This window comes from Tepidibacillus decaturensis, from assembly GCF_001561915.1.
Taxonomy (GTDB): Bacteria; Bacillota; Bacilli; order Tepidibacillales; family Tepidibacillaceae; genus Tepidibacillus_B; species Tepidibacillus_B infernus.
In genome coordinates, this window is record NZ_LSKU01000001.1 from 2212551 (window position 1) to 2256503 (window position 43953).

General features: G+C 37.5%; 40 protein-coding genes and 1 pseudogene. All 41 read right to left on the reverse strand.

Annotation, left to right across the window (positions count from 1 at the left end; all coding sequences use genetic code 11):
* Positions 1-148: 148 nt before the first annotated feature.
* Complete coding sequence (locus U473_RS10400; protein WP_068726082.1) at positions 149-1873, reverse strand: tetratricopeptide repeat protein; 1725 nt, start codon at positions 1871-1873, stop codon at positions 149-151.
* Between the two features lie 262 nt (positions 1874-2135).
* Entirely contained in the window at positions 2136-2942 is an 807-nt protein-coding gene (gene hisJ / locus U473_RS10405; protein WP_068726084.1) for a histidinol-phosphatase HisJ, read from the reverse strand.
* Between the two features lie 220 nt (positions 2943-3162).
* A complete protein-coding gene (gene hisIE, locus U473_RS10410) occupies positions 3163-3816 on the reverse strand; it encodes a bifunctional phosphoribosyl-AMP cyclohydrolase/phosphoribosyl-ATP diphosphatase HisIE (RefSeq protein WP_068726086.1) in 654 nt (217 codons plus the stop codon).
* Complete coding sequence (gene hisF, locus U473_RS10415) at positions 3813-4571, reverse strand: imidazole glycerol phosphate synthase subunit HisF (protein WP_068726089.1); 759 nt, start codon at positions 4569-4571, stop codon at positions 3813-3815. Before hisF ends, hisIE begins: the two co-directional genes overlap by 4 nt.
* Positions 4572-4583: 12 nt before the next feature.
* Positions 4584-5303, reverse strand: a complete 720-nt coding sequence (gene hisA / locus U473_RS10420) for a 1-(5-phosphoribosyl)-5-[(5-phosphoribosylamino)methylideneamino]imidazole-4-carboxamide isomerase (protein WP_068726090.1) — start codon at positions 5301-5303, stop codon at positions 4584-4586.
* On the reverse strand, positions 5300-5908 hold the full coding sequence (gene hisH / locus U473_RS10425; protein ID WP_068726092.1) for an imidazole glycerol phosphate synthase subunit HisH: 609 nt from the start codon (positions 5906-5908) through the stop codon (positions 5300-5302). Before hisH ends, hisA begins: the two co-directional genes overlap by 4 nt.
* On the reverse strand, positions 5908-6504 hold the full coding sequence (hisB, locus tag U473_RS10430) for an imidazoleglycerol-phosphate dehydratase HisB (RefSeq protein ID WP_068726096.1): 597 nt from the start codon (positions 6502-6504) through the stop codon (positions 5908-5910). Before hisB ends, hisH begins: the two co-directional genes overlap by 1 nt.
* Positions 6497-7777 (reverse strand): histidinol dehydrogenase, encoded by a 1281-nt coding sequence (gene hisD / locus U473_RS10435; RefSeq protein WP_068726099.1) that lies wholly within the window; start codon positions 7775-7777, stop codon positions 6497-6499. The genes hisB and hisD overlap by 8 nt, the downstream gene beginning before the upstream one ends.
* Before the next feature lie 12 nt (positions 7778-7789).
* Complete coding sequence (gene hisG / locus U473_RS10440; protein ID WP_068726102.1) at positions 7790-8416, reverse strand: ATP phosphoribosyltransferase; 627 nt, start codon at positions 8414-8416, stop codon at positions 7790-7792.
* A 1-nt stretch (position 8417) separates the two neighbouring features.
* Positions 8418-9599, reverse strand: a complete 1182-nt coding sequence (locus tag U473_RS10445; protein WP_068726104.1) for an ATP phosphoribosyltransferase regulatory subunit — start codon at positions 9597-9599, stop codon at positions 8418-8420.
* Between the two features lie 215 nt (positions 9600-9814).
* Positions 9815-11551: a glycoside hydrolase family 13 protein gene (locus U473_RS10450; protein ID WP_068726105.1), complete on the reverse strand. Its 1737-nt coding sequence runs from the start codon at positions 11549-11551 to the stop codon at positions 9815-9817.
* 102 nt (positions 11552-11653) lie between these two features.
* Positions 11654-12657, reverse strand: a pseudogene (locus U473_RS10455) (LacI family DNA-binding transcriptional regulator).
* Between the two features lie 306 nt (positions 12658-12963).
* Positions 12964-15576, reverse strand: a complete 2613-nt coding sequence (locus tag U473_RS10460; RefSeq protein ID WP_068726106.1) for an acyl-CoA dehydratase activase-related protein — start codon at positions 15574-15576, stop codon at positions 12964-12966.
* Positions 15577-16857, reverse strand: coding sequence for an acyl-CoA dehydratase activase (locus tag U473_RS10465; RefSeq protein ID WP_068726107.1), 1281 nt, complete (start codon positions 16855-16857; stop codon positions 15577-15579).
* Entirely contained in the window at positions 16812-17795 is a 984-nt protein-coding gene (locus tag U473_RS10470; RefSeq protein ID WP_068726109.1) for an acyl-CoA dehydratase activase, read from the reverse strand. Before U473_RS10470 ends, U473_RS10465 begins: the two co-directional genes overlap by 46 nt.
* A 421-nt stretch (positions 17796-18216) precedes the next feature.
* Complete coding sequence (locus U473_RS10475; RefSeq protein ID WP_068726111.1) at positions 18217-18546, reverse strand: hypothetical protein; 330 nt, start codon at positions 18544-18546, stop codon at positions 18217-18219.
* A gap of 15 nt (positions 18547-18561) precedes the next feature.
* Positions 18562-19035 carry a hypothetical protein gene (locus U473_RS10480; protein ID WP_068726112.1) on the reverse strand — a complete coding sequence of 158 codons (474 nt, stop codon included), beginning with the start codon at positions 19033-19035 and terminating at the stop codon, positions 18562-18564.
* A 150-nt stretch (positions 19036-19185) separates the two neighbouring features.
* A complete protein-coding gene (locus U473_RS10485) occupies positions 19186-19827 on the reverse strand; it encodes a response regulator (protein WP_068726113.1) in 642 nt (213 codons plus the stop codon).
* Positions 19793-21283 carry a sensor histidine kinase gene (locus U473_RS10490; RefSeq protein ID WP_068726115.1) on the reverse strand — a complete coding sequence of 497 codons (1491 nt, stop codon included), beginning with the start codon at positions 21281-21283 and terminating at the stop codon, positions 19793-19795. Before U473_RS10490 ends, U473_RS10485 begins: the two co-directional genes overlap by 35 nt.
* Before the next feature lie 103 nt (positions 21284-21386).
* Positions 21387-21875, reverse strand: coding sequence for an acyltransferase (locus U473_RS10495; protein WP_068726117.1), 489 nt, complete (start codon positions 21873-21875; stop codon positions 21387-21389).
* Positions 21862-22527: a pyrophosphatase PpaX gene (gene ppaX / locus U473_RS10500; RefSeq protein ID WP_068726120.1), complete on the reverse strand. Its 666-nt coding sequence runs from the start codon at positions 22525-22527 to the stop codon at positions 21862-21864. Before ppaX ends, U473_RS10495 begins: the two co-directional genes overlap by 14 nt.
* A complete protein-coding gene (locus U473_RS10505) occupies positions 22524-23480 on the reverse strand; it encodes a nucleoside recognition domain-containing protein (protein ID WP_068726122.1) in 957 nt (318 codons plus the stop codon). The genes ppaX and U473_RS10505 overlap by 4 nt, the downstream gene beginning before the upstream one ends.
* 31 nt (positions 23481-23511) lie before the next feature.
* Positions 23512-24396, reverse strand: a complete 885-nt coding sequence (gene lgt, locus U473_RS10510) for a prolipoprotein diacylglyceryl transferase (protein ID WP_068726124.1) — start codon at positions 24394-24396, stop codon at positions 23512-23514.
* Positions 24397-24415: 19 nt separating this feature from the next.
* The gene (gene hprK / locus U473_RS10515) at positions 24416-25345 is read right to left on the reverse strand and encodes an HPr(Ser) kinase/phosphatase (RefSeq protein ID WP_068726126.1); all 930 of its coding nucleotides are present in this window, start codon (positions 25343-25345) and stop codon (positions 24416-24418) included.
* Positions 25346-25529: 184 nt separating this feature from the next.
* Positions 25530-26639: an ABC transporter ATP-binding protein gene (locus U473_RS10520; protein ID WP_068726128.1), complete on the reverse strand. Its 1110-nt coding sequence runs from the start codon at positions 26637-26639 to the stop codon at positions 25530-25532.
* Positions 26640-26724: 85 nt separating this feature from the next.
* On the reverse strand, positions 26725-27699 hold the full coding sequence (locus U473_RS10525) for a PucR family transcriptional regulator (RefSeq protein ID WP_068726130.1): 975 nt from the start codon (positions 27697-27699) through the stop codon (positions 26725-26727).
* Between the two features lie 12 nt (positions 27700-27711).
* Positions 27712-28524 carry a Cof-type HAD-IIB family hydrolase gene (locus U473_RS10530; RefSeq protein WP_068726132.1) on the reverse strand — a complete coding sequence of 271 codons (813 nt, stop codon included), beginning with the start codon at positions 28522-28524 and terminating at the stop codon, positions 27712-27714.
* Between the two features lie 7 nt (positions 28525-28531).
* Positions 28532-28936 (reverse strand): aspartate 1-decarboxylase, encoded by a 405-nt coding sequence (gene panD, locus U473_RS10535; RefSeq protein WP_068726134.1) that lies wholly within the window; start codon positions 28934-28936, stop codon positions 28532-28534.
* A gap of 3 nt (positions 28937-28939) precedes the next feature.
* Positions 28940-29785, reverse strand: coding sequence for a pantoate--beta-alanine ligase (gene panC, locus U473_RS10540; protein WP_068726136.1), 846 nt, complete (start codon positions 29783-29785; stop codon positions 28940-28942).
* Position 29786: 1 nt separating this feature from the next.
* The gene (gene panB / locus U473_RS10545) at positions 29787-30629 is read right to left on the reverse strand and encodes a 3-methyl-2-oxobutanoate hydroxymethyltransferase (protein WP_068726138.1); all 843 of its coding nucleotides are present in this window, start codon (positions 30627-30629) and stop codon (positions 29787-29789) included.
* Positions 30595-31491: a Rossmann-like and DUF2520 domain-containing protein gene (locus U473_RS10550; protein WP_068726140.1), complete on the reverse strand. Its 897-nt coding sequence runs from the start codon at positions 31489-31491 to the stop codon at positions 30595-30597. The genes panB and U473_RS10550 overlap by 35 nt, the downstream gene beginning before the upstream one ends.
* 185 nt (positions 31492-31676) lie before the next feature.
* Positions 31677-31865: a PspC domain-containing protein gene (locus tag U473_RS10555; protein WP_068726142.1), complete on the reverse strand. Its 189-nt coding sequence runs from the start codon at positions 31863-31865 to the stop codon at positions 31677-31679.
* 140 nt (positions 31866-32005) lie between these two features.
* Positions 32006-34879: an excinuclease ABC subunit UvrA gene (gene uvrA, locus U473_RS10560; protein ID WP_068726144.1), complete on the reverse strand. Its 2874-nt coding sequence runs from the start codon at positions 34877-34879 to the stop codon at positions 32006-32008.
* Complete coding sequence (gene uvrB, locus U473_RS10565; protein WP_068726146.1) at positions 34879-36861, reverse strand: excinuclease ABC subunit UvrB; 1983 nt, start codon at positions 36859-36861, stop codon at positions 34879-34881. Before uvrB ends, uvrA begins: the two co-directional genes overlap by 1 nt.
* Before the next feature lie 161 nt (positions 36862-37022).
* Positions 37023-37640 carry a PDZ domain-containing protein gene (locus U473_RS10570; protein WP_068726148.1) on the reverse strand — a complete coding sequence of 206 codons (618 nt, stop codon included), beginning with the start codon at positions 37638-37640 and terminating at the stop codon, positions 37023-37025.
* 56 nt (positions 37641-37696) lie between these two features.
* On the reverse strand, positions 37697-38278 hold the full coding sequence (locus U473_RS10575; protein ID WP_068726150.1) for a hypothetical protein: 582 nt from the start codon (positions 38276-38278) through the stop codon (positions 37697-37699).
* A gap of 108 nt (positions 38279-38386) precedes the next feature.
* Positions 38387-39814, reverse strand: coding sequence for a S41 family peptidase (locus U473_RS10580; protein WP_068727634.1), 1428 nt, complete (start codon positions 39812-39814; stop codon positions 38387-38389).
* Between the two features lie 65 nt (positions 39815-39879).
* Positions 39880-41064: a murein hydrolase activator EnvC family protein gene (locus U473_RS10585; RefSeq protein WP_068726152.1), complete on the reverse strand. Its 1185-nt coding sequence runs from the start codon at positions 41062-41064 to the stop codon at positions 39880-39882.
* Positions 41065-41135: 71 nt separating this feature from the next.
* On the reverse strand, positions 41136-42023 hold the full coding sequence (gene ftsX, locus U473_RS10590; RefSeq protein ID WP_068726154.1) for a permease-like cell division protein FtsX: 888 nt from the start codon (positions 42021-42023) through the stop codon (positions 41136-41138).
* Positions 42013-42699 carry a cell division ATP-binding protein FtsE gene (ftsE, locus tag U473_RS10595; protein WP_068726156.1) on the reverse strand — a complete coding sequence of 229 codons (687 nt, stop codon included), beginning with the start codon at positions 42697-42699 and terminating at the stop codon, positions 42013-42015. The genes ftsX and ftsE overlap by 11 nt, the downstream gene beginning before the upstream one ends.
* Positions 42700-43193: 494 nt before the next feature.
* Positions 43194-43754 (reverse strand): biotin transporter BioY, encoded by a 561-nt coding sequence (locus U473_RS10600; protein WP_068726158.1) that lies wholly within the window; start codon positions 43752-43754, stop codon positions 43194-43196.
* Between the last annotated feature and the right edge of the window lie 199 nt (positions 43755-43953).

The window sequence follows — 43953 nt, forward strand, 5'->3', positions numbered from 1 at the left end:
GACTGATTATATCATAGCAAAAAAAGACAACTTTAGGCTACGCCTAACCGAAATTCATCTCCTACTTTCACTGGTGCTGGCACACCTTCACGTTTAGAAGTGGGAGACTTCTTTCGGAGGGAAGTTAAAAACGGGCTTTAAGCCCGTATTAACCGTTTTTCAATTGGTTAAGGGCTTTTGTTTTAATACTCACCTGAAGGATTGCCCTTAATTCTTGAACGTGTTTTGATATGGTTTGTTTAGATACTTGATACTTCATAGTAAGGGCTTCAAAAGAGATTGGTTTTTGATGAATTATGGCCACTAGATATTCTAATGCAGCCACCCATCCTTTCACCTTTCTAATTTGTGGAGTATCAGGCTGAGTTTTGCTGATGAACTCATACCATAACATCTTGGCATCATATACCTCCATAATGCTATAGTTTAATTTCATAAATTTTTCAGTCCATTCCAATACTTCTAGCCAGCTTTGTTTCCACTTCCGAAAATCCGGGGTTTGCCGTTCAAATTGAGCTACCTTCCCATTGATTTTGACTAGATAAGGGGGTTTTGCTCTCATTTCCTCTAGAGCAGTAACCGCCTTCTTTTTTAATGAAGTAGATTGTTGTTCATCTAAAAGGAAATCTCTTAAGATTTCTTCAGCTTTATGGCAATCTAAAAGCCCAAGCCCAAGCAAAATGACTTCCTTTATCTCATCATCGCCATTTTCAATCGCCCATGTGAGAGATGATAAAATAAAGGGATCTTGTTTTAAAAGTTTAGGTTCTTGTTTAAGCAGATTGATTAACTCTTCAAATGGTAATTCATAGTGGTAAGTGAATACGGGAAATGTCAGTTCCACTTTATGTTTTTCAACCTGAGAAAGTAGGTCTAAATAAAACCTTGCAACCATAGACTTAGAATCTATTTTTAAAATCTGCTCCCACCATTTTTGAGCATAGGTATATCGCTTCGTATTGAAGGCTGCCATTGCAGCATAATGAAGGAAAACAGGGTCATGCTGTTTAAAAACATTTATCGATCGGCTAAAATGCTCAAAAACCTTTTCATGTTCTCCTAAAATAGCAAAGGTCGTTGCAAGTTTGTAAAGCTGTTCTGGGTGAATAGGATAAACCTTCTTTAATAACTCAAGCACTTGCTTCAATTGCTCTAATTCATCTGTCTGTTGATAAAAAATCGCCAAATTACAAAGGGCATGAATATTCGCATGATCATGTTCCAAGACGATTTTTGTTTGTTCAATAGCATTATGTGTATTTCCAATATAAAAATAAGCCAATGCTAAATTGTTTCTAGCAGCCAAAAAATCAGGATATTCTTCAAGAAAATGTTTAAATTGCTTAATCGCTTCATAAAATTTTCCTTCTTCTAGCAAACTTTTGATCCGATGATGGTGGAGTAATAATTCCTTTTGCTCCTCGTCTTCCTCAAATTCTATTTGCTCAATCTCCATAGATAAATACTCAACCATTTCTAGCGCTTCCTCAATATACACACCATCTGGCTCTGCCTCTATATAGTTTTGAATATATCGATATGCAGATTCCATATCTTCCATATGCGCATAATTATTAGCAAGGTAAAAATAGCACTCTGTAAGGGTTGGATCTAGTTTTTCAACAATATGAAGTAAAATATTATTTGACTCGGGAAAACGCCCCATTTCCGATAATAAGCCAGCAATATTTAAAAAGTGAATCGGATTATTCGGTTCAAAATCTACTGTTCTCCAAAAATACTTTAATGCCTTCGTATAATTGTTACGATCAATTTGTCTCATCGCCCGTTCAAAGAAAAAATTGGCATTAAAAGACATTGGAATAATTTTATCCCCTTTTTGGTGAGCGGATGTACGATAGTTTTTTTTCATCTGTATCCTCCAGCTAAACCGCAGATTCATTGAGATAAGTATATCACATTCGATTTTAAACCTCCACGTTTCAGACAGAATTGTGTTTTGCATAAGTCGGCATGGATGACGGAGCGCGTTGTAAAACACAATTCTCCTTTCCTTAGACACCTAAGAATTGTGTTTTGCATAAGCTGCGACCTTCAGGAATGCCCTTCTCTCCTTTTGATTTTAATTCATAGAAGGGCATGGATGACGGAGCGCGTTGTAAAACACAATTCTCTTACAAGGATACCATGATTCTTTGTCTTTCAGTAAAAGTTGCAATTTGTTGAACGCCAAACTCTTTGAGTAACTTTCGTCCCTCTTCTACCCCTACATGAACATGCTCTGGCTGATGTGCATCAGATCCTAAAGTAAACGGAATCTCTAAATCAACTGCTTTTTGAATAATACTAGGAGCAGGAAATACTTCCTTTACAACTTTAAATAACCCGGAAGTGTTCACTTCCATTGCCATACCACTTGCTTTGATCACTTGTAAGGTTTCATCAATGATTGGACTAATATCCTTTTCGGGAGCATGTCCATGTTTTTTGATTACATCAAAATGGCCAACGATATCATATAACCCAGATTTTGCAGCCCTTTGAACCGCTTGGTAATATTCGGCGAAAATCTCTGAGATTGGCTTTTTTCTCCAACCCTCCATCTGCCTACTATCCGAATGATCCCATTCACCTAAGAAATGAACAGAACCAATAATATAATCAAAAGGATATGGAGAAAGAAGCTTTTCGATCTGCTCTTCATATCCTTCTATATAATCTCCTTCTAAGCCAAGTTTGATCTCAATCTGGTTTTGATATTCTGCCTTTAAATTAAGCACTTCTTTTACATATTCTTCAAGTTCATCAAGTTCCATCGCACTTCCGGGATATATTTTTTCCTTTGGCAGATGAATAATTGGCATATGGTCAGATAATCCAATTTGCTGGAGTCCAACTTTAATCGCTTGCTCTACGTAATCTCTTAACACCCCTGTTGCATGCCCACAGCGTTCGTGGTGTGTATGATAGTCGACAAACATCTGTATCACATCCTATTTACATAAGATTAAACTCATACCAAAAATTGCGTTTTGCTCGGCATGGATGACGAAGCGCGTTGCAAAATGCAATTCACCTTTTCTCTTTTTTTGGAAATTGCGTTTTGCATAAGCAGCGACCTTCAGAAGTGCCCTTCTCTCCTTTTGATTTTAATTAATAGAAGGGCACGGATGACGAAGTGTGTTGCAAAATGCAATTTCCCTATAATTTTGGTTTACGCTCATATTTTTGATCCTGGTTTTGCCCTTGATGCCTTTGTTTTAACTCTTTCATTACCTCATCTAATTGGATACCCTTTGCCTGAAATAGAACAAGTAGATGATAGAGTAAATCACTTGCTTCAGCAATGAGCTCTTGGCGATTCTCATTCTTGGTGGCAATGATTACCTCACTCGTCTCTTCGCCGACTTTTTTCAAAATTTTATCGATTCCCTGATCAAAAAGATAGGTAGTATAGGAGCCTTCTGGTCGTTCTTGATCACGCCTTGCAATCAGCTCAGCTAAATCCTCTAAAATGTTGCTAGATTCTCCCTCTTCTTTCTCACCAAAACAGCTATAAGAACCTGTATGGCAAGCAACACCTACCTGTTCAACGAAAATGAGTAATGTATCTTGATCACAATCTAATTTGATATCCTTTACTTTTTGGATGTGTCCCGAAGTTGCTCCCTTATGCCACAACTCCTGTCTAGAACGACTCCAAAACCAAGTTTCTTTCGTTTCAAGCGTTTTTGTCAAAGATTCTTGATTCATATAGGCGACCATCAAAACCTGTTTACTGTCGTTATCTTGAACCACTGCAGGAATTAGCCCTTTTTCATTCCATTTTATTGTATTGATATCATTCTGGTTCATCGAACAATGACTCCTTTTTTTCGAAGCGCTTCTTTTAATTCAGGAATTTTCACTTCTCCATAATGAAAAATAGAGGCTGCTAATGCTGCATCAGCTTTTCCTACTTGAAAGGCCTCATAAAAATGTTCAGCATTTCCTCCGCCACCAGAAGCGATGACTGGAATGCCTACTGCTTCAGATACCAGTCTGGTCAGTTTCAGATCAAACCCTTGTTTTTTCCCATCTTGATCCATACTGGTTAACAGGATTTCCCCTGCGCCTTTTTTTTCTACTTCTTTTGCCCATTCTATCACTTTTAACCCAGTTGCTTTTCTCCCGCCATGGGTAACGACCTCGTAATCTTCCCATTCATCATTATATCTAGCATCAATCGCTACGACGATACATTGGTTTCCAAACACTTTTGCCCCTTCAGTAATCAATGTAGGTTGTTCTACTGCTTTCGTATTGATCGAGATTTTGTCTGCACCTGCCCGCAGGATATTTCTCATATCTTCAACAGAACTGATTCCTCCTCCAACGGTGAAGGGAATTGAAATAGAGGCAGCTGTTTTTTTCACGACTTCTATCATTGTTTTTCTTCCCTCATAGGTTGCGGAGATATCTAAAAAAACGAGTTCGTCTGCTCCGGCTTCATCATAAACCTTAGCTAATTCTACAGGATCACCAGCATCTCTTAACTGTACAAACTGAATCCCTTTAACCACTCGCCCACCCTTCACATCAAGGCAAGGAATAATTCGCTTTGTTAACACACCTGATCCCTCCTACTTACCCATCATTTCTTTGAGAGAGATTTTCCCTGTATACAATGCCTTTCCTACGATGGCACCAACGACACCATCAGGCTCTAAAGTTTTTAATTTAAAAAGATCTTCTGGAGAACTCACTCCTCCAGATGCTATCACCTTTGCTTTGGTTTTTAAAGCAAAATTCTGTGTTGCTTCCACATTGGGGCCGGATAGTGTTCCGTCCTTAGCAATATCGGTAAAAATAAAGGTTTGAACTCCAAGTTCAGCCAACCTTTGTCCTAATTCAACCGCTAGAACTTGGCTTGTATCAAGCCATCCCCGTGTAGCCACAAAGCCATCTCTTGCATCGATTCCCACCGCAATCGCTTCAGGATTTAGGGAAAGTGCCTGCTTTAATAATTCTTCATTTTCTAAAGCTGCTGTGCCAAGAATTACTCGGTTAATCCCTAGATTTAGATAATCCTCAATCGTATCTAAAGTACGAATCCCTCCACCTACTTGAATCGGGATCTCTACATTTTTTGCTATTTCACCAATCAGCTCCATCTGAACTGGTGCTCCTACTTTTGCCCCGTCCAAATCAACTAAATGAAGCCATGCTGCTCCTTCTTTTTTCCATCTTCTTGCCATCTCGATAGGATCGCCATAGGTCGTTTCTTGCCCGTAATCCCCTTGAAATAATCGGACACATTGTCCACCACGAAGATCAATCGCAGGATAAATCGTCCAACTCATTTTTCCACACTCCATTTCGCAAACTGGTTTAAAAGAGTCATTCCGACTTTTCCACTTTTCTCCGGGTGAAATTGCATCCCAATTACTTTTTCTCTACCAACAACAGCCGGAACCTTCCCATAATAATCCGTTGAAGCCAACAATAACGAAGAATCTTCTAACTCTACAAAATAGGAATGAACAAAATAGACATGACCTAATTCAATATCCGCAAATAATGGGTGATCTTTCTCTTTAATCAATTGATTCCATCCCATATGAGGAATTTTAAAATCTCCTTCAAAACGTTTGACATGGCCAGAAAATACACCTAATCCCTGATGAAACCCATGCTCATCACTTGTACTAAAAAGCAATTGCATCCCTAAACAAATCCCTAAGAATGGTGTTCCTTGTTCAACCACTTGATGAATAACAGGAACCAATTCTTTTCTCCTTAGGTTTTCCATTGCATCACCAAACGCCCCAACACCGGGTAAAATCACCCCACTGCTATTCAAAATTTTCTCTTTTTGATCTGTAGCAAAGGCAGCATATCCTAACCGTTCCAACGCTTTTTGTACGCTATGCAGATTTCCCATTCCGTAATCAATGATTGTAATCATCACAGTACTCCTTTACTTGAAGGAATTCCCTTTTGTTTAGGGTTGATTTGGGTCGCTTGATCCAAACTTCTACCTAATGCTTTAAAAATCGATTCAATCATATGGTGGCTATTTCGGCCATAGTGTACAATTACATGTAAAGTAATTCTTGCTTCCAAGGCAAATTTCCATAAAAATTCATGGAAAAGCTCAGTCGCAAATGTTCCGATTCGGCGATCAGGCAAGTCGATTCGATATTCTAAATGAGGTCTATTACTGATATCTACGATTACTTGACCTAATGCTTCATCCATTGGGACAAAACTCATGCCATAACGTTGGATTCCTTCTTTTGAACCTAGGGCCTCTCGAAAGGCTTGACCTAAGCAGATCGCAATATCTTCAACAGTATGGTGGTCATCAATCTGTATATCTCCTTTTGCTTTTACTGTTAAATCGAACTGTCCATGCTTACTAAATAAATCTAGCATATGCTCAAGAAAGGGTACACCCGTGTCTAATGTTGTTTTTCCCTCTCCGTCTAAATGGATCGTAACCTCGATCTCCGTTTCATTAGTTTTCCGGTAAATCGTTGCTGTACGTTTGCTATCATTCATTATTTTCACCTTCCAATCGTACTTGAATGGCACGACCATGTGCATGTAAACCTTCTTGTTCGGCTAGAGCGATGATTTTCTTCCCATGACTAAAAAAAGCTTGTTTACTATAAAAGATAATGCTTGATTTCTTCATAAAATCATCGACATTCAGTGGCGAGGAAAAGCGGGCCGTTCCACTGGTCGGAAGGACATGATTAGGACCAGCAAAGTAATCACCCACTGGCTCTGAACTATACCTTCCCAAGAAGATTGCCCCTGCATGCTTCACTTTGGCCAGCCAGTCAAAAGGCTGCTCAACCATCAATTCTAAGTGTTCAGGTGCCAACAGATTCACTTGTTCAAAAGCCTCGTCTAAGTGGTTGACGACAATAATTCCACCATATTGATCAATCGCTTCCCTTGCAATTTTTTCTCTAGGTAAGGTTTGTAATTGACGTTCCACTTCTTTTTGCACTTCTTCTGCTAATGAAAATGAAGGAGTGAAAAGAATCGAAGAGGCCATCGGATCATGCTCTGCTTGAGATAGCAAATCTGCTGCAATATAAACAGGGTTTGCAGCTTCATCAGCAACAATCGCAATTTCACTAGGCCCAGCGATCATATCAATCCCCACTTGGCCAAAAACTTCTCGTTTTGCTAAGGCCACATAGATATTTCCTGGACCAACAATTTTATCGACAGGTTTGATCGATTCTGTGCCATATGCCAAAGCGGCAACTGCCTGTGCCCCACCTATCGCATACACTTCTTTTATCCCTAAAATCTTTGCTGCTAATAATACATGAGGATGAATGGTTCCCTCTTGATTTGGCGGGGAAACCATGACAATTTCTCCTACCCCAGCCACTTGAGCAGGAATGGCATTCATTAACACAGAGGAAGGATAGGCAGCAGTTCCACCTGGTACATAAATGCCTACTCGATCCATTGCCGTTAAACGTTGTCCTAAGATTGTCCCATCTTCTTCTGTCATAAACCAAGAATCTTTCTTTTGTTTTTGATGAAAAGCACGAATTCTTTCAGCTGCTTCTTGTAATGAACTGACAAATAGTGGATCTTGGTTTTGATCAGCTTGTTCGATTCGTTCTAATGGTACTTGTAATTGTGTTAACTTCACCTTATCAAAGGCCTCAGTGAAAGCAAAAAGGGCTTGATCCCCTTTTTCTCTAACCTGACGAATAATATCAAGAACCGCTTTTCTTTTTGCTTCTGTATCTTCTCCAACTTCCCGTTGTTTAAATTCAGCATAATTCCGATAGATTTGAATCATCAACCATCACCCCTAAATGACCTCAGATAATCTTTCAATAATCTCCTTAATTTTTTCCTGTTTCATCCGATAGCTCACTTGGTTGGCTATCAACCGAGTGGTAATATGAGCAATCGTTTCCATTTCTACTAAGCCGTTTTCTTTCAATGTCCTTCCTGTAGAGACAATATCTACAATTCGATCAGCTAAACCAATAATTGGCCCCAATTCAACAGATCCATGAAGTTGAACCACTTCGACTTGTTTTCCTTGTTCACGAAAATACTTTTCTGCCACACGTGGGTATTTACTCGCAATTCTAGGTACGATCTCATGATTGATCGTTTGCGGTAACCCTGCAACTGACAAGCGGCAAGGACTAATTTTCAAATCCAATAATTCGTATACTTCACGTTCAGTTTCCATTAAAACATCTTTACCAACGATGCCAATATCTGCGACCCCGTATTCCACATAGGTTGGGACATCCATCGGTTTGGCCAGAATCCATTCTACTGCCTCACCCTCAATGGTCAAAATTAATTTACGTGTATCTTCTAAGTCAAAAGGTATAGGAAGCCTAGCTTTTTGCCAAATCTCCATTGCCTCTTCCATAATCCTTCCCTTTGGCATCGCAATGGTTAATATATCCCTTTTCATCTTAAGCTTCCTCCTCTCCAATAAATGTGATGATTTCTATAGGATATTCTAAACTTTGTTTAAAAACTTCTTTTTCATTCTTTTCGATCCGGTGAGTTTCCACCATGATCTGTTCTTCTCTTCTTAATTTAAACGCATAGCTTAAGGCTTGATCTCGATGTGCCTGATCATAGATTACTTTTATTCGTCTTTCCGTCGGTAATTGAACCTCTGAAACATCTAGAATCCGATCCATATGCAAACCAAAACCCGTTGCAGCTAAGGAATTATCGAAAGCTTTTAATAAAGTATCATAACGACCCCCACTGAGAATGGGAAAACCAATCCGTTCCGTTGTTCCCTCAAACACCATACCAGTGTAATAGTCCAAATGGGGTACAAGTGTAAGGTCGAACGTAATATAGGTCTCTACATCATACAGCTTTAATAGTTTCCATATTTCTAACAATTCACCGATCGCTTGTTTTGCTTGATGAGACACGGCAATGTTTAAGGCTTGCTCTAACATAGCTCCATCACCTTGAAGTGATAATAAAGATTGGAGTACTTTTTGCCCTTTTTCCGAATCTACAAATTCTTCAACAAGTTGTTGATACCCTACCATATTTTTCTCAGAAAGTGCTTCTCTCATTTTTGTTTGGACTTCTTGATCAGTTACCCATTCTGCTAAAACTCCTTGTAGAAATCCGGTATGGCCAATAACCAAACGAAAAGCCCCTACTTTAACTTGTTTCAAAGACTCGATCGCTAAAACAAGAACTTCAGCATCTGCATCAGGCGTTCCTTCTCCAATCAACTCTACACCAGATTGATAGAACTCTGCAGCTCTTCCTGCCTCATGCTCTTGAGCTCTAAACACATTAGAATGATAAGAAATACGGTAGGGTAAATCTTGATTTTTTAATAAAGAAGAAACCACTCTACCTATTGGCGCTGTCATATCAGGACGTAATACTAATGTATGACCTAATCGATCAAGTAATTTAAAGGTCTTATTGCTTGGAATGGCACTTGCTTTGCCAACTGTTTCATCATATTCTAAGGTTGGTGTAACAATTTCCTGATATCCCCATTTATGAAATAATCCTTGTAATTGATTTTCCATCCATCTTTTTTTGGCTGTTATGTTTGGTAATAAATCTCGAAACCCGATTGGTTTCTCAAAGCTCTGTAGTTTACCCATTCTTTTTCACCTTTTCTAAACGTTCTGTTTACTTTAGCTTGCTACCAAACTAAAGCATTTTATAAAAGTCTATCACCAGAGGACACAAAGGTCAAGAAGAAAGTTTTCACTAGAGTTTCCTCTTTCTCCATTCTTCCCTTTCAGATATTGAAAGATGCAATAAAATAAACTAAAAGGCCACCCTAAAGGTAGCCCTAATTTATTATGTTTTTATTCTACTTCAAGATTACCCCTTGATAGCCAGTCAGTTTTACTTTTACCTTGCCATCTTTTACTGGATAAGTCTCTTTGGTTAATAAGTCTTTTACCTTGCCTGTCTTTTTCGCAACTGGGATCTCTACCTCTTGTTCTTTTTGTAATGAATTGATCACAACAACGGCTGATTTACCTTCATAGTTTCTTGCAAAGGCATAAACCTGATTGATCTCATCGATGAGAACCGTTTCTACATCCCCATGGGTAAGTTCAAGATTAGATTTGCGAATCTGAATCAATTTCTTGTAATAATCAAAGAGATCACGATTTTGTTCCTTTTCATCCCAGACAAAGGTCTTACGGCAATCTGGATCGTTCTTCCCTGTCATCCCAATTTCAGTGCCATAGTAAACCATTGGCATTCCGATATAGGTCATTTGGAATAAAGCGGCTAAACGTAACAATTCTTCTTTTTCACCAACAGAGGTTAAAAATCTCTCTGTGTCATGACTATCAATTAAGTTAAACATCGCATAATTGGCTTGATCGCGATATTTCATTCTTGCCTTTGCTAGTCTTGCATCAAGGGTGCTTACACCAATATTTCGTCTAGCAAAGAAGTCAAAGATCGCTTCTCTAAATAAGTAGTTCATGACAGAATCATATTGATCCCCTTCTAACCATGGTGCAGAATCATGCCAGATTTCGCCAATGATTAACGCCTCAGGATTTGCTTCTCTCACCACTTTACGGAAGGCCCTCCAAAAATCATGGTCAACTTCATTGGCCACATCTAAGCGCCAACCATCAATTCCCGCTTCTTCAATCCAATAACGAGCCACATTTAATAAATACTCTTTTACTTCAGGGTTGCTTGTTTTCAACTTTGGCATCGTCCATACATCATTGGCAAAGGTCTCATAATTGGGGTGTGGTTCTGTTACAATTGGGAAACTTTCAATATAGAACCAATCTTTATACTTAGACTTTTCTCCATTTTTGACAACATCTTGGAAAGCGAAGAAATCATAACCACAATGATTAAAGACAGCGTCAAAAATCACTTTTATTCCTCGTTTATGACTCTCTTTAACCAATTTCTTTACTGTATCTAAATCCCCAAAATGAGGGTCGATTTTATAATAATCAGTCGTATTGTATTTATGATTAGAAGGTGATTCAAAAACAGGTGTCATATAAATGACATTGACGCCTAAATCATCTAAATAAGGTAGCTTTTCAATCATTCCTTCTAAATCACCGCCAAAGAAATTATGAGGAGTAGGTTTGCCACCCCATGGCTCCACATTTTCCGGGTCGTTTTTAGTATTGCCATTGGCAAAACGTTCAGGGAAGATTTGATAAACAATCCCTTTTTTCACCCATTCTGGTACCTCGAATAAATCCTGTTCATTAATAAATGGAAATTGGAAATCGCCTACCGCAACACGTTCATTTGCAATTCCCTTATCCCCATACCAAACTCCAGAACCATTTGCTTCTAAATAAAAGGTATAGCGAATTCTTCTAGTTTTCGATGGAAGATCACAAGAAAAATAATCAAATAAATCATCAGAAGCGACCTTTTTCATGCGCAAAGGAACATCATGCTCAATTGGTTGATATCGATCACCATGTAAGACAGTCACTTGTTCTACATCTCCTTTTTTTGCACGAATCCGGATCCGCAAAGTATGACCATCAATTGGAAAAGCAAAGCTACCATAAGGTTGATGAAAAATAGATTCTAATAACATCAACAACACTCTCCTAACCCTTGAGATATTATTTTAAAGCAGGAGGTAAACCCCTGTCTAACTCAGAAATTTTCTAACCATGTTACAATAGGTTCAATTAATTTATTGGCTAGATTGCCTAATCACTAACTTGGTTGGAACGATAATTTTTTCTGGTTCTAGATTAGAGTCATCAATTAAAGCGAATAATCTGCTTGCCGATTGGTATCCTAATTGAAATACAGAAATATCGACTGAAGATAGAGATGGCGATGATAACTCAGCCATCGCAAAATTATTAAAACTAATGACAGCAACATCCTCTGGTATCTTAAATCCTTTCTCTTGCAAAGCTGCTAAAACCCCAAGAGCAATCAAATCATCCGTGACTAAAATTGCGGTTGGCGGTTCTGCTTGTCCAAAGCAATGTTCAATTGCTTCATAACCTGCTTCCTTGCTAAATTCCACAAATGAGACGCAGGATTGGTCAAAAGGTAATCCTTTTTCCAATAATGCTTGTTTAAATCCAGCTAAACGATGCCTTGTCACCACTAACTTGTTGGATCCACCAATAAAAGCGATCCTTCGATGCCCTAATTCAAGCAAATAGATTGTTGCAGCCTTTGCAGCTTGAATGTTGTCATTGTCCACATAGTTAACCAATTTTTGCTCTTCTTCATTTTCTTGTTGAGGGCTGCCGATTAAGACAAAAGGAAAGTTCCACTTAATTAGCAATGAGATAAATGGATCATTGATTCGGGAGCTAAGCAATACTACTCCATCTACTCTTTTTCCTAAAACCATTTTTGACAAGGTATCCAATTGCTCATCAACACCATATAGTCCCTTTCATGGGCTGCAACACTAATGCCTCTAATTACCTCAGGGAAAAAAGGGTGCATAAAAGCTTCTTCAGAAGCCCTTGGCATCATAATCCCAATCGTGGAAGTAGAATTGGCAACCAAACTTCTTGCATTAAAATTAGGATGGTAGCCTAATTCCTCCATCGCCTCCCTCACCTTTTTCTTGGTTTCAGGGCTGATTCGAGGATTGTCTGCAATGACCCTAGATACGGTACTTGGTGATACACCACAGACCCTTGCAATATCTTTAATCGTAACAGACATAAAAATAACACTCTCCTGTAAACGGTATCAATTTATTTTAATTTAATTCAAACGTTTGCATTATTTTTATTATAGAATACTTTACAGCAAATTGAAAGAAAAAAAGAAATGCCTTTCTCTGATATTCTTTCAATCAAAGAAAGGCATGGATGACGGAGCAGCGTTGTAAAACGCAATTCCTTTTCCTTTGACACTTTAGAATTGCGTTTTGCATAAGCAAGCGACTTTCAGGAATGCCTTTTTCTCATCTTCTTTTAATCCGAAAAAGGCATGGATGACGGAGCAGCGTTGTAAAACGCAATTCCTTTATTTAGAATACTGATAAACTTTTTCTATTGTATGACCGATTTGTTGCCTTCGCTGAATCTCTTCTTCCCGATAAGACCGTATGTCACCCCTCATTGCAATCTCTTGATGAAGAAGAGAGGCAAATGTGTTTATTTCCGTCTTCAAGCGCTCAATCTCAATTTCCTTATCAAAGGAGAGATGAATACTCTTTATCCCATAGATTTGACACATTTCTGCCAAAGCATCCTTTGCCATTCCTTCAGGCATACATTTAAAAGGATAAAGATGCACAATTCCATCTACCCCATCATGCTCTATATGGTGTCTTGCATGGGCTACTGTCGGTTGTCCGTCTCCACCAACTTCATGTTCAAGGAAAGGTTTGGCCATAGGCTCTCTTACCCAACGGTTAGGGGAATATAACCCTTTTTCTGTGAGCCCTTGTAGGATTGGTTTTAATAGCGGCTGTTGCTGAATATAATGAGCTTTAAGTCCTTTAAAGGCACCACGAATAAAATGGCTTAATCTCATTCCTTCCACTGCTTCAATCCCTAACATTCCTAGTAAATTATCAACAGTCCCTCGATTGGCAAAGGAGGTTAGGGACACATAAATTTCTCCAACTACAACGACCTTTGGCTTTATTTCCTGATCCTGTTCTATTTGTTCTAACTCTTTTAATGCTTTTTCCTTCACTTGTAAGATTTCAGGAATGGTATGAACCTCATCCAATCGTCGGATCCATTTTCTTAATATTTGCGTCGTAGTTCCTCTTTTTGTTTCATGAGCCCGTACGATTAATGCTTTGTTTTGCAAATCCTCATAGGCCAACAATTTTTCCCAACCCGGCCAAACCAAGTTTTTCAACATTTTCAATAACTGAGTCTGTACTTTCATAGCCTGGATTACATTTAATTCCTGTTTATGTAGGAATTGTTCAAGACTTTTTACCAAATGAGCTAAGCGATCATGAGTAGCCAATGTAGATACTTGTTGTAAAAAGGCAAGCAAGTTTCTTCCTTCATTATCTAAAGTAAACATTTCTAGAGTATGTCCATATTTTTGTAAAATAGGTTGATACTCTTTTAATAAGGCTGGTTCCCCTGCAATCGCATACCAGCCAAATGTACAAGGCCCTTTTCCTCTCGCCATCAAAATGATGATCCTTCTCGGTTCAACTTGACCCCCTTTGATGTTTGCCTGCTCTTCTAAATCGTTTACTACTCGATCTAACGTTTGTCGAATACTTCCCATACTTAAAGCAAAAGGAGAACAGGTTTCTGTATAATGAACATTTCCTTTAATGATTGTTTCTTCATTTACAGGTTTTGGGGGATAGAGAAAATCGCTTAATCCTAACTGATGCCAGATATCCTTAAGAATTAGGCCAATCCCATCTCCCATATATGGCCAGATGAAAAGTGGTTTCTTCTCCTTTGGTAAATGTTCTTCATTCTTTAAGGTCACTGGTTTTGAGGCTACTGATATATGAGAGATCATATCTTGAATACCTTCTAACTTTTGAATCCTTTCATCTCTTTTTTGCTGTAGAAATCCTAAAATGGTTTCGTATCGGGTATGAAAACCGACACCACCTGTTTGCTCATCAAATTTAAAAGTCCAACATGCTTTGCCTTGATCCGAGATATATTTAGCAAAATATTCAACTTGAAAGGCATCTGGATGACAACCAAAGCTGCCAACCAGAATAAATCCGTCTACATGATCGATCATTTTATCGATAAAGGCCTGCCCTAAACGATGCGTATCATAAAAACCATTTACATTCTGGTAATACGGTTGTAATTCCCAAAATGGAAGGTCTTGCATCGTGATGACAGAGACGCCTTTTTTCGTAAAATAGATTTTAACATCTGCAGATAATGCGGAATCCTCAACTAAATAATTTCTTCCTACTAATGCCAGACGAACCTTTGTAGGATCTTTAAGTAATTTTAGATATCGATCCGATTGTTTTTCAATCACATCTTGATATGCTTTTTTAAATGCCTGGTCAATTTCTTTAAATTCATCATTTCTAGCATCAGACCAATCTCTTTTCATTAAAAAGGCTAATTTTTTTGCCTTCTTCCACTGAAAAAGATCTCCATAAACATGAGCACAAACCTGTCTTAAATGGTTTCCATCTAAAGAATCGATTTCAGGTGCAATCACTCTTGGGAAATGGTCTCCTTTTTCCGCCAACCTTTCGACTATTTCTTCGTTCATCAGCAGATTTAAATGTTCTTGATGTCTATAATTGCTTTGCTTTAAACGGTATCCCGTGATACTGCTAAGGGAACGAATCACAACGCCATCCAAATCACGATATTTTGCACAAGTACTTGAATCATCGTGTTCTCCTTTGATAATTGGAGTTAAAAGAACATCAATCTCAGGGTGTTCATGAATCAGTTGATAAATATGCCCAATATAGACTCGAAGGGGTAAACAATAATCTGCACTCGCGATTGCGCTTGCCGCTTCAATCATATTTGGCTTGGTTACCGTACTTTTAATCAAAGGAATACTCATCAATTCTAAAAAACGTATAACCAGCTTTACTGCCACATATTTCCCTGTAAAGGCAGTGGAAATTCCGACGATAGGCTTGCTTTTATCAACAACCATCTATGCCAACCCCCTTTCAAGCAATAATGTTTCGATGTGTTTTTTTGAAGCGTCATCCTCAATCATTCCTTCAAACAGCCCAAAATCACAGTTGATTGATTTATAGCCAGCTATTGGCTGATCATCCTCTAATAAAGTAATCACCCCATGACAGGTTCGATCACATGAAGGATGCTTACACGTTAATGTCCTCGTGTGATATGTAGAAGAGAGAATTGTATCAAACCCTTTAAAACTAGAATTCATACCTTTTGCATATGCATCTTTTGCTAGGAGGGCTGCTCCTAATGCACCTGCACCAACAACTAATCTTCGATCCTTAGCAATAATGAACTCTTCTTCAGAAAGCTGTAAGGTTTCTTTAAAAGCATGTTGAATCGCTTGGTTTAAAAACGTTCCTCCTTGAGCCACAATCGGTACAGATAATACCTTTCCTTTGCCGATATCAGATAAATAGGTTCTACAAATGGAATAAGCAAGCCCCATCAATAAATCTTTAGTAGGAAAGCCTGCCCGTGCTTTATGGATGATATCTGATTCGCCGAAGACCGCACAACGTCCTGATATTCTCGCTGGTGAATGAGAAGTAAGCGCAATTGGACCAAATTGATCCAAAGGAATCTCAAATCGCTTAGCAATCGCTTCAATAAAAGCTCCTGCACCTGCCGCACATTTATCATTCATTGCAAATTCAATTCCGTGGTCATTGATCACAATAATTTTCGCATCATTTCCACCAATATCCATAATCACCTTCACACCAGGTACCATATATTGAGCCCATGTGGTATGTGCTAAGATTTCCGTTACCTTTACATCAGAGGTATATTTAGCCTTTGTGGTAATCATATCTCTAGCTAATTCCCCTGCACTCCCTGTTGTTCCAACACCTCCTAAGCTTTCTCCTAATGGTAGGTGTTTTTTTAATTCAATCAAGGCAGCTTGAATCGCTTTAATTGCATCTCCAGAAGTTTCAACTGAACCAACAGAGATGATTTCTATTCCGGTTTGTGTCCCTTTAATTAATGCGTATTTCGTCCCTCTTGACCCTCCATCGATCCCAGCAAAATAAATACCATCTATCGATCTTACATCAGAATGGAGTGATCTTTCATTGTTGATCACGATTTTACTCTTTTCACGATGGATCGGAATTTTAATGTTTTTCTGTGATTGCGGGATTTCTTTGACATTTTTAGCTTGGAAGGCACCTTCACATCTGCCACCCAACGTGTCTAAAATATGGATCCCTTCCTCACTTTTTTCAAGAGGTTGAGACAATTCACAAGCATTTTGACAACCATGGCAATAACGAATTTGGCTATCAAAATCTCGAATAAAGAAGTCCTCTTTAAAAGAAGTTTGATTAGCAGAATCTTTTTTTCTTCCAATACGATGGCGGCCATTCCTAAAGCTCCAACAATGTCATGATAAGGTGGAATGATGACTTCCACACCTAAATGATGTTCAAAAGCCCTTTTTACTCCTTGATTAAAGGCTACTCCACCTTGAAAAACAATCGGGCTAGGCAAAGGAACATCTTTTACAACATTTTTAAGGTAATTGGTTACCATTGCATCACAAATTCCAGCTAAACGTTCAGCTAATGGCACACCCTTTTGTGTCAAATGACGGAAATCCCGTCTAGAAAATACGGTACAGGTCGAATCAATTCTAGCAGACTGCATAGCTTCTAACGCAATAGGGCCAAATTGATTTAAAGAAATACCTGCTTCATCGGCAATTTGTTTAAGAAACTCACCAGTCCCAGCAGAGCAAATCGTGTTCATATTAAAGTAAACAGGGACATTTGCTTTATCAAACACAATCACTTTCGAATCTTGTCCACCAATTTCAATAATGGTTCCTATTTTATCGATAGGTTCTTTGATTCCATTGTTTTCTATTTTTACAAAACCTTTTTTTACTAAGTGTTGGATACCAACAGAATGGGCAAAAATTTCCGTTTTGGTTAAATCCCCGCCAATCATGTGACGATTTAATTCCCGGCCGCTACCTGTTAACCCAATTCCTCCCACTTGATATTGGGGAACACTTTCAAGATAAGTGCGAAGGGCATTTTTCACAGCATCCACTTGGCTTGGGAACTGATCGTGACGAAGATATAGAGAGGTTCCTATCAACTCACCATCTCTTGAGATTCCAGCTACTTTTACCGTTGCTGAGCCAATATCCACTCCGATATAAACCTTATCCATTTTCACACACCTTTTTCTTATCCATATTTACCTATTCATCAATCAATAATTTATTTTACCCATTCTCCCTCTATTTTAATACTATTATAAAAAATAGTGTATTACGACGAGCTCCGTTGTACGCCTTTTTGTATGATTAAAAATAAAGGTAACAAAGAGGCTCCAAAAGTCGATTTTTATGTAATACACAATTTAGTTACTTTGTTTTAATTAAGAAAAGGTTTGTATATTCCATCGCGCTCCGTCATCCGTGCCCTTCTATGAATAAAGATTACGGAGAGAAGGGCACTTCTGAAGGTCGCTGCTTATGGAATATACAAACCCTTAAATGACAAATGGAAGAAAGTTATACTTTCTTAATCTTTAAAAAAGGCCCCAAAACTTGGGACCTTGTAGGTAAGTAATAGACTTTTAAATTTTCCTATAAGATATGTGTCAGGAAAAATCCACTAATTAAGACCGTACCAATCACTGCAGACCAGATAGCCATGTTCATCAATTTTGTTGCATTATACTTCGCCGATAAATCCTTTTTAGATAAGATAAATCCAAGTATAAGGAATAATCCGATAGTGAAAACTCCATGTGTTGCCCAGTGATGGCCTGTAAGAGAAGCCATCCAGTCTTTAAATGGGGTAACCATTTCTTTGAAAATCATCAGCACTGCATTAAAAATATTTGCGACGGCAAAGGCTATTCCAAATCCGATGGTTTTCTGACTTAACCCTTGATTTTCCACTTTAACTTCCATTCTGATCTCTCCCTCCTATTGACCTAATAGACCTAGTTTTACACCTTTAGTAATCATGGAACCCATGCCCTCCATACCAAAACCAAGGACGATAGAAATAATGGCAACAGATATTGCTAATTTTTGAATATGCTTATTCCCAATTAACTTATCATTATAGGCAATGATTGGAAGAACCATACTAGCAAGTAGAAGGATAAAGAAGATATGTTCCTTTGCTTCCATGAAGAAAGCATGTGCTGCAGGGAACGATCCAGCTTTAATAATGAATTTGTCACCTACATCTTGTGCTCCATAATAAACCCAATACCACCATCCGCCAACAATGTAAGAAATCCAGATAAATACTGATGATAAAACACTTACGATTCTTAGCCTTTTGATATTCTTTTCATTCACATTTAAAAGTTCTACAAGTGCCCAAACAGCCATAATAATTCCCCATACACCAAACATGACATGAGGCATTGTCGTAAACACTTTAAACATAGCGTACCCCCACTTTCATTTATTAATATTAAGGAGCTCCTTGTGACTTTATTATCTCATGGCTTAAAAAAGACCACTAGTGAAGGTCCTCTCTAAAAAAAAAGGAACAATGTCCCTTATTTTCTCAGGACATTGTTTCCCATTAACACGTTACTCATTTAAATGATAGCGAACAGCAAAAGCGGCTGCTTCTGCGCGATTATTCACTTCTAATTTAGCTAATATTTGACTAACATAGTTTCGAATCGTCTTTTCACTTAGAACCATCGTCTCTGCAATTTCTCGATTTGTCTTTCCTTCAGCTATCAAACAAAGAACCTGTCTTTCTTGATACGTGAGTTCATTTATTTTTTTCGCTTCTTCCGACTGACGTATTTTCCTTAGTAATTTTGTTGTAATCGTTGGATCAAGAAGAGATTTCCCTTCAACGACTGCTTCAATAGCACGAATTAAATCCTGGGAACAAATCTCTTTTAATATATAGCCACTAGCCCCCACCTTTACAGAATCATAGATCGCCTCTTCATCATCATGAGAAGTGAGCATAATCACATAGGTAGAAGGTTGAATTTTTAAGATTTCCTTGCATGCTTCAATACCGCTTTTATGTGGCATTCGGACATCCATTAGAATGACGTCCGGCTTTTTTTCAATAGATAAAGCGATTGCTTCATCTCCACTGACTGCTTCCCCCACAATTTCAATTCTAGGATAAATCGTAAGTAAGCTTTTTAGACCCATCCGTACCATTTCACTATCATCCACTAGCAGCAATTTGATCTTCTTGTCCATTTTCCATCCTCCCCTCATTTTTAACTTGTAATGTGAGCCTTGTCCCTACTCCTTTTACTGAAGAAATGATTAAACTCCCTCCAATAGACTGGGCACGAAATCTCATATTTTTTATTCCTTGTCTAAAAAACTCTGGCTCCTCCTTTTCTATGTATCCTTCTATATTTCCCATTCCTGTTCCGTTATCTTCTATTTCAACCTCATATTTTTTGCGGTTTCCTTGGACCGAAATCATGACTTTTGATGCGTTTGCATGGCGCAAAACATTACTCAAAGCCTCTTTTACAATATAGTAGATTTGCACTGTTTGCGACAAAGGAGGATCTTCACCTTGGAAATCATATTGGAATAGAATCTGCAATTCATGCTTAATATCCATTTCCTCGATTAAACGTTTTATTTCTTCTTTCATCGTTGCCTCTTGATTTACTGGCATTTTCAATTTTTTGATATATCCCCTAATCTCTCGAATCAGATCATTTAGTCTTTTTACAATCACTTGTAGTTCAATGGCTGATTGTTCGATTTTATTTTCTTTATTATCGGTGAGAAGCATGTTACGGACTCTTTCCAATTGAAGCCCCGTAGCATAAATGGATTGAATCATTCCATCATGAAGGTCCCTAGCAATCTTACTTCTCTCCTCTACCACCGCTTTCGTTTTTTCTGCTTGATAGAAATAGTTTTGATATTCCAGATCAAATACTTTTAAAATTTTCAGAATAAAAAAGGCCATTAGAAAAGCACTTAACCCTCTAAATAATTCAATCGGAATTCCTGTGGTATGAAAGAAAAGATCTGAGTTAAAGAGAATCGCTGGAAGAACTGGTGCGTAAGGAACAATCAAACCACCAGCTAAAGCATAAGAAGCAACGGAGCCCATCGCCAAATACAAAATTCGTGTCATAGAAGGAACACCAAAACTTTGAAATTGTCTTTTTTGTAAAAATAGGGCATAGCTGCTTATTGCTCCCCCAGGAAAAGCTAAGAGGTAACGAGCCCAGATATCACTAATTGCAAACCACCAGTCTTGATTCTTTTCATCAACAAAAATCGGCTCAAGGAAAATAAAATGAGAAAACCATACTAATAAGACAAACATTGGGATGAATAAAAACTTACGATCCCATTTTTTCGTTTGAATAAGCAAATGCATACCAAAGTAAAAAAGGAAAAAGAAGGAAATGGCATTGATAATAAATTGGATAGACTCTAAAACGTAGATTTGTGAAGCGTTTAAATAGCTCTTTTGAAGAGGAATAAATGCAACTCCCCAGTCAGCAATTCCATGCAAAATGCCAAATAAGGCTAGATAATATAAACTTTTCGCCAAATAAAAATGACTGTGAACGGTATTTTTTAATAGAATTCCAAAACCCATAAGGAAAAAGGTAAGAGGATAAACAAAAGAAATAACCACATGATTCGTTTCAAAAAATGCAGCTAGGATAGACAAAAAATTCCTCCCCCTTAGAAATAGACATTATATCAATTTCCTCTTTTTGTCATTATATCATTACTATTAGCTTTAATATTCGTCAATTTTGTGAAATCACAGACTATTTATTTAACATTCTAATGATTCTTGCAGGATTTCCTGCAACAAACGCATTGGGAGGAACGTCTTTCGTCACGACGGCGCCAGCAGCAACAACAGCATAATCACCAATCGTTACGCCAGGTAAAATCAAGGAATTGGCACCAATCATCACATTTGAACCAATATATACATCTCCCAATCGATATTCTTCAATTAAATATTCATGGGCTAAGATTGTCGTATTGTAACCAATAATCGTATTATCACCAATGTGAATTTTCTCAGGGAACATGGTATCCATCATCACCATTAAAGCAATTGACGTTTTCTCGCCAATTTCCATCTGCAGAAAAGTGCGATAAAGCCAATTTTTTACAGGTAACCACGGAGTAAACCGAGCAATCGTAATCACGATAAAACTCTTCATGACCTTCCAAAAGGAAACGGTTTGATATACTTGCCATAAAGAATTGCTACCTTCTACAGGATATCTCTTAGTTTTCCTCATCTACTTTCTTCGTTCCCTTCACAATATCGATTAAATCGCGAAAGTCGTATAGCATAAAATCTGGATGAAATTGCTGCAAAAATTCTGGGCCTTTGATACTCCATGCTACACCAACAGACGTAATGCCTGCATTTTGAGCTGCTTGAAGATCATATTGGGAATCCCCTACCATCAATGTGGTTTTAGGATCTGCGCCTAGCCTTTCCATTGCAAGAAGCACAGGCTCTGGTGCAGGCTTGTGTAGTTCTGTATCTTCGTATGTTACGATGGTATCCATCAGCACATCTAAGCCAAATAATTTTAAACCCATCATGACGGTATTTTTCATCTTCGTCGTAACTATTCCTAATGTTGCTCCTTCTTGTTTTAGAAGCGCTAGTACTTCCTTCACATGTGGAAATTCCATTACCATCTCATCATGGGTTCTTACATTATGTTCACGATAAATCTCAACCATTTGTTGAGCCGTTTTTTCCTCCCCAAACTGTAACATTTGTTCATATAAGGGGCGACCCATATGGGGAATGATCACTTCACGAGTATATTTTCCAGGATAAAATTGTTCCAATGTATATAAAAAGGAGTTGATGATCAACTCATTCGTATTAATAATCGTTCCATCTAAATCAAATAGTAAAGTCTTATATTTCACTTTGCTTCTCCCTTCACCACAAGTTCAGTATGAGTAATCAGCCTTTGCCATACTTTAGCTGTAAGCATGGTAATCACAAAGGCAACGGCCACACGAATGAGCAACAAAGGAATCACATTGATACCTAAAGGAATAAAAATCAACGTATCCTCAATCACCGCATGACTAGCAACTAGAAAAATAGACAAAAGATATAAATCCCGTTTTGAGAAATTTTCTTCTTTCGAACTCTCAATGATGACTCCAGCACCATAAGCTAATCCAAAAATCAATCCTGCCAATAATGGAACAGATGTCTTCCCGGAAGAAAGTCCTAAAACCCTTGTTAAGGGTTCTAACCATTTGGAAATATATTGAATTGCATGTAAATCCTTTAATAGTTGAATGCCTAACATGAGGGGAAATACGATTAACGCAATTTGCCAAATGCCAAGTAACGCTTTTTTAAAGGCTAATAAGCCGATACCAATCCAAGTTTCAGGTTGTTCTTGAACGGCCGCAACCATTCCATAATGGGCCGAATTATCTCCTCCACGCCAGAAAAGGTAAACAAGAATTCCAGCAGCAAATGATAATCCAATACGTAAGGAAATTGGAACGATCGCCTTAACACCAATTTTTTTAGCCACAACGGTTTCAACCAACAAATTATGAGCAAAACTTAACATGATCGCTAAGATAAAAACGTTTTTTACTGTTAAATCTAAAGACAAAATGGCTCCTATTGCCGCATAAAGATTTAATAAATAGCCTAATGCAAGTGGGATTGCAGCTTCACCAGGTAATCCTATCCATTTCATTAACGGTGTAAAAAAAGAAGTGACCCAATGAATCACTGGGGTATAATTTAAAATTGAAACAATCATCGTGATTGGAAAAACGACTTTTCCTAAAACCCAAGTGGTATGAACACCCGACTTTAGTCCTTTGCTCCAAGTTTCTTTCGTAATCATCTTACACTCCCCCGTTGCTCCTTACCCTTGTTTAATCTTCATATCGTGCTGGCCGAACTGTTTTATATTTTCGAATCCACATAGCAACTAAAGCTAGAAGTATTAATACGACACCAATCAATTGAGCAATACGAACATTTCCATAAGCCATTTCACCTGGTTCAAAATAGATCGCCATAGGGGACCAGAGAATTTTCATTAAAGAAGCTAACCATGTTGGCCCGTCAAAAGCTAGACTGTCTGTTCTTAACCCCTCGATAAAAAAACGACCAATCGAATACCAAATAAAATAGCTTAAAAAAACCATTCCTTGAATCGGATTTTTCTTTCTATACCAAACCAATAGAATCACACCGATGATATTCCAAATCGATTCATATAAAAACGTAGGATGATAATATACACCACCAATATTCATTTGGTCAATGATAAATTGCGGTAAATGAAGATTCTGCAAAAATTCTAAACTCACAGGTCCACCGTGTGCTTCTTGATTCATAAAGTTGCCCCAGCGACCTATCGCTTGCCCTAATAAGATACTTGGTGCCACCAAATCAGCCAACTTTAAAAAAGAGATATTTTTTACTCTAGCAAAGATATACCCTGTTAAAATCGATCCGATCAAAGCCCCGTGTATCGCAAGCCCACCTTTCCAGATCGCAATAATATCCTCAGGGTGCTCAGAATAATAGTCCCATTGAAAAAGTACATAATAAGCCCTTGCTCCAATGATTGCTGCAGGCACCGCATAGATAAGTAAATCCATTAACAGGTCTGCATTAAAACCAATTCGCTTAGATTCCCAAAGAGCGAGTAGCAAACCAAATATGGCAGCTGAACCTAAAATAATTCCATACCAGTGAACTTTTAATGGCCCAAGTTGAAAAGCAATTGGATCAATAGCTAATGTGAACATTCATACCCCTCCATATTCGTTAGTCGATTTCTTCTTCCATGGCCTCCGTTAATCGAGCAGTAAACTCTTTAGCTGCATGATACCCCATTAACTTTAAACGGTAATTCATCGCAGCAACTTCAACGATAACAGCTAGGTTTCGGCCAGGACGAACTGGGATTGTAATTAAAGGAATCTCTGTATCCATAATCTTCATCTTTTCTTCATCTAATCCTAACCGCTCGTAACTCTTATCCTTATCCCACATCTCCAAGTTAATCACTAAAGTAATCTTTTTATGAATTCTTACCGCTCCTGCACCAAATAACGTCATTACATTGATGATCCCTAGTCCTCTAATTTCTAATAAGTGGCGAATTAACTCCGGTGCTGTTCCGATCAATTCATTTTCAGCTGTTTGTCTAATCACTACTGCGTCATCCGCAACTAAGCGATGGCCACGTTTTACTAATTCCAAAGCTGTTTCGCTTTTACCAATTCCACTGCCACCAGTAATCAAAATTCCTACACCATAGACATCAATCAATACACCATGAATCGTCCGGGTAGGGGCTAGTTGGGCCTCCAAATAATTCGTTAATTTACTGATAAAACGAGTGGTATTTAATGGCGTTTTTAGAATCGGAATTTTCCTATCGCAGGCTACCTCCAATAATTCATCTGGTGCTGGCATATCACGAGCAATGATGATGCAGGGTGTATCATCTTGACATAATTGTTCCATCCGCTCCCTTCTCACATCGGAAGGAAGTCCATTAACAAAGGTGATCTCTGTTTTTCCCAAAATTTGTACCCTTTCAGAAGGGTAATATGTAAAAAAACCTGACAATTCTATTCCTGGTCGACTAAGATCGCTTACAGTAACCAATCGGTCTAGATCCGTATCCTTACATAATAATTCTAAGGAAAAATCCTCTAATAAATCTTTTACTTTTAATTTTTTGTCCATTTTATCACTCCACAACATTGTATCCAATGAGTCCTTAAGATAACCCACAAAAGTAACGACTTCCTTCGAAGCTTATTCCGATTACTTTTGCTTGGTCCCGTTATAATAATAGCGACTGATGATAATCAGTCGCTTTTAAAAAATCATAATCTTATTATAAATGATTTTTGATTCAATTGTAAAATTAGAAAATCGCATCTTCACTATCTTTATCAAAGATATGAATTTTGTTCATATCTAATGCCAATTTAACTTGGCTTCCTGCCCTTAATTGAGTGCGGGCATTAATTCTTGCTGTCACAGAATCTTTACCAATTCCAGATAGATATAGGTACATTTCCGAACCCATGTTTTCTGCTACATCGATCGTTGCTGTGAATTGACTTTGTGGTGAGGATTCTAAGAAGATAGGTTCGTCATGGATATCTTCTGGGCGAATCCCAAGGATAATTTCTTTACCTGCATAACCTTTATCGCGAAGAATTTTAGCTTTTCCTTCAGGAATTTGTAAAGTAATGCCTTCTGTTCTAAAGAAAAGCATATCTTCTTTTCCTTCTAATTTACCAGGAATGAAGTTCATCGCTGGTGAACCTATAAATCCAGCAACAAAGATATTTTTTGGATGATTATAGATTTCATTTGGTGTATCTACTTGTTGAACAATACCATCTTTCATAACCACAATCCGATCACCCATGGTCATCGCTTCTGTTTGATCGTGTGTAACATAAACAACGGTTGTTTCAAGACGCTTGTGTAGTTTACTAATTTCTGTCCTCATTTGTACACGCAATTTAGCATCTAAGTTAGAAAGTGGTTCATCCATCAAAAATACTTTTGGTTCACGAACAATCGCTCTTCCTAAGGCAACACGCTGTCTTTGTCCACCAGAAAGCGCTTTAGGTTTACGATCTAATAAATGTTCGATATCAAGAATTTTAGCAGCTTCATGAACTCTTTTCTTGATCTCATCTTTGCTAAATTTTCTAAGTTTCAAACCAAACGCCATATTATCATAAACAGACATATGAGGATATAATGCATAGCTTTGGAATACCATCGCAATATCTCGATCTTTAGGCGCTTTATTATTGACTAGTTCATCGCCAATATAAAGCTCACCCTCAGAGATTTCCTCTAATCCAGCAATCATCCGTAATGTTGTTGATTTACCACAACCAGATGGACCAACAAGCACTAAAAATTCTTTATCTTGAATTTCCAAATTAAAATCTTTTACAACTTCTACATCACCATAACGTTTGTAAATATGATTTAATGTTACCTTTGCCATAAAATTCCCCTCCATTCTGTATTACTTTCATTCTAGCCTATCTTTGTAAGCGTTATCTATGCGCAAATCTTACAATTTTTTCGCATCAATTCTGTGCATTTTGTCCATCATCTTTGTTTAACATCATTATGATTTTAGCAATTACCGCATCCTCAAATTTTTTTACATCAAGATTTGTTGCTTGCTTAATCTTTTCCAAACGATATTGTAGTGTATTACGATGGATATACAACCTTCTGGCAGTCTCACTCATATTTAAATTTTCTTCAAAAAATACCTCTAAAGTCTTATTTAACTCCGGATCATTTGGCCACTGTAATGGTTTAAAAAGTTTTAAACCATCTTCAGGGATTGAAAAAATAAGTCGTTCAAGCTGATGAGTCCAAGGTAATAAGAGATCAACCTGCTGCCACAGTCTCATCACCCATTTTTCATCAAGTAGTAGCTGTCTTCCCTCTTTTATTAAATCTTCTATCTGATCAATAGGATAGTGTAATCCTATTTTTATTTCTTCTTCCCATTCATTTTGAATCATTGCTTGTAAACCATAAGCAAACTCTTCTAATTCAATAGATTGGTGATAGGGTATTTTTAATTCAAGATTTGAGATCACGATCATTAACATGGTTTCAGAGATGGTTACTTCAAAGAAATCGAATTCTAAATACGAATGAAGCAATTCAATCAAAGAATGATCCCATTCACTATGGCGCTGTTTGATAAAAAGAATCGGAATCCACCCTTGATTCCAATTCTTAACTTTATTTACCCATGCGGGAATTTGAATCATTGTAGGTCGTGTATTGGTGTAACTCTTATCCATCCATTGTTCCTTTAGCCATTCTTGCAAACGAGTTTGCTCGGGATCCTCATTTAGGAGATTTTCTTTTAAATAAGCTATCATTTCTACAATTTCTTTCTTTGTAAAGTCTTGCTTTTCTCGTGGTAGGCGTAAATAAGTACGGATATGATCCTTTTCAAACAAAAATATATCATGATTATTCTTTTGATCTTTTTCCTTTTCGGTTGTTGCTGAAACAGAGTAAATCTCTATTTCCATTCTTACTCACCCCTACTCCTCATTCAAAACAAACTTCTGCAACACTTCCCATACCCCATGGTCATTATTCGTCTTTGTCACATAATCGGCCAATGCCTTTATATCTGGATGTCCATTTCCCATAGCTACTCCTAACCCAGCCACTTCAATCATATCCCGATCATTATAACTATCCCCAATCGCAATTACTTGGTCCATAGTGATCCCTTTGCTTTGGGCTAAGTATTGAATAGCTTGTCCTTTCGATGCCTCTCGATGAGAAATCTCTAAGAAATCTGGTTTCGATATGGTAACATGGGCCAAATCCCCATACTTTGTCTGCCACTCCTTTTCCATTCCCTTGATCACTTCTGGTTCATCAATGGTAATGATTTTTAAAGGCTTAGTTTGAAGTTTATCCATCGTTTCAATCAAATCATCTACTTTTTTAAAAGGAACATTTGAAGCCTTACTATATTTCTCCACATATTTATTATGACTTTCAACAATAAGTTCATCGTGTAAATAGATTTGAATATGTTTGTTTTGTTGTCTAAGTTCTTGAATCACTTGAATCGTTAAGTCATATGGTAATAGTCTTTCATACAACACTTCTCCACTAAGGACATTTTTAATGAGTGCACCTTGATAGGTAATAATGGGTACATCGAGCTGAATTTCTTTCGCATATTGAGCTGCAGACTGAAACATTCGGCCTGTTGCTAGTGTCACAGTCACTCCTTTTTTAACAGCTTCTTGTATGGCTTCTATCGTCTGTGGAGAAATTTTTAGATCATCTCTTAATAACGTATCATCTAGATCGATCGCTACTAGTTTGTATTTCATCTATCTCCTACCTTTCTATCCTTTTATCGTCGTATATTTCTAATTTTTCTTTTTCCGTTCCTAATTTGATGATTTTATTCTGCTGATCAACAAAGACGACTTTAGGTTGATGATCTTTAGCTTCTTGATCATCTAACCAACCATAAGCTATAATAATCACTACATCTCCTGGTTGTACCAAACGTGCTGCAGCTCCATTTAAACAGATGGTCCCGCTTCCCTTCTCACCAGTAATCACGTAAGTTTCAAAACGAGCCCCATTATTATTATTCACAATTTGTACTTTTTGACCAGGTAAAATATCTGCTGCCTCCAATAAGTCTTGGTCAATCGTTATACTTCCCACATAATTGAGATTCGCTTCAGTTACAATGGCTCTATGGATTTTTCCAGTCATCATTTCTCTAAGCATTTTCTATACCTCCACAATCATATTGTCTATTAACCTAGTTGTTCCAAATTTAACGGCAAGTGCAATCAATACCTTATGATTGATCTCCTTTACTTCCTCAAGGTTTTCGCCATCAACAATAGAGACATAATCAATATTGGCTAATGGTTGTTGTTGGATCATCATTTCAATTTGCTTTTTTAACCTCATCGCATCCCGCTCACCTTGTTCAATCCTTTCCTTCGCCATATTTAAAGCATGGAAAAGAACAATGGCTTGTCCTCTTTCTTCGGAATTAAGATAAACATTGCGTGAACTCATTGCCAATCCATCTGCTTCTCGTACAATCGGACAAACCACTACCTCTACATCCATATTTAGATCCTTCACCATTCTCTGAATGACAATCACCTGTTGAGCATCTTTTTGTCCAAAATAAGCACGGTCAGGATTTACAATATGAAATAATTTATTAACGACTGTAGTCACGCCCAAAAAATGACCCGGTCTTGATTTTCCACATAATGTTTCCGTCAATTGTTTTACTTCTACATAGGTATTAAATCCTTCTGGATACATTTCATTGATTCCAGGTATAAAAAGTACATTTGCGCCTGCTTCCTGAGACAAACGTATATCCTGTTCTATATTCCTTGGATAACGTTCAAAATCTTCACCTGGGCCAAACTGACGAGGATTAACGAATATACTCACCACGACCAAATCATTCTCAACAGCTGCTCTTCGGATCAAGGAAAGATGACCCTCATGCAAATATCCCATGGTAGGAACAAAGCCTATTTTCTTCCCTTCTTTCCGCATTTCTTTCAAATATGATTTCATTTCTTGAATGTTTTTATAAATCTCCATATTATTTTCCCCCATACAATTGAGATATTGAGATTCGTTCCGAATGAAAGCAATGTTCTTCCCTTGGAAAAGTTCCTTGTTTTACCTCTTTTATATATTGAGAAACAGAATCTTTGATCGTTTGACCAATTTCTGCATATTGTTTTACAAATTTGGGTATATTCCCATGATAAAATCCTAAAAGATCATGAGTGACTAATACCTGCCCATCACAGCCAACACCAGCCCCTATCCCTATGACTGGAATCGAAAGCTGTGAAGAAATCATCGTTGCTAATTCAGCAGGCACCATCTCCAATACGAGGGAAAAAACCCCTGCATCTTCAAGAGCTTTAGCATCTTCAAGCAATTTCCTAGCTTCATTTTCAGTTTTTCCTTGTACATAATATCCACCCATTTGGTGAATAGACTGCGGAGTAAAGCCTAAATGGCCCATGACAGGAATACCCGCTCTTATAATCGCTTTGATCTCTTCTATGATTTCTATACCACCTTCTAATTTTACTGCTTGAGCATGGCCTTCTTGAATAATCCGGCCCGCATTTTTGACGCTTTCTTTGATCCCCATGTGATAGGATAAAAATGGCATATCTCCGATCACAAGCGCTTGATCTACTGCTCGGCTGACGGCTTTTATATGATGAATCATATCCTCCATCGTCACTTGTGTTGTATTTTCATAACCTAATACAACCATTCCTAATGAATCGCCTACAAGTATTCCATCGATTCCACTCTGATCTAATAATTTAGCTGTGGGATAATCATAAGCTGTCAACATCGTGATCTTCTGTCCTTCTTGCTTCATTTTACGAAAAGTTGCTATTGTGTTTCTTTTTTTCATTAGATATTAGCACCTCCTTCATTTTTTCAGCCGAATCAGATGTAATCCGCCCTCCCCGTTTTGCCAGGTCTATCGTTAAAAAACCCATTTGTTGGTAAAGATCAAGCCAGGTTTGGTCTACTTCCCCAAGTACTTCCAAATGCTTTTCTAGTGTACACATGTCACCCCTAGAAATTGGGCCAGTTAAAGCCTTTTCCGTCCCTAAATCGATCACTCGATCGATCGTTTTTTTCACAAGGGGCTCAATTAAGTCTTTTGTTTGATTTTGTTTAAAACCAGCAGTAGTCAGCATTTGGACACCTATATCTACTAATGTGACTAAATAATTTGATAGAATGGTTGCTGCAGTATGATATAAGGCCTTTACATCTGTACGAATCTCCATCCATGAATTTCCACATTGATCTAAAAGAGATTTTAATTCCCCTAACTTTTTCCCTCTTCCTTCTATTGTAAATAAAACAGATTGAAGATCAATAACAGCTTTTTCTGGATCACTAAAAGAAAGCATAGGATGTAATGAACAAACCGTAGCCCCATGATCCCATAAAGAAGATAGCAAATTAGAAGTATGTAAGCCACTCAAATGAAATACTATCTTATTTTCCCATACAATCGGTAAACTAGCCAGTTTTTCAGATATGCTTGCAATTTGATCATCGTTCACTGAAATAGCTATTAGATCTGAGTCTTTTACCAACGCTTCCAATTCTTGATAAGCCATACTTTTGCTTTTGCTCGCAGCCTTTACTGCATGTTGATAGGTACGAGTATAATATCCTACCACTTGAAACCCCTTACGATACCAATATTCACCTAATGACGTACCCACTTTTCCTGCTCCAATAAATCCAATCTTCAATTCATGACCCCCTTCCTAACTTTAATAAAATTTAAAACAGGAGAATATACATACTCTTTTATCTTGTAATGAAATGAAAGCTCTCTTTAGTATTAAAGAAATAACCACCTGATTGGTGGTTATTTCTTATCTTGTGCCAAACCATTTAAAATCACCTTAATAATCCAACTCACAGCAATCCCTCACTAATCTTCTTGAGGCATAATGAACATCGCTATGATATAAACGATAATCCCTGGGAAGGCTGCAGAGAGTACAGATATCAACACATATAATAATCGAACAACCGTCACATCCACATCAAAATAATCTGCAAGTCCTCCTAGTACCCCAGCAATCATCTTATTATTTCTTGATCTTCTTAATTTTTTCATATTACAATCACCCTTTCCCACCTTTATCTATTCATACGTTTCTACTCGAAAATAATTTCAACCTTTTCATGTTTTTCTTCATCTCTGACATCGACAATCGAGCCAAATTGACCTGTTTCAATCACAGTGATCACTCGTTTTTAGGAAGTAGCTTGTGCGTACTCCCGAATTCTTTCTTCTGCCCGTCTTCTATCTCTTTCTAGGATTGGTTTTAAATATTTTCCTGTATAAGATTCTTCTACCTCTATGATTTTTTCAGGGGTACCTTGAGCAATGATGATCCCTCCCCCATCACCACCTTCAGGTCCTAAATCGATGATGTAATCAGAGGTCTTGATGACATCTAGATTATGTTCAATCACAAGTACAGAATCACCATTATCTACAAGTCTTTGCAACACCTGTAATAGTCTAGCAATATCATCTACATGAAGTCCAGTCGTTGGTTCGTCAAGAATATATAAGGTACGACCATTACTACGACGATAAAGTTCAGAAGCTAGTTTCACCCGCTGGGCTTCTCCTCCAGATAAAGTAGTGGCAGGTTGTCCTAATTTAATATATCCCAAGCCAACATCAAACAAAGTTTGTAATTTTCGCTGGATACGTGGAATGTTTTTAAAGAACTCTAGCGCATCTTCCACCGTCATATCGAGTACATCGGAAATCGTTTTTCCCTTATACTTCACTTCTAACGTCTCCCGATTGTAGCGTTTACCCTTACATACCTCACAAGGAACATAGACATCAGGGAGAAAATGCATTTCAATCTTAATGATTCCATCCCCACGGCAAGCCTCGCAACGGCCACCTTTAACATTAAAACTGAAGCGGCCTTTTTTATACCCGCGCACCTTTGCTTCTTGGGTATTTGCAAAAACATCACGAATATCATCAAACACACCTGTGTACGTAGCAGGGTTTGACCTGGGAGTACGCCCAATTGGTGATTGGTCAATATCGATTACCTTATCTAAATACTCGATTCCCCGTAATTCTTTATATTGTCCTGGCTTTTGTTTTGCACCATTTAATTCTTTGGCTAATGTTTTATATAGAATTTCATTAACCATCGTACTTTTACCAGAACCTGATACACCAGTTACACTTGTAAAGACCCCCAGTGGAATTTTTACATTGATATTCTTTAAATTATTTTCCTTTGCTCCCTTTATTTCTAACCATTTTCCATTTGGTTTACGACGTTCAACAGGGACAGAAATAAATTTCCTTCCACTTAAATATTGACCAGTTAGAGAATTCTTATCTGCCATGATCTCTTTTGGCGTTCCCTTCGCGATGACTTGTCCTCCGTGAATTCCTGCCCCTGGCCCAATATCAATAATGTAATCAGCAGCTAACATGGTATCTTCATCATGTTCTACTACGATAAGCGTATTCCCTAAGTCCCGCATATGTTCTAAAGTTCTAATCAGTCGGTCATTATCCCTTTGATGTAAACCAATACTTGGTTCATCTAAGATATAGAGCACTCCCATTAAACTAGAACCGATTTGGGTTGCAAGACGAATCCGCTGAGCTTCACCTCCAGAAAGCGTTCCAGCAGCACGGCTTAAAGTTAAATAGTCTAAGCCTACATTCGCTAAAAATCCAAGCCGTGATTTAATTTCTTTCAAAATAAGATGAGCAATCGTTTGTTCTTTTTCTGTTAAAGTTAAATTCTCAAAAAAGCTTAATGCATTCTTGATCGAAAGATCTGTAACATAGGCTATATTTTGACCGCCAACTTGTACTGATAAAATTTCTTTCTTTAATCGAGCCCCTTTACAGGTTGGACAAGGATTATGACTCATAAACTGTTCGATATGGTCTCTTGTATAGTCAGAAACCGTCTCTTTATACCTTCGTTCCAAATTAGGAATAACCCCTTCAAATGGAACATCTGCTTCTCTCACTTGACCAAATTCATTTTCATAACGGAAATGGATTTTTTCTCCTTTACTTCCATGTAAAATTAAATGTAATTGTTCTGCACTTAATTGATCTACAGGAGTGTTCATATCAATACCTAAGTGGTTACAAATCGATTCTAGCAACTGTGGATAATAGGTAGAGCTAATTCCTGCCCATGGTTCAATCGCCCCTTCGGCTAAAGTCTTTTTGGGATCAGGAATCAATAAATCCGGGTCTACTTCCATTTTGCTTCCTAACCCGTCACATGTAGGACAGGCACCATATGGACTATTAAAGGAGAACATCCTTGGTGATAACTCATCCATACTAAATCCACAGATTGGACAAGCCAATTTTTGACTAAATAAAAGCTCTTCCTCGCCAATGATTTCCACAATCACTTTGCCATCAGCCATCTGTAATGCTGTTTCTAATGAATCGGCTAACCTTGTTTGAATATCAGGCTTTAAGATAATGCGGTCAACAACCACTTCAATTGTATGTTTCTTATTCTTCTCAAGCTTGATTTCTTCACTGACATCTAAAACTTCTCCATCGACACGGACACGAACAAATCCCTGCTTTTTGATATCTTCTAAAACCTTGCTATGCTCCCCTTTTCTCCCCTCTATGACTGGAGCAAGAATCTGCATTTTCGTCCGCTCTGGATAACTCAACAACCGGTCTACCATTTGTTCAATGGTCTGTGCACTGATTTCTGTTCCATGAACAGGACAATGTGGTTTTCCGATTCGTGCAAATAATAGACGTAAATAATCGTAAATTTCCGTAACCGTTCCAACAGTAGAACGAGGATTTTTGCTAGTGGTTTTTTGATCAATGGAAATAGCGGGGGACAATCCATCAATAGAATCCACATCCGGTTTATCCATTTGACCTAAAAACTGTCTAGCATAAGCTGATAAAGATTCCACATAACGGCGTTGCCCTTCAGCATAAATCGTATCAAAGGCTAAAGAGGATTTCCCTGAACCACTTAACCCAGTCAATACGACAAATTTGTCACGGGGAATCGATACATCAATATTTTTTAGGTTGTGAACCCTTGCTCCTTTTATTTCAATCTTTTCTTGTGGCATTATAGATCCCCTTCCACTTTCAATTCCATGATGAGATCACGTAATTCTGCTGCTTTTTCAAAATGGAGTTCTTTAGCAGCAGCTTTCATTTCTTTTTCTAAACGCTCAATCATTTGAACTCTTTCCTTCTTACTCATTTTTCTCTGTTTTCCTTGACCATAATCAGCCTTTTGCTCAGCAACCTTCACTGCTTCGATCACATCGCTCACTTTCTTACGAATGGTCATAGGAACAATGTGATGTTCTTTATTATAAGCGATCTGAATGTTACGACGTCGTTCCGTTTCTTCTATCGCTCTTCTCATTGAATCGGTGATTTTATCCGCATACATAATCACCATGCCATTAGCGTTTCTCGCTGCCCGACCAATCGTCTGAATTAAAGAGGTTTCAGAACGTAAAAACCCTTCTTTATCTGCATCAAGAATTGCAACCAATGAAACTTCTGGTATATCTAAACCTTCTCTTAAAAGGTTGATTCCCACAAGAACATCAAACTCTCCTAGTCGCAATCCACGTATAATTTGCATTCGTTCCAAGGTTTTAATATCTGAATGAAGGTATTTCACCTTGATACCAATTTCCTTTAGATAGTCTGTTAAATCCTCTGCCATCTTTTTCGTTAAGGTAGTCACCATGACTCGTTCTTCTTTTTCGATTCGTAAATTGATTTCACCAATTAAATCATCAATTTGTCCTTTAATTGGGCGAACATCAATGACAGGGTCTAGTAACCCAGTTGGACGAATAATTTGTTCGATTACTTCTGGGGCATGTTCCAATTCATAGGGTCCAGGTGTAGCCGAAACATAAACGATTTGGTGAATGTGCTTTTCAAATTCATCAAACCGTAGAGGCCTGTTATCCAAAGCGGAAGGCAAACGAAAGCCATGATCGACAAGTACCTGTTTACGTGCCCTATCACCATTGTACATTCCCCGAATTTGGGGAATCGTTACATGGGATTCATCGATCATCATTAAAAAATCATCAGGAAAATAATCTAACAAGGTGTTAGGAGTAGAACCAGCAGGCCTTCCTTCTAAATGCCTAGAATAGTTCTCAATTCCTGAACAAAATCCAACCTCTGCCATCATTTCCAGATCATATCTTGTTCTTTGTTCTAAACGCTGGGCTTCCAATAATTTCCGTTGATCTCTTAATTCTTTTAATCTAGCGTCTAATTCCTCTTCGATATTTTTAAGTGCTAATTTCATTTTTTCTTCTCTTGTTACGAAGTGAGAAGCAGGAAAAATCGCAATGTGATCCCGGTCACCAATAATTTCACCTGTAAGCACATCGATTTCCCGAATTCGTTCGATCTCATCGCCAAAAAACTCGACACGTACCGCTTGTTCACTACGAGAAGCCGGAAAGATTTCAATCACATCGCCACGAACTCGGAAGGTCCCACGAGTGAAATTAATATCATTTCGCTGATATTGAATATCCACCAATTTTCTTAAGACTTTATTTCGCTCTCGTTCCATTCCTACTCTTAATGAAAGAACAAGCTCTCGATACTCTTCTGGAGATCCTAATCCATAAATACTTGACACACTAGCGACAATAATAACGTCCTTTCGTTCAAATAAAGCACTTGTTGCTGAGTGGCGTAATTTATCAATTTCATCATTGATGCTTGCATCTTTTTCAATATACGTATCCGTCTGTGGAACATAGGCTTCTGGTTGGTAATAATCGTAGTAACTTACAAAATATTCAACAGCGTTATTAGGGAAAAACTCCTTAAATTCACTAGCCAATTGAGCAGCAAGCGTTTTATTATGAGCAATCACTAAAGTTGGTTTATTCACTTGAGCAATCACATTGGCCATCGTAAATGTTTTTCCTGTCCCTGTTGCCCCTAATAGTACTTGGTGTTGTTTATTTTCTTTTATTCCCTGAACTAAAGCTTCAATTGCTTTAGGTTGATCCCCTTGTGGTTTATACTCTGATTGTAGTTGGAAAACTTGGTCCATCCTCAATATCTCCTTGTCAATCACACATATAAATAAATTATATCATATCTATAGTGAAAACGAAAAGAACAAATGTTCCTTGAATGGTCAAAAAAACGAGCTACTTGTTTTTAAGCAGCCTTTGTCTACTTCTGATTTTATTCTTGGCAAAAATCTACTTTTTAAGCCCCACGGAAGATTTTTTCCGCTTTCTGTCTAAATAATTTCAACAAATTATGATCTTCCATTTCGATATAATAGGGTGCTTCGTCATCGGGAGCTAAGATGATTCCTAATTGATGATGATCGCCCTCATAAAGGGAATGTTGAACCAATTTGATATGTCCTGAAAGATTAATGATTTCTAGCTTTGCAAAGGCTGATTGACTTTGAAGAGCCTCATAAAGCCCTCGTTTATCAGTAACTGGAATGCCATTCACTTTTTTTATCGTTTCACCCGATTTGATCCCCATTCTTGCCGCTGGACTTCCCGGGATCACTTCTAGAACTCTTAGACCATCATTAGGATGAACAAAAAGCACACTTCTTTTTGCTTCTGCCCTCTTCCCAATAAGTCTTAATCCTTCATGAGCTAGTGCTGCAAAAAGAGCAGCAATGATTTGAAGGGGTAGCCAATATTCTGCAGCAAAAGCTAGTCCAAATAAAAATACGCTATAAATCATTAAGTGTTTTGAAGCCACTTTGCTTTTTTCAACAGATGTATAAACAGTAGTAACATCTGAATAACCAATGATAGCTGGAACTGGTAAAATCGTTAGACTTGATGCCCCACCAATCAAAGGCCACCAAGTAGAGGATAGCTCGATTCCTTGACTTGAATCACCAGTAGAAACAACTAAAAATAAGGGTAGTAGCCAAAAAGCTTGAATATGTTGCCCCCTATCAATTTTCCTCTTTTGGTTTCGATGAATAAGGGTGTCGATGTTTTTTCAGCTTGCAAGCGAATGAGAAATGCCTCGATCAAATGTAAAATGGCAACAATGGCGATAAGAGAGGGAATATGTAATTGAGTCACCATCTCCCAAAATGGTTTTAACCAAACTATTTCTGGTGTTGGAAAAAGTCGCATGATACCTGCTAATAGTCCTAATATACCTGCCGCATAGGAAAGACAAAGAAAGCGAATATGAAAAAAAATTAAAATCGCAGTAATCAACCAAACGATTCCCATCTCATATGGGTGAAATACTACGCCTAATGACATCATCAAACCTGATCCAACTACACCACCAATCAATCCATATCCGAGAGAACCTAGTACTTCTAAGGGAACTGAATGAATCCGAGAACTAAATAAGGTTCTTTCCAATATCATTTGTCTTCTATATTGAAGGATGATCAGAATCAAACCAATATACAACATAGGCTGTAAAAAAAGAAAAGGTATTTTCTTGATCAGTTCAATTAGCAGTTCCATTCATATGACTTCCTTCCCTTGATCATTTTGCATAAAATAGCCAATGAAAAATACCACATCATCATATGTGGTATTTATTCGATACTTGGATTTCGATTTCCTGCTTTTCTATTTTATTGCTTTTAATAATGTTTCAATGGCTACTTGAAGCTGCAAATCATTTTTTGGATCTCTAATTCGTTCAATGATTTTATCTTGAAGCTTATTAGCAGTAACTTGATCCACTACACCACTTGCTTTTAATCCATTTGCTTTTTGGAAGGCTTGAACAGCTAAGACCGTCTCTTGATCAAAGTACCCATCAGTTCTTCCTGTTTTATAGCCTAACCCATTCAATATAATCTGTAGATTTTTCACATCATTACTATTTGTATCTCGTTTTAATTGAATATCTTCTGGAAATGGTGCTGCATGGAAATATTCAGGCTGTTCCATCTTCACATCAGGTTGAATTCCCTTTTGATGAATCCAATTTCCATTTGGTGTTAACCATTTTGCAACTGTCAATTTAACATTACTGCCATCCGAAAGTTCAAAAGGATTCTGTACCGTACCTTTACCAAAGGAAGGCTCTCCAACCACTGGGTAATGTCCAGCCTCTTGTAATGCAGCTACTAATATTTCAGCAGCACTGGCACTTCCACCGTTAATTAGAGAAACAATCGGGTAGCTTGGTTGTTCCATTTCAGAATGATATTGTTCTCTTTTTTTGTTACGGTCCTCTACTTGAACAATAATCCCTTTATTTGGGACAACTAAATTCCCAATCTCTAATACACTCTGTAGATATCCACCGGGATTCCCGCGAACATCAATAATTAAACCTTTAATACCCTTGCTTTCTAAGTCTTTTAAAGCCTTTTTAAATTCCGCTGCTGTATTCTCACCAAAATTCGTAATTTCAATTTTACCCAATGTTCCTTTTTTGGAAGAAATCGTGCTTGAATAAACGGTTTCAATTGGAATTTCATCACGTATTACAGTTATCTCAATTGGTGCCTCTATACCTGGGCGAACAATTTCTAACACTGCTTTTGTCCCTTTTGGTCCTCTAATTTTGCTAACCGCTTCGATTAAATTAAGCCCTTCTAAAGACTCGCCATTCACTTTAATGATTTGGTCTCTAGGTCGAATTCCTGCTTTTTCAGAAGGACTCCCTTTTATTGGCGCGATCACAGTGATTTTACCATTTTCAATCGTTACCTCTGTCCCAATCCCTTCAAAAGAATCATTTAAACTTCCGAAAAAATCCTTCGATTCTTTCGCATCCATATATGTGGAATGTGGATCATTTAAGGACTGAACCATACCTCTAATTGCCCCATCGATTAATTCGTTTCCATTTTTCTTTTCAACATATGATTGTAATATGGTCTGATAAACATCAACTAGTTTATTCATCTCTTTCGGAACGGATTCAGTTCCAGATGGTTGGTTTATCACGATTCCATTCCCATCAACAACCATTGCAGTGACCAAACTACTTAGTACAATTGATAGTACAAGTAGGATTAATAATGTACGACCCTTAACCATCAATTCCACGCACCACCTTCGTTAGACTATTTACATTATATGATGGGCATGTACAAAATATGAAGTTATTTCTTTAAATAATTCCATGGATTGACAGCCTGTTTATTTTTCTGAACCTCAAAATGTAAATGTGGACCAGTAGAACGTCCAGTAGAACCAACTTCAGCAATTTTTTCTCCTTTTTTCACTTCTTGACCTACTTTTACTTTAATTCCACCATTTCGTATGTGTCCATACAACGTCCAAATACCACTCCCATGATCAATCATCACTGTATTCCCGTAACCACTCACATAAGTAGCAAGGATAACAACCCCATCATCTGCTGCAACAATATCTTTTCCTTGTGGAGCACCGATGTCAATTCCATCGTGACCAGTCTTTTTACCAGTTATAGGATGGATTCTCAAGCCAAAATCTGAAGTAATTCTAGTACTAGCAGGTAATGGCCAAGCAAACTTCCCACCACTATATTTAATATTTAATTTATTTTTTTCCCTTAATAAAGCAGCCTCTTTTTCAGCTAATTCTTTTACTAGATTTTGTTCTTCTTCTTTAAATTCAGCTAATTCTTGTGCCTGTTGGTTGAGTGAGGCAATTTTCACCTTTCTTTCTTCTTTCTTAGCAACTAATGTTTTTCTTAAATTCTCGGTTTCTCCAAATAACTGTTCCAATCTAGCTAATGAACGTTCAATCTCTTTTTTCTTCTCCACGATTGTGTTACGGTCTTTAATATTTTCTTCTAGTATTTTTTTATCTGAATCTACTATTTTTTGTAGGATATTAAATCTTTGTAAGAAATCTGAAAAACTTGTAGCCCCTAAAAGAACATCAAGGTAATCAACATCTCTATTACGTGCCATCAATCGCACCCTTGTTCTTAATAGATCGTCCCGTTCTTCTACTCTTTTTTCTGCTAACTCTAATTGATTAGCAGCTTCCTTTGCTTGAGTGGTCACTTTTTCAATTTGACCTTCTAATGTAAAAATTTTATTTTCTGTTTCGTTAATTTGTGTCTCTAAGGAAACAAGCTCTTTTTGAATGCTTTCTTTTGTTGAATTAATTTGCTTTAGTTGCATGTCAATGTTTCTTGCTTTATTTGCAGCCTCTTTCTTTTTTAGCTGAATTTGTTGGATCTGCTTGTCCAATTGCTGCGATTTGCTCACGGCTTTAGTTTCAATCATTGGGAAACTGATAGAAAAAAATAAACTTAGTGTTAGAACCAATGACAGCCATCGTCTTTTATCCATCTATTTTTTCTCCTTCCTCTCCCATTTTTCATTCTTCGTTTTCAATTCTCAATTCTCAATTCTAAAAATCCTTAAATTTTTAGGAATCGCCGCACTGACATCATACTTCCCCAAATTCCAATAAATGCCCCGATCACAACTAAGATTAGTGAAATTTGATAAGTTAATGGATATACTGGTAAAAACTTAAAGAATAAAAATGATAGATTCACTTTGTCTAATAGAGTGCGGTAACCTATGTATAAAAGAATAATTGGGCCAATCGAACCTAAAACCCCTAGTAAAAATCCTTCAACAAAAAATGGCCAGCGTATAAACCAATTTGTTGCTCCAACGAGCTTCATAATCTGAATTTCTCTTCTTCTGGCGTAAATCGTAATTTTGATCGTATTCGAAATTAAGAACATTGCTGTAAAGGCTAAACCAAGCGTAAAGGCCAAGCCAATGTTTCTCACCCATTTTGTGACAGCAAATAGTTTCTCAACAGTAGCTTTTCCATAATCTACATTAGAAACCATTTGAATTTTTGCAATTTTTTCTGCAACCTGTCCAGTGGTCTCGGGATTAAATGCACGAACTTGAAAACTATCATATAGCGAATTTTCTTCATCAAAGCCTTCTAATAGATAGGCATCTTTCCCTAAACGTTCTTTTAGTTGTTTTAAAAGTTCTTCTTTGGAAATGAAAGTAACGGATTTAACCCCATCCATATTACGTATCTCGTTTTCAATTGCCTTAATTTGTGCATCTTTTGCATTTAGGTCTAATTCGACAGTAATTTCAACCTGGTCTTCAATAATCTTTGTCATATAATTCACATTCATAGCAAGTAAAAGAAAGACACCTAATATGAGAAGGGTAATGGCTACCGCACTTACTGATGCAAAGGTCATCCAACCATTTCTGCCAATATTTCGAAAGCCTTCTTTTATATGTCGTCCTACTGTATTAAGATTCATAGCCGTATTCACCTCGCTGCTGATCCCTAACAACACTTCCATTCTCGATCGCAATAACCCGTTTTCTCAACTTATTCACGATCTCTTTGTTATGCGTTGCCATCACAATCGTTGTTCCTCGGAAATTGATTTTTTCAAATAAGTCCATAATTTCCCATGAAGTATCAGGGTCAAGATTACCTGTTGGTTCATCAGCAATAATCACGGAAGGGCTATTTACTAATGCTCTTGCCAATGCAACTCGTTGTTGTTCCCCACCTGATAATTGATTTGGCATAGCATTCATTTTTTCTTTTAAACCAACTAATTCAAGAACTTCAGGCACCCGTTTACGAATCAGTTTTTTTGGCGCCTCAATAACTTCCATTGCAAAAGATACATTTTCATATGCCGTTAAATTGGGTAACAAGCGATAATCTTGAAATACAACACCAATATTACGACGAATTTGCGGAATTTGTCGTTCTTTTAATTTTTCAACATTAAATCCATTTAAAAAAATTTGACCTTTCGTTGGGCGTTCTTCTCGATACATCAATTTAATAAATGTCGATTTACCGGCACCACTAGGGCCAACGACATATACAAATTCACCTTTGTTAATCTTAATATTTATGGCTTGTAAGGCATTAACACCATTCGGATATGTTTTCCAAACATCAAACATTTCTATCATAGTTTCACTTCTCTTCCTTATAATCTTAGATGGTGAAATTCATAAGTGGATTTTTATTCTTTTCGACATATCTCCAAAAAATCCTTTAAAAATTTTCAAGAAATATATGCTTTCCCACCCTCATTTTTCCATTAGCGACACTTTTCTAGTATTTATCTCATTATCTTTGTGAGAAAAAGTATTTCCCGGGAAAAAAATGACGAAAAAAGTAAATATGTACAATAACCTAACACTCACAAATAACGCTACTGGATTCATCAAAGTTTCTGGCAACTTTAGACAAAAAAAGACCTCTACATTTTTTACATAGTAGAGATCCTTTTACTACATTAATTATTTAACTTCCCTCCGAAAGAAGTCTCCCACTTCTAAACGTTAAGGTGTGCCAGCACCAGTGAAAGTGGGAGATGAATTTCGGTTATGCGTAGCCTAAAGTTGTCTTTTTTTGCTATGATATTAGCGGGTAGTTCACTAGGTTTTCTTTATGCTATTTTTTAAACTTCCACCTGTTGGCTTGGTTGAATGATAGGATAGGATTTTTTCATTTGCATGGCTACAACTGCTGCAACAAACGCTTTAATTAGATCCCCTGGAATAAAAGCAAGGTTAGAAATAAGCGCTTCGTATATATTCAACTTGGCCACGACAGCTAAATAAGGAATCCCAATCGCATAAACGATGAGAATACCACCAATGACATGAAAAAGAGTCAACTTCCAAACCTTAAGATTTTGCCATGAACGCTCTACTAATAAACCTATGACAAACGCTGCAATTGGCCAACTTAAAACATATCCACCTGTTGGGCCAAGCAAAACAGATATACCTCCACTTCCACCAGACAAGACTGGTGCTCCTACCGCTGCTAAAAGAACAAGAACGAGCATACTTAAACCACCTCGTTTAGCTCCTAATACTGATCCTGCCAACATCACGCCTAAGGTTTGCGCAGTAATCGGTACAGGTATAAATGCAAGTGGTATCGCTGGTAAATAACCAAGTACGGCAACGACCGCAGTAAATAATGCTACATACATCATCTCTTTTAATTTCATCTTTCGTCCCTACCTTCACATCTAATTATCATTAATTGTTTCTAAAAATTTGGAAATCTTTAACTCTAGCATAAAGGTAGGTTCATTATTTGTCAACTTAATTTTTATCAATAGTTAACATTTAATTTTTTAAAGAACAACTTGGCTTATGCCAAGCGTTGCACTTATACTTTCCTAAAATCGGGTAGGAGGCTGGCCA

What these genes read in the sequence shown, in the direction of transcription:
- U473_RS10470 (WP_068726109.1), bottom strand. Translation starts at nt 17,795, where the DNA reads ATGGATAAGGTTTATATCGGAGTGGATATTGGCTCAGCAACGGTAAAA.
- U473_RS10555 (WP_068726142.1), bottom strand. Translation starts at nt 31,865, where the DNA reads ATGAAAAAATTAAGAAGATCAAGAAATAATAAGATGATTGCTGGGGTA.
- U473_RS10445 (WP_068726104.1), bottom strand. Translation starts at nt 9,599, where the DNA reads ATGGGTAAACTACAGAGCTTTGAGAAACCAATCGGGTTTCGAGATTTA.
- hisG (WP_068726102.1), bottom strand. Translation starts at nt 8,416, where the DNA reads ATGAAAAGGGATATATTAACCATTGCGATGCCAAAGGGAAGGATTATG.
- uvrB (WP_068726146.1), bottom strand. Translation starts at nt 36,861, where the DNA reads ATGGACCAAGTTTTCCAACTACAATCAGAGTATAAACCACAAGGGGAT.
- panB (WP_068726138.1), bottom strand. Translation starts at nt 30,629, where the DNA reads ATGAAAAAAAGAAACACAATAGCAACTTTTCGTAAAATGAAGCAAGAA.
- U473_RS10525 (WP_068726130.1), bottom strand. Translation starts at nt 27,699, where the DNA reads ATGGAAATAGAGATTTACTCTGTTTCAGCAACAACCGAAAAGGAAAAA.
- hisH (WP_068726092.1), bottom strand. Translation starts at nt 5,908, where the DNA reads ATGATTACAATCATTGATTACGGAATGGGAAATCTGCATAGCGTACAA.
- U473_RS10450 (WP_068726105.1), bottom strand. Translation starts at nt 11,551, where the DNA reads ATGTTATTAGAATCTATTTTTCATCAACCTTATGGTAGCTTTGCTTTT.
- U473_RS10575 (WP_068726150.1), bottom strand. Translation starts at nt 38,278, where the DNA reads ATGGAACTGCTAATTGAACTGATCAAGAAAATACCTTTTCTTTTTTTA.
- hisA (WP_068726090.1), bottom strand. Translation starts at nt 5,303, where the DNA reads ATGAGTTGGACGATTTATCCTGCGATTGATCTTCGTGGTGGACAATGT.
- U473_RS10495 (WP_068726117.1), bottom strand. Translation starts at nt 21,875, where the DNA reads ATGAGGAAAACTAAGAGATATCCTGTAGAAGGTAGCAATTCTTTATGG.
- U473_RS10600 (WP_068726158.1), bottom strand. Translation starts at nt 43,754, where the DNA reads ATGAAATTAAAAGAGATGATGTATGTAGCATTATTTACTGCGGTCGTT.
- ftsX (WP_068726154.1), bottom strand. Translation starts at nt 42,023, where the DNA reads ATGAATCTTAATACAGTAGGACGACATATAAAAGAAGGCTTTCGAAAT.
- panD (WP_068726134.1), bottom strand. Translation starts at nt 28,936, where the DNA reads ATGCTTAGAGAAATGATGACTGGAAAAATCCATAGAGCCATTGTAACT.
- hisIE (WP_068726086.1), bottom strand. Translation starts at nt 3,816, where the DNA reads ATGAACCAGAATGATATCAATACAATAAAATGGAATGAAAAAGGGCTA.
- U473_RS10520 (WP_068726128.1), bottom strand. Translation starts at nt 26,639, where the DNA reads ATGGCAAAGGTAACATTAAATCATATTTACAAACGTTATGGTGATGTA.
- U473_RS10400 (WP_068726082.1), bottom strand. Translation starts at nt 1,873, where the DNA reads ATGAAAAAAAACTATCGTACATCCGCTCACCAAAAAGGGGATAAAATT.
- hprK (WP_068726126.1), bottom strand. Translation starts at nt 25,345, where the DNA reads ATGGACAAAAAATTAAAAGTAAAAGATTTATTAGAGGATTTTTCCTTA.
- ftsE (WP_068726156.1), bottom strand. Translation starts at nt 42,699, where the DNA reads ATGATAGAAATGTTTGATGTTTGGAAAACATATCCGAATGGTGTTAAT.
- U473_RS10460 (WP_068726106.1), bottom strand. Translation starts at nt 15,576, where the DNA reads ATGGTTGTTGATAAAAGCAAGCCTATCGTCGGAATTTCCACTGCCTTT.
- U473_RS10485 (WP_068726113.1), bottom strand. Translation starts at nt 19,827, where the DNA reads ATGGACAAGAAGATCAAATTGCTGCTAGTGGATGATAGTGAAATGGTA.
- U473_RS10505 (WP_068726122.1), bottom strand. Translation starts at nt 23,480, where the DNA reads ATGATTACGAAAGAAACTTGGAGCAAAGGACTAAAGTCGGGTGTTCAT.
- uvrA (WP_068726144.1), bottom strand. Translation starts at nt 34,879, where the DNA reads ATGCCACAAGAAAAGATTGAAATAAAAGGAGCAAGGGTTCACAACCTA.
- hisB (WP_068726096.1), bottom strand. Translation starts at nt 6,504, where the DNA reads ATGAATGATAGCAAACGTACAGCAACGATTTACCGGAAAACTAATGAA.
- U473_RS10475 (WP_068726111.1), bottom strand. Translation starts at nt 18,546, where the DNA reads ATGGAAGTTAAAGTGGAAAATCAAGGGTTAAGTCAGAAAACCATCGGA.
- U473_RS10580 (WP_068727634.1), bottom strand. Translation starts at nt 39,814, where the DNA reads ATGGTTAAGGGTCGTACATTATTAATCCTACTTGTACTATCAATTGTA.
- U473_RS10480 (WP_068726112.1), bottom strand. Translation starts at nt 19,035, where the DNA reads ATGTTTAAAGTGTTTACGACAATGCCTCATGTCATGTTTGGTGTATGG.
- U473_RS10530 (WP_068726132.1), bottom strand. Translation starts at nt 28,524, where the DNA reads ATGAAATACAAACTAGTAGCGATCGATCTAGATGATACGTTATTAAGA.
- lgt (WP_068726124.1), bottom strand. Translation starts at nt 24,396, where the DNA reads ATGTTCACATTAGCTATTGATCCAATTGCTTTTCAACTTGGGCCATTA.
- hisJ (WP_068726084.1), bottom strand. Translation starts at nt 2,942, where the DNA reads ATGTTTGTCGACTATCATACACACCACGAACGCTGTGGGCATGCAACA.
- panC (WP_068726136.1), bottom strand. Translation starts at nt 29,785, where the DNA reads ATGGAGATTTATAAAAACATTCAAGAAATGAAATCATATTTGAAAGAA.
- U473_RS10585 (WP_068726152.1), bottom strand. Translation starts at nt 41,064, where the DNA reads ATGGATAAAAGACGATGGCTGTCATTGGTTCTAACACTAAGTTTATTT.
- hisD (WP_068726099.1), bottom strand. Translation starts at nt 7,777, where the DNA reads ATGATTCAAATCTATCGGAATTATGCTGAATTTAAACAACGGGAAGTT.